This window comes from Chloroflexus sp. MS-G (genome assembly GCF_000735195.1).
GTDB lineage: Bacteria > Chloroflexota > Chloroflexia > Chloroflexales > Chloroflexaceae > Chloroflexus.
Window position 1 is genome coordinate 1 of the sequence record NZ_JPIM01000022.1, and the last position, 48309, is coordinate 48309.

The following is a 48309-nucleotide window of genomic DNA, read 5'->3' on the forward strand; positions in this document are numbered from 1 at the left end:
ACTAACGAAGTTTCTCACCCTTTTCTTTCCGTCCGTTCTCGATACGGCGACACTCTGGAAACGCTATTTCAACTGAGTGCTTTTCAGAAGAATCGTCTCGCAGTTCAGCGGATGAAACCTATCGATGGATGTACGAGCGCAGCAGCGCTGCGCTCCAACCGATCTGCTTGCTGCTGCGACAGGATAGATCGGATAGGCTCTTATACTCTCGCGCGACACAGTTCGTTGTAGAGGGATTCGTAGCGTGGCAGCAAACGGTCGGCGGCAAAACGCTCAGTGGCAACCCGACGGGCGTTGGCACCTAATTGCCGTCGGGTATCCGGATCATTGAGCAAGCGTACAATCCAGGCTACCATCGCCGGTACCGTGGGTGCGAGAATACCGGTCTCGCCATGGCTGACAATATCAGGTGTTCCGCCAGTCGGCATGGCAAGGATTGGTGCGCCGAGCGCGGCTGCTTCGATCAATGCCCGCGCCAGTGGTTCACCCCAATTCGAGGGAAAGAGGAACAGATCGCAGCGACCGGTCAGGCGTAAGAGTTCATCGTGATCAATCCAGGCCAGTACTCGACCGGGTAAGCGGTAGGTGGTTAGGGTATCGGCAATAGCCTGGCGCATGGTGCCATCACCTGCAATCAAGAGGGTAAAGGGTGGAAGCTGATGACGGTGCGCAGCCAGTGCTGCGATTAGATCGATAAGTAAACCGGCGCCTTTGTTCATCTCTAATTTACCAGCGAACAGTAGAAGTGCCCCGCTCCAGTCGGTGCGGGGTGGGGTGGCCGCGATAGCATCAGTGGCGGCGATGTCAACAATGTTCGGCAACACGTGGATGCGGTGCGGTTCAACGATAGTGCGCAGGCGACGGGCAATGTACTGGCTGGGGGCAATCACCGCATCAGCGGCGGCCAGTAACTTAGCCCGTCGGCGAAGATGGGCCAGCATGTACGGAATCGCAGGGATTGCCAGTGTCCCACGTAATGGACCGAGGCGCGCAGGGAGATCAGTAGCTAACGCGGCCCACGAACTCTCAGGGTATGGGAGACGATTTCCATGGAGACCGGTGGCAAAGTAATCCCACGGCCAGTGATCACGCACCGTTACGACAACCGGTACGTTGAGCGTTTCGCGGGCAAGGATTGCAGCGGCAGCAGCTTGAGTATGCTGCGCATGAATAATGTCTACGCCCCCGTTGTCGTGAGCAGCCGTGATCATTGCTTGCGCCAGTCGTGGCCAGAAGCGCTCGTGACGAACGTAGTTCTGGATAAATGGCAGCTTCGGCGCATAGTACGGGATGCGTTGTACCGGTATCCCGGCAAGTGACGCAACGAGCGGCGAACGACAGGGCTGGCGACAGGGAACAAGAACCTGTACGGTGTGTCCGCGTGCGTGGAGGCCGGTGGCCAGAGCGTAACTGCTCCACGCTGCACCGCCACGGCCATCGGGTGGGAATACGTCTGAAGGGATCAGGATGCGCATATAGTGTGATAAGCAGCAGATCGGACGGAGAGCACAATCGTTTGCTTTTCAGCGTGCTCTGTTCGTCTTGTCATAACGAACCACCAGGAGCGCGCTTGAAAACAGGTCTATGCCTGGGAAGTGCGTGGTTCAGGATGGTGTTCAACGTCTGGATAGTGTTCATTACTCGTTTTGCCCCGTTGTCCGCGGAGAAGCGATACACAAAAGATGAAGACCCTGCCTGATTCACTCTCACCGCTGCAATGCAATATATTACGGCAACCTGCTACTCAACCTGCTTGCTAAACTTCTCAATCGCGACCATCAGGTCAGAAAAGGTACGTTGTAAACCGATCAGATGCTCTTGCTGGGCACGGACAAAGCGAATAAATGGTGCATTCCGTTCACGAATCTGGTGCAGGGTTTGTTCGCTCTGGCGTTCGATCTGCTGGCGTAACTCAGCACGTAGCCGGGTGCGTACTTCATCGATCTTTTTGCGCAAACTCTCCTTCGCCTGCCGTCGTTTAGCCGGTAGAATTGCCAAACCCAGGCCGGCCACTGTCAAAGCAGCCAGAATACCGGTAACGTCGAGTAACACCGTATGAAACAGAGCAACCAGGGTTGCGCCCAAACCGACAGCACCGACACCGGTAATGGCTGTTGCCGCGACTGACGACTGAATTTCGCCGGCCAACTGCTGGGCTTCAGCATTACGGTCGTAACTTGCGATAGCGATTTGCGCAGCCTGCCCGAGATGTTCTAACAAAGCCTGCCGATTGTAGGCAAAACTCCCGCCAACTTGACCCAACATCTGGTCGCGATAGGCCAGCGCGCGCTGTTGAATAAACTCGTCAATACTTTGTTGTAGACGGAGATTTTTTTCAACCAGCCAGTCGATTAACTTCTGAATGCGTTCATCGATCTGGTGATAGGTATCCCCGATAACCTCGCGCTCGAAGTCAGCTCGCAGTCGATTTCCATCCACCAGATCGCGAATCCGGCTCAGTCGGATCGTTTCATCACAGAATCGTTCGCCCCGTTCTTGCAGTGCAATCAACACTCTATCAATTTCGCCGATGTGGTATTCGGCATCTTGCTTCAGTTCATCGTGAAAAAGGGCCAATTGACGTTCGATCTGCTCAATGGCGTACACATCATCACGCAGGGTTGCCAGACGGGATTCGGTAGCAGCGAGGTATGTTTCAGTTACCCGTCGTGCTACCCCTAGCGGCGAGAGTATCTTCAATCGAAAGCGGGTCTCTTCATCGAGGGTGTCAATCACGAAGTGCTCGAAGGCCGCCATACCACTGGCCTGCCATTGCTCGACTGCATGATCGGGTTGTTGCCGCGCCTGCAATGCACGGCGAGCCGAGACCAGAAACAGCTCAGGCGATTGTTCTAGCACTCGATTGACGTGCTCTCGTACAAATTGGGCAACTTGCTCTTGCTCGGCAGGGGTTAGGATGTCAATTTTATTGATCACAACGACAACCTTCTTACCCCAGTCTTTTATCAACTCAAGAAATGTCCGTTCGCTTTCGGTAAAGGGGCGGTCGGCAGAGGTAAGAAAGATCACCAGATCGGCGCGCGGAATAAAATCGCGGGTCAGACGTTCGTGCTGCCGAATGACAGCGTTGGTGCCGGGTGTGTCAACCACAGTCAGTTGACGGAGCATCTCGGCAGGGTAGTGGTGAAGCCGTAGACCGGGTTCGATCAGTTCATCAAACGGTTCATCACCGTATTTCAGCAACGTGATCGCATCGGTGGTTGGCGTCACGCCCTCTGGTAATACCTGTGCGCCAAGCAAGGCATTGAGGAAGGTGGATTTACCGGAATTAAACTCACCGGCGACAACGATCAGAAACAGCTCGCGCAGACTGGCCCGACAGCCGGTGAGAGCGTTGCGGTCAGTTGTTTCGACATCGGGGCCAAACTGATCGAGCGCGGCGTCGATCTGGTGCAACAACGCTTCGAGATCGTTGAGCAACACATCTTGCTGATCGGTGGTTAAACGTCGCCGACGAAACAGGCCAAAGGGTAGTGTTATCACAGCTTTCTCATCAAACGTTCAGTCGCGCAGGTTACATGCCGAGGTTACGGGTGACAACCGCCAGAGCTGCCAATGTCAGCATCAGGCCGGTGATGCCATACAGCAGACCAGGGACAAGATTGGTGCGATCCCAGAACGGATTCCGGCGTACTGGCGTGTTGGTTTCGATCCGACGGCCACGCCAGTACGTGACCCTGGTTGTTGGTCGCGTACCGGGAATTGCTAGCCCAAGCATTTGGGCAGCATGATAGATCAACCAACTGCCTGGCAGCGCGAGGGCCAGGGCAGTGATCGGCCACGGTAGACTCCGTGCATTTGCCAGGACAATGATAATAACAAAGAGCGCAATCCAGCGCCAATCGATGCGCAGCGCAGGCACAGACATCTCCTTTCGTAATACAAACATGATAGCACATGTAGGGAAAGTGGAAGGTGGATCGCGAGGAGGACTACCTGTTAGGTGAGTCCTACCTACACGACCTGATGCAATGCCTGCATAACGAGTGGCGCCAGTTCGCGCAATTCAATCGGCTTGGCGGCGTAGAGTTCAACACCTAGTGCCTGCATTCGGGCGCGTAACCCAGGGGTATCATAGGCCGTCAGGGCCAGGATAGGGAGGTACGGACGGTATGTGCGCACCGCTTTGATGAGTGCCGCTGCTGCACTGTACGGACTGGGATCGACAATCAGCAGATCGACATGACCATTGGCACACGCCAGCCAGGCCTCGTTCGCGTTGGTGGTTGCTTCGACAATAACTTCATCACCAAGCAAAGCTTGCAAGCCACGTTGCGTAACCAGCGCTGCTGTTGGATCGTCGTCGTAAATTTGAATACGATAAGCTGCCATGGTATCAGCTTCCAGGTATGGGTTGAATCGGTAGTATTCGCATGCCGTGTTCTCGTTTTCATCCTATGCTGTTATCATCTATCCGGCGAGACTTGAGGCAACAACGTGTAGTGGTAAACCAATAACAAATCTGCTTGACTCTGAGGTTGCTTCGCGTTACCATGGCGGCGGCAGTAGTGTAAAGCGCCGACGAGGACGAGTAGCCCGATACTAACCACAGGGAGAGCGCGTCGTGACTGAGAGCGTGCTCGGTCGCAGATCGGGTGAAAACCCCCTCTGAGTGGCTCCCGGAACGCAGATTGCCAGTATGGGAGCACGGGATTCGCCCGTTATCGCGAGGAATGAGGCCGGACACCGGATGGTGTTCGGTGAACACAGGGTGGAACCACGAAGCAGCTCTTCGTCCCCGTGCGGACGGAGAGCTGTTTCCGTTAGGCACGAAGGAGTAACGTATGCGCGTGTCCGCCCGTCGGCTCGCTGCCCGGCGGCGAGAAACAACTGGCTGTGCCAGTCAGGTCATCCGCATTGGCCTGGGATTGGTGACCATTGCTCTGCTCTTTATGTTGCTTGTTCGCCCGCAGATCAGTGTGACGCTTGGTCGTCGTTTTGCCGATCTGCTCGCCCCTTCAGGGCCGACGGTTGACGTTGCCGGTGCTCCGCTGCCGGTGTTGGTTGCAGCTCTGCCACCAGGTAGGGTAACGGTTAGCGAAGCCGAGGTTAACGAATATCTAACCGATATTGGGGCTACGTTGCCGGTCGAGGCAGTGCAGGTTCGCTTTCAAAACGAACGCGCCGTGATAAGCGTCCAGGCTTACGGTATGACTGGAGTGATCAGTGGTGGAATTACTGTGCGTGATGGACGCCTTGCCGTCCTCGATCCCCAGGTTGCGGGGCCATTGGCGATGTTTCTCTCGGCGCCTGATCTTACCACTGTTCTGAACGAACGACTTAACGCTGAATTCAGTCGGCAAGATCGCCAGATAATTGAGGCGCGGATCATCGACGGTTACTTGACCATTGTTACAAGATAGGAGGAAACACTCGCTATGCCAGTCGATCCAAACAGCGATCCCTATTACCGCTTGCGTCACTCGCTGGCCCATGTGATGGCGCAGGCTGTGCTAGAAATCTTTCCCGATGCCAAAATTGCGATTGGACCACCGATTGAAAATGGCTTCTACTACGATTTTGATTTGCCACGTCCGCTAACGCCTGAAGACCTGACCGAGATTGAAAAGCGGATGAAGCGTATTATCGCTGGCAATCATCCATTTATCTACCGTGAAGTCAGTGCGGAAGAAGCTCGCCAGATCTTTGCCAATCAACCGTATAAGCTAGAGCTGATCGAAGGTTTAGCTAAAGGGCTTGACGAGTACGGTGAGACGCATCATGGCGATACCGTTATTTCGACGTACCGTCAAGATACCTTTGAAGATCTCTGCCGTGGCCCCCATCTCAACCACACTGGCGAGATCAATCCTGAAGCCTTCAAGTTGATGAGCATTGCTGGTGCTTACTGGCGTGGTGACGAAAAAAACCGTCAGTTGCAACGCATTTACGGTACAGGTTGGAATACCAAAGAAGAACTGGAAGCATACTTGCATCGGCTAGAGGAAGCACGTAAACGTGACCATCGTCGCCTTGGTAAAGAGCTGGGTCTCTTTTTCTTCTCTGATGACATCGGTCCTGGTTTGCCGATCTTTACTCCCAAGGGCGAGATCATTCGGCACGAAATGGAAACGTATGTGCGAGAAGTTCAGACCCGCTACGGTTATCAGCACGTCTGGACAGGTCACGTCGTGAAAGAGCAGCTCTACCGCAAGTCGGGGCATTACGATAATTATCGTGAGAGCATGTTCCCGCCGATGGTTGAGAGCGAAGACCTCATCTTCCGGCTCAAACCGATGAACTGTCCTAGTCACATGACTCTCTACAACCAGCTCGGTGTCATCAGCTACCGCGATCTCCCGATCCGCTTTGCTGAATTCGCAACCCTTTACCGCTACGAAGATAGCGGTGCGTTAAGCGGGTTAACCCGTGTGCGTGCATTGACGCAGGATGATTGCCATATCTTCTGCCGCCCCGATCAAATCCAGGAGGAGTTTAGCCTCGCGCTACAGGTCATTCGTGAGGTGTTGAGTACCTATAAGTTTACCGACTATAAAGTGCGCCTATCACTGCGCGGGAAAGAAGGAAAATACGTTCAGGATGATGAAAAGTGGGAATTAGCGACCGCAGCGCTGCGCAGCGCCCTCGAAGCTAACGGCGTCGATTACTTTGAAGCTGAAGGTGAAGCCGCCTTCTATGGGCCGAAAGCCGATTTTCTTGCGCGTGATGTGTTAGGGCGCGAATGGCAACTAAGCACGATCCAGGTCGATTTTATTCAACCCGCCCGTCTGGGTTGCGAATACATCGGTGAAGACGACAAACCTCACACCCCCGTCGTCTTACACCGTGCCGTCACCGGTACGACCGAACGGTTTATGGGTATTTTAATTGAACATTACGGTGGGGCATTTCCACTCTGGTTGGCACCTGTGCAGGCGGTGATCATCCCCATCACCGACAAACAAATGGATTTTGCCCGTCAGGTACGTCAGCGGCTGTTTGCCGCCGGTCTGCGCGTTGAACTCGACGACAACCGTGACCGGATGCAAGGCAAGATTCGTCGTGCTCAGTTGCAGAAGATTCCGTATATGCTTATAATCGGCGCCAGAGAGGAAGCTGCCGATGCTGTTGCTGTGCGCACCCGTAGTGGTGAAGACCTGGGTGCAATGGCCGTTGACGCATTCCTGGCACGTGCGCTAGATGAGATTCGCACCCGCAAGTGAGGAGTATCTCCATGACCGTTGAGAACGACGCTATTGCCGAGGTGGCACGCCGATTTGCCGAGGCGGTTCACGCCGAACGGACTGCAACGCTCGAAGCGCTGGCGGCTGAACGCGAAGCTGCCCAACGTTTACTGACCGCACTGCGCCGCGAACACGAACGACAGACGGCGTCGGCGGCTGGCGCCTTTATTACTGGGGTGGTGGTCGGAGCGGTGCTAGGCTTTGCAGTAGTTGCCCTGTTCAATCCGCGTTCAGGTCATGAAACCCGTCAATATCTTGCCGCACGTGTTAGTGTGGTACGCCAATCGTTTGCTGAACGGTTACGGGCAGCCATTTCGGCCGGCCAGCGTGCTGCCGCCGAACGTGAGCAAGAGCTGTGGCGCGAATATCGCAAACGTATGAGTGAACAACCTCCCCAAGAGCCACTGGCGTGATCGATCTGCGAACTATCATATCGATAGCGCTGTCTGGTCGGTCTTGAGGCGGAGTGGTGGTTCACCACTAGAATGGGGCGGGGTCGGAACCCGCCTCTTCCACCATTCCATCAGCGTGAAAGTATTTCGGCGAACAATCGCTATTGTAGGGTAGGAATGCGGTATACTGCGTGAAGATGATGTTTATAAACCTGATACCTCAGCCCAGCGGGGAACGTAAGCGCACTGCAAAGACCTACCACATCGGATTGAAACAAGCTTCGGCTCGTCGGTAGCACATCACAACGAGGATTGCATGGACGCTGAGATTATCGCAATTGGTTCAGAACTCCTGCTCGGTGTAACGGTTGATACCAACAGTGCCTATCTTGCTCGCCAACTAGCGGCTGCGGGCGTCAATGTCTACCGCAAAATGGTCGTTGGCGACAATGTTGACCGCATCACTACCGCCGTTCGTGAGGCACTCAGCCGGGCCGATCTGGTGATCTGCACCGGTGGTCTCGGCCCAACCCTTGACGATGTTACTCGTGAAGCGGTAGCCGCTGCGCTGAATCGGCCCTTGGAGTTCCATCCCGAACTGCTCGATCAGATTGCCGCTCGTTTCGCAGCAATGAACCGCCCGATGAGCGAGAGCAACCGCCGACAGGCGTATGTTCCTGCGGGAGCGCGGATCATTCCTAATCCACGTGGTACAGCGCCAGCCTTTCTGATCGAAGATGAGCGGGGAACCGTGGTGGTGCTGCCTGGAGTGCCGGGTGAGATGCGTTATCTGTTTGAAACGGCGGTTTTACCGTATCTTCGTGAGGAACGTGGCATCACGACCGTAATACTGGTGCGTACCCTGCATGCGGTCGGCCTCGGTGAAAGTGTGATCGGCGAGCGGATTGCCGATCTGATGCAACAGACTAACCCCACCGTCGGGATTTCAGCCAAACGTGCCCGCTACGAATTACGCATCGGTGCGCGTGCCGAAAGTCAGGCCGAAGCCGAAGCGATGATTGCCCGCACTGAGGCAATCATTCGCGAACGTCTCGGTCAATACTTGCTAGGAGAAGAAGAACTACCGACGGTGGTCGCTCGTCTTCTGCGAGAGCGCCATCAGACTCTGGCGCTCTACGAAGGAATCCTCCGTGCGCCGGTTTTGCAGGCCTTGTTGTCGCTGCCCGACAGTGATCAGGTGTTGCGTGGCGTAGAGATACATCCGCTCGATAGTCCCGCCGATACTCAGGCGGCATCAGACTTGGCTGCTGCTGGTGCAGCCAATGTCGCCGAACGCTGGCAAAGTAGCATCGGTTTAGGTGTCCAACCGGCAAGTTGGCCAGATACCAACGGCTTTACAAGCGTCTCGTTTGTGCTCATCACCCCTACGGGCGAACGACGGCTAAACCGTCCCTTTGATCTCCGCTCATCTGATGGCTTTGAGTTTATCGGAACAGCAGCGCTTGATCTCCTGCGTCGCTATCTAGCCGGGGAGCCGGAGTAGTGTATACCTCATCATCACCGACAACGTTATCGGCGGCCATTGCCCTGATCTGCCGTGATCCGGCGTGGTGGTGGAAATGTCTGCTCCACGGGGCACTGGCAATGACGATTATCGGTTTGCCGTTAGCAGTTGGTTTCATTATGGAGAGCTATGATAATAGCCGCCGTGGCTTTCCCATCCCGTTACCTCCATGGCGTGATTGGACATTGCGGGCCATAACCGGTATCCTGGCCTTGCTCATCGATCTGGCCTTCTTTGTTCTCCCCCTTATGATCGGTATTCTGGTGTTGGTGTGTAGTGGTCTGACGCTGGTGCTGGCCGCCCAAACGCAACTGCTCGAACCGGTTATGCGCGGTATTCTGAGCCTGATAGGGTTGCTTTGGGGGAGCCTGTTTCTCATCGGTGTGGCCCCTATTGGTCGGCTTATCTTTGCCGAGGAGGGTCGGATTGAACAGGCCCTCAGCCTGGACACGGTGCGACGCGCATTCACACCGCCGTACCGTACTTATTTCTGGCGCGCACGACTGACCAGTCTGGCTGCATATCTACCGGCTGGACTGTTAGCTGTGTTGATGTGGGGGCTGATGGTCTTGAATGCACCACTGCCGCTAATCATTCTGGATGGGTGGTTCTTGTGCAGCGCCGGGGTCTTTGCCCAATTGGTCGGTGCTCAACTCTATGTAGCGGCGGAACGGCAGGCGCAACTGATGACTCGTGCCTGAGTCGAGGCGAAATGGTTGCCCGCAGTATTTGCTGCCTGGTTCTTGATCGGGCTCGGAAAATGACACTTTGTTCAAACGTTCTGTCGTTTTCGGAATGCCCATCAGAGAGCTTGATCGGAGTACCTCATGAATCTTACACGCGCTTTTAGCTTCGTATTCGATGATCCAGACTGGTGGAAGATCACCCTTACAATCGGTCTTTTACAATTTATTCCATTTGTAGGGCAGATTGCTCTCCTGGGTTGTACTATTATGACTGCACGTTCGCTGGCGAGTGGGCAAGAAAGACCATTACCCAGATTGGATCAGATCGGTGATATATTTCGAGAAGGTTTCTCTAGTCTTATCATATCTGTTTTTTATTATTTACCAATAATCATCTTTTCTTGTTTCTTTTTTTGTTTAGTCGGTGTTATCATTGCTTCCAGCAGTAATCGCGAACCGCCGTTTGGGATACTGATCGGCCTGTTGATCTGCTTCAGTATTATGCTATTGCCATTTACCCTTATTACCCAACCGGCATTACTCATCGGCATTGGTCGGTATGTGCAGACAGGCTCATTCAGTGCAGCCTTACAGCCAGGAGAAATCTGGCAGTGGTTTCGCAATTATCCGGTAGAGTGGTTAGTCTTGTGGCTTGTTTCGGTGTTGTGCTATTTCGTTGCCAGCCTGGGAAGCATCTTCTTCATGATCGGTATCATCTTTAGCGTACCATATGCAGCGTTCGTCTTTGGTCATCTGCTTGGGCAAACGGTTCGACAGGTAACCACTACGCCAGCGCCACCGTCGTTGTAACTACAATTAGGAGGACGCAATGGCTTTTCGCGACCTCATTCAGCCACGAGAACTGCTCTATCCATCAAATCTGTTGACGATCAGTCGTTTGCTGCTCTTACCGGCAACAATTTACTACATGCAGCGCAATGACCGTCGTCAACGGGCGTTGGTATTACTGGCGCTTACGATGCTCACCGACGCTCTCGATGGACCGATTGCCCGTCGGCGTGGCGAAGTGTCGAAGCTAGGCCAAATTCTCGACCCAATTGCCGATAAGGTGTTGATCGACTCGGCAGCAGTGATGCTGTCTCGCACACGCGGGTTTCCGTGGTGGGCAACCGGCTTACTCATCTTCCGCGATGTTGGGATTTTACTTGCCGGATTCGTTGTTCTGCGCCGCAAAGCCCATATTACCACCGCAGCCAGTAGTGGTAAGCTAACGACCCTGGCGATGACGCTGGTTGCGTTGCTTTATCTGGCTGGAGGTCCGCGCTGGGGCAAACCGGCTCTTTACGCAGCACTGATCCCATTTGGTTTTTCGTTTGTGGAATATGGCTGGCGTTTCTGGAAGATTATGTGCACGGATAATTGATGGCACGAACTGTAGGGGCAGGACGAAACCGGCCCCTGACAATTCATCGCTTGCGTATGGTAATCTCGTCGTAACGTACAATCGCGCCGGCTTTATCAAAACTGGTAACTGCCAGACCAATCTCGCCACTGGTAAAGGTCGGATCACGGGTCTTTTCGAGCTGACGGTCGTTGACAAAGAGAGTAATCTCGTCGCCGTTCAGTACTACCCGGAGGCGGTTCTTTGCCGCATTGATCACGTTATGCTTGGTCCAATCGATGAGCGTGACCCACTGATCGTCTTTTAACAGTTCGAGTGCGTAGTAGCCATCGTTGGATACACTGAACAAGTAGAAGTTGTTGGAATCCTGATAGTGGAAGATCAGCCCGGCTGCAACGTTTGCACTGTTCGCGGGAACTGAATAGCTCGTTTCGATTACCACATCACGGTATGTTCCTTCTACCAGCGCCCATACCAGCATCTCTGATTGTTTCACTTCGATGACGTAGTTGCCCTGGTCATAGGCGTAACGCGAGCTCCTATCTTCCCTCTCCCCTAGATTGCTCGCCTGCGGGTCTTCAAAATCGTCACGAAACAAGACTTGCCCATCGGTGACCGGTGCAACGGCGCCGCTGCTACCGGTGGTTGGCGATGTCGATATCAGGTCTTCCGAAACGGTATTGAACATTGAGATCGATAGGAGTATGGCCACACATGTAACTATAAATATGAGAAGTAAACAGCCACCTCCACCAACCAGCCCCCACACCAACCAGTTGTTTGAGCGTTGCGCCGTCATACCGGTCGTAGAGGGGATTTGTAGTGGGCTGGGGTGCGTTGATAATCCGCCGTATGCAGGAGGTGGCGGCGGCAGAAACGGATCAGGAGGTGTTCCTACGCTCTGTACAGGAGGAATAACGGGTGGTACTCCTGGTGGTGACTGAGGTGGTGACGACCCGACCGGCGGCTGCGTTGGTGGCAACACGACCGTTGGTGGTACTCCGGCTGGTGGTTGATTGGGCGGCAACACGACCGTTGGAACGCCGGCTGGCGGTTGATCGGGCGGCAATACGACCGTTGGAACGCCGGTTGGTGGTTGGGGTGGAGTTGCGGCTGAGTTTCCGGGAACGCGCGTACCACACTCTGGACAAAAACGATCTTCGGGGGACAACTTACGGCCACATTGAGCGCAGAAGGTAGGCGATTGTGGTTCACTCATATTATCTCCTTAGTGTGACGCACTATGCTTATCGGCAAGATCTGCGCAGTATCTCGCGCAACGCTGCAACAAACATCTCATTCTCGGTGTGGGTACCAAATGAAACCCGCATCCAACCTGGTAATCCCCAGCCACTGAGTGGCGTTACCAACACCCCACGTTGGGCCAGCGCGGCTGCTACTGTCGTATCATCAGGCACTGCTACCACCACAAAGTTCGTCTCACCCGGAATAACGGTAAGCCCCATCGCCCGCAGTTGGGTGGTCAGAAACGTTCGACTGGCGGTAGCATGCGCTAGTGAACGTTCGAGATGTTCGGCGTCGTCGAGTGCTGCCAGACCGGCAATCTGAGCCAGGGTATTGACGTTGAACACCGGTCGTACTCGTTCAAGATAAGCGATCAGGTCGGGGTTGCCGAAGGCGTAACCCAAGCGTAGCCCGGCCAAGCCGTGAATTTTGGCAAAGGTACGTAGTACCAACAGGTTCTCCTGGCCGGCTCGCACCAGCGGTAAGAGATCGGGAAAATCGGGACGAGTGACAAATTCCCGATACGCCTCATCAACTATCACCAGCACATCGCTTGGTACCTGTTCAAGAAACCTCATCAGTTCCGCTGCGCCAACGGTTGTGCCGGTCGGATTATTGGGATTACAGACAAAGACCAGGCGAGTCTGTGGGGTAATCGCGGTGACCATTGCCGGTAGATCGTGCGTCATCTCACGCAGGGGAACCTGGCGGGCAATTGCGCCCTGGGCCTGAATGCGTCGTGCATAGCTGATAAACGATCCCTGAGCCAGTACGGCTTCATCGCCTTCACCGAGCAGTGCGTGGCAGACCAACATAATCAACTCATCCGAACCATTGCCGAGCATCACCTGATCGGGTCGCACATCAAACCGCTCGGCGAGCGCATATTTCAGGGTAGTGCCGCTGGCATCGGGATAGCGATGGATATTGTTCAGCGCAGCCTGAAGTGCAGCCAACGCCCGCGGTGAAGGGCCTAACGGGTTTTCGTTCGCTGCCAACCGCACAGACACCACGTCGGATGTGGTGCGTCGCGGTGGCGGGGCGGGGGGTAATGCCTGCACAAACGATTTCTTACGAACTGGCACGTGAATACTCCTCGTTAACGTAACTCTGGGATGCGATCATTGGCTGAACGTTGCGGTTGTTCAACCGGTAAGAGCACCATAAAGGTACTACCCTGACCTTCACGGCTTTCGATCCAGATCTGACCACCGTGCATCTGGACGATTTCACGGCTCAGGTAGAGGCCCAGCCCTAGCCCTTCGGCCTGTCGGCCTGGTGCACGGTAATAGCGCTGGAAGACGCGCTCCTGTTCTTCGGGTGGAATGCCTGGCCCCTGATCGCTGACACTAATCAGAACGGCAGGTATCTGACTGTTCAACAGAATGGCACGCCGGAGACGCACACCGATCACGCTCTCGGGAGGGCTGTACTTGATGGCATTACTGATCAGATTGGTCAAAACCTGACGAATACGCATCGGATCGCAAGTGATGATCAATTCAGCCGTTTCACCTTCGAGCAGTAACTCTCGATTACCGGCGCTGGGCCGCTGCTGATCGATAACCTGTTGGACTAAGGTCACCAGATTGATCTGCTGGTACTGCAAATCAAACTGACCGGAATCGAGACGAGAAACATCGAGCAAATTATCCACCAGGCGCAGCATATGCGATACCTGTTGGGTGAGAATTGTCAACCCGTGCAGATCGCGGGGATCACCCTCGCGCTGTTGTTCACGTCGTAGCAAGAGATCGGCATAACTGCGCACCGCTGCCAGTGGACTGCGCAATTCATGGGCAGCTACAGCCAGGAATTCATCTTTCGCCCGTTGGACCTTCTGCGTTGCGGTAATATCACGGAATGTAATCACGGCGCCCTCGACTTCTCCCCGTTCATTGACTGCCGGTGCACCGCTGAAGCTAAAAAAGCGTTCGGCGTTATCGGGTAAGCGCCGCATCAACCGATAATCAGAGAACGTCTCGCCGCGAAGGGCACGGGTGAACGGAAGTTCATCGGGCGTTAGCGGATGACCATCGAGATCACGCAGATCATAGAGTTCCGGAATGGTTGCCAGGGGGGTTTCAAAACTCAAATTGGCCTGGGGGAGCAGATCATGGGCCGCCTGATTCGCCAGTGTCAGCCGACCATAGCGATCACAGAGTAACACCCCTTCGGCAATCGACTCGACGACCGTATGAAATTTCCGTCGCTCACGCTGGCTGTCTTCGTACAAGCGAACGTTCGCAATCGCAAAGCCAACCTGATTGCAGATTGGCATCAACATATCTTTATCAATTGCCCTGGTGAATTCTAGATCGCCGAACAATGCCAGTACACCGGTAACTGTACCACCGGCCAGTAGCGGAAGATACGCTGCGGCCATCAGGCCAGCTTCCAGCAGCGGCGTTTCACCACGTTCCGACAAGAGGGGACGAACGGCAGGTTGACCGTAACGCACAATCTCGGCGCAGGGGCTGGCATCAACCGCGACCTGGTCGAAACAGCTCAGCGCTGCCGGGTCCATATGAGACCAGGCACTGATCTGGAGCCGTTCTTGAGCCGGGTCGAACAGCAAAAGCGCACCACTCTGGGCTGGTGTGAGTTCGAGGACGACGGTCAACACGCTCTGCACCAGATCAGGTAGATCGGCAGCGGTGCTGATCGAGGTAACAACAGCATCAAACGCCTTCAACCGCTGATGACTACGGCGAAGTTCATCGTAGAGCTGGGCATTGCGAATCGCTGCCGCGACCATCCCAGCAATCATCTCGAGGTCAACTGTTGCTAGTCGGAAAGAATCGGTAGGAACACCGATCAATTCCAGTACACCAACAAACGATGGTCCGGCTCGTAATGGGATGGCGGTTACTATCAAGCTACGGGGTAGCAGATCGCCGATAGCCTGAAACACCGCTTGCGCCTCGGGTGATGCAATGCCCTGGAGTTCGCGATAGCCGTGCTCGCCATGTTGTTGCACAAGAGCTTCGCGTTGCCAGGCTAATCCGGCTGCACCCTCACCGCTGCGTAACCTGAGCCGCAGCCATTGATCATACGTAGCAGGAGGCATCGTCAAGCCGGCCTGTGCAACCGGTTGCAAACTGCTGCCCTTAACCAACCAGAGAACCGCCGCCGTAACTGCCGGTAACATGTCAATCACACCCGTCACCAGCGCCGGAAAGAGGCGTTCTGGTTCTTGCAACGCCAGCCAGGTAATACCGGTCTGCAACCAACGTTGTACTCGTTCGGTAGGGATTGACCGTTCGTTTACCTGATCAGAAAGATGCAGCTCAGACTGGTGCTCCGTCATACGGTCTTCTCTCTGTGCGACCATGCTACGGCACGGCGAATGCCTTCAGGCAACGGCACCTGCGGCTGAAAACCCAGCAATTCACGGGCCTGGCGAATATCGGCTACGTAGTAGTTCACTTCGCCAACCCGCTTAGCCGGTTGGACGATGATCTCCGGTTGACGACCTAACACCTGACCTATCAACTCGGCAACTCGAATCAGCGTATTCCCCTCGCCATAAGCCAGATTGATGGTACGATTGACCACTTCCCCACTACATAAACGTGTGATACCACGCATAATACCATCGATACAATCATCGATATAGGTAAAATCGAGTACCTTATCGCTACCGTACACCGTTACCGGTTCACCTCGACTGATCCGATGGATAAACAACGGAATCACCCGTTCCATGCGGTTAAGATCGTTATCAAAACGGCCATAAACGTTGGAAAAGCGAAACACAATGTAGCGTAAGCCGTAGCAACGTGCGTAAGCGTAGATCAACGCTTCACCGGCAATTTTTGACGCCGAGTATGGACTTTCGGTAAAGCTAAAATCGGCGCGAGTCTCTTCAGTGATATACCGATGAATATCGCCGTATACCTCACGCGATGAGGCAAAGATGATTGGCAAGTCGTGTAGTCGGCAATATTCGAGCACATTATACGTAATGTTGATATTTTCTAACGCACGATGCGGTTCGGTGACCAGGTCATGGACTTTGGCATTGGCTGCGAGATGCACAACCAGATCACACGGTGGATAAGGTGCACCACCGATGCCTGCCCGAAAATCGCGTTGCGGAACCGCAAGGTCTTGTAACAACGTAGGGATACGATCAGTCCACGTGTTCACCCGTCGGTCAATCCCAAAAACATCATGACCCGCCTCAAGTAACCGCAGGCCGAGATTGGTGCCGATCATGCCAGAAGAACCGGTGATTAGGATGCGCATTGATAGAACCGTATTGCCAATCAGTGAAAAGGTCATGTACACGTCACTTGCGGCGCATGCCCGTTTGATGCCTTCAGCGACGTGTGCTAACAGTATAGCATGCAACCAAAGGGGGGCTAATGCAGGGATGTTGCCTTTTAAGGGGCAAAGCGTATGCTCTCGCCGACAGTGACGATGGAGGAAGAGAAAAGAGAAGGGTGAGCGAGGAGGTGGGGTCCATCCTATCTACAGGGACTGTGGAAGTAGCTCCCCGTTCCGACAGTGGTCTGTGACTATCCTCTTTTCATCTCACCGATGTGCCCGTCGCCGAATCGGGAGAGGCTGGTGCCAACCCCATCTCTAATGGTATACCGTTCCCCCTTCCTCTCCCAAACGGGGAGAGGAAGGGGGCCTGGGGGAAGGTTAGGGTCTCCAAGCCTGCTCCGCAGCACAGGCCCTGAAACCGTTAAAACCTTTTCCATCGCGTCGCGGAGTAGCGGAGACGCATGCATTGCCCGCCAGCGTTCCCCTAAATACTCTACTGCGTATCATAAGCCCAGGTTTTTGATCACGCTCTGAGAACTTGGAAACCTCCATTAGCAAAGCAGGGGCAGCGTCCAAATTTTATCGTGCAGAGGTACTGCCCGTTGTTCCGGCGCTACTCATAACGCAGCGCCGCGATGGGATCAAGCCGTGCGGCGCGGTCGGCCGGGTATAGACCAAAGAAGATACCGACCGCAATCGAGGTTAATGTCGCCAGCAGAATTGCATCAAGGCTCACTTCAGCCCGTGCGTTTGGTGAAAAATTCGCCAGCAGTGCTGTGCCAATAGCCGCCAGTGCGTAGCCGAGTGCAATCCCCAACACTCCACCCATTAAACTGAGCACCGTTGCTTCGACCAAGAACTGAAGCCGAATATCATTGCGGCGCGCCCCGACTGCTTTGCGCAACCCGATCTCGCGAGTTCGTTCGGTCACGCTCACCAGCATAATATTCATAATCCCGATCCCCCCCACCACCAGCGAAATGGCGGCAATGGCGCCCAAAAAGATCGTGATCGCACCGGTAATCGTTGCAAAGGAACTTACCAGGTCTTGCTGGGTCACAATCGTAAAGTTATTGTCTTGATAGGTCAAACCGTTCCGTTGGCGGAGCAGCGCCGTTACCTGATCGATCAGATCATCGATACTCTTTTCATCACGCGCTTGAATATAGACGACCGTTACATCAACGCGCCGCGTCACATTTTGTGCGGGAGGAAAGAGACGGTCTTGTGCCGTCGTAAGCGGAACGAAAATCTGGTCATCTTCATTTGAGGCGAAACTCCCACCCCGTTCGGCCATCACACCGATCACTTGAAAGCCAATCCCGTTGATCCGAATCCGCTGCCCAATGGGATCGGCGCCGTTGGGGAAGAGCCGCTGGGCAACCCGATGACCCAAGACCGCCTCGCGTGAACGTAACTCAAGCGCTCGTTCGTCGAAGAAGCTCCCTACTGCGACTCGTGCATTCCGTACCTGCAAATAGTTGGCACTGACCCCGGCAATCAGGGCATCGTAGCTGGCGCCGCCATAGGTCGTAAGGGCACGCCGACTGAACTCAGCACAAACTGCGGCAACTGCCGGTACGTTCAGCGGATCGGCGATTGCGGCAATGTCTTCATTGGTCAGGCGTGGTGGTACGCGACGATTCGTTTCCGGGTCGTTGGTACCGGCAAATAGAAAGACGAGATTGCTGCCTAATCCCTGTAACTCGCTGGTCACCAGGGTTTGAATCGCACCACCCAATGCTAGCAGGGCAATCACTGCACCAACCCCAATAATGATGCCAAGCATGGTCAGGATGGCGCGCAATTTATTGGCCAGCAGACTATTAAAAGCAATCCGTAGTGCTTCAATCAGGTTTAGCATAGCCTGCTCCATGGATCTCAGCGATTGCGAACACCGGGCGGCGGGCCGCTGAAGAGATTAAAGCGCGCATCTACCCCTGGCACATAGACACAACTGTTTTCATCGATATTTCCTGCAATGATCTCGATGATCTGCTCGTTACTCAAGCCAGTTTGCACCGCTACTGCCTGTAAAGCCGGTTGTAACGGGCGTTGGGCAATATCGAGGTTGCATAACGCCGGATCAACGGTCACATCAACGAAGAACTGCCCACCTTCCGCACGGATGGCTCGTCGGGGCACTACCAGCGTATCGCTCTTTTCGGCCACAATAATATCGGCGCTGGCCGACATACCCGGTCGCACTGCCGCCGGTGGATTGTCGGTAACGATTCGCACCGTGTAAGCGGTTACCCCCGATTGCACAATTGAGAGCGGATTAATACGTGCGATAGTCCCGCGCAGATCGAGGTTAGGCAGAGCATCAAGCACAAGTATTACCGGCTGACCAACGGTAATCTGGGCAACATCGATCTCGTCAACAGTAACATCAACATAATATCTACTGAGATCGGCCAGTACCACCGCTGGTCGCGCTGCGTTGTACAATTCACCGACCTCAAGATTGACTTCGGCCACTACACCGGCAATTGGTGCGACCAGTGTCGCTCGCTCAAGAGCAAGCTGCGCTTGTGCCAGATTCGCCCGTGCACTGGCAACCTGCGCCTCGGCGCTGGCCAGATCGGCTTCGCTGGGTGGCGAGGTAATGCGTTTGAGATTAGCCTGAGCGTTGGCGACTGCGGCATTAGCGGCAGCCAGGCTACCGGCTCGTTGATCGCCGAGCAATTTATTCAGGTTAGCCTCGGCTTGGGCTAACTGTGCCCTTGCTGCGGCAACCTGATCGGTATCGGCACCGGCGAGGATGCGCTCGAGATTGGCTTGTGCGCTACGCAACTGCGCTTCAGCCTGAGCAATCCCGGTGATTTCGGCCTGCACTGCCTGATCGTAGGCAACCTTTGCCTGTCGCATCTGCTCTTCAGCATTCTGCACTGCCCGCAGCGCAGCCGCTTCGTTGTCAAGTGCAGATTGCGGCAGCGACTGGCCGAATCTTGCCAGTTGTTGCTCACGTTCACGATTATCGTTATAAATCCGACTGTACTCTGCCTGACGGTCGCGCAGTGCATTTGCTGCCTGCAACAACTGCGACTCGGCCCGTGTCTTAGCCGCCGAGAGCGAGTCGCGTTGTGCTTGCAACGCTGCCGCCGCCTGGTCAACCTGGGCCTGGGCCTGAGCCACTTCGCTGGCCTTTGGCCCTCCCAACAAGCGTGTCAGATTAGCCCGAGCCTGCTCGACCTGTGCGCGGGCAGCTTCCAGGTCTTTCTCGGTCACACCACCGGTTGTCTGGCGCAATTGAGCTTGCGCCTGCGCCAGTTGCGCCTCAGCCGCAGCTACCTCGGCTTCACTCGGCCCAGCCCGCAACCGATCGAGATTTGCCTGGGCCTGAGCCAGTTGTGCTGCCGCCTGTTCAACCCGCAGTTCGAGATCACGTGTATCGAGACGGGCTAACGCCTGGCCGGCATTGACCTGATCGCCGACCTGCACCAATACCTCACTGATCAGGCCACTACTGGTAAATGCGAGATCGAGCACCTGTTGCGGTTGAATCGAACCACTAGCATTCACCGTCGCTTGAATCGGACTGCGCTGCGGGCGAGTCAGTGCATAGTTAAGTCGCAAATTGGTCGGTTGACCACGATTAAACACAAACGTCCCGGCAACAATACCACCAATAATGAGGAGAATGCCAATGCCCCACCAGAGCCGAGATGTTCGACGACGAGGACGTGATGACTGAGCCATAATACAGCCTCAAATTGCTTTTATCCACAACACAAACGACCCATCAGCAAGTACATTGTAATGCTGATGCTATCCATCGTAATATGACGAAACAGAACATTGAAAGGTTGCCGGTGAAAATTACATGGGACGGTCGAGTGATGAATTGACCTGCCCGTGCAGATGTTGTTCAGAGTCGCGGCTGCTGATCAACTCATTAATACCATCGAGAAGGAGTCGGAGCAGGTGTTCGAGGGCATGCAATTGCTCCAGGCTAAACCGGGACAGAATGCGGTCCATATCGGCACGTCGTGCCTCTTCCACTAGCGCCAGGCGCTGTTCGCCCTGGCGTGTCAGCATTACCTGAACAACCCGTCGGTCTTCGGCATCGCGCACGCGCCCAACCAGGTGTTCATCGATCAGACGATCGACGATACCGGTGAGCGTTCCTGCCGACTGCTGGGTAATCTCGGCCAAATCACTCATTCGACAAAGGCCAGCTTCGCGAATCGCAAACAATGTTACCATCTGTGGCAACGTCAGGTTAATGTCAGGTCTGCTGAGCGTTTGCAACAACTGCTTCTGGCTCTGCCACGTGATCTGACGCACTATATCGTCGATAATATCGGTATGATGCGACCGGGCCGCTTGTTCATCCATGCGTCGCCTCACAAGCAATTATACTGAGAATGCGAATTATTTCAGCCACAAATATTTAAACCTCTGATAACCATCGTACCCGATAGTTGCAAGAATGTCAATGTCTTGCACAGGCAATATCCTGATTTGTTTTGATCGCGTGTGATTTGCGATGAGGAGACCAGAATGTTGCCTCCCGATGTAATCGCAGCGGCGTCGGGGGCGCCGACGGTCACCGTGTCAGAATGGGACGCAGCGCTCGCCATGCGAGACGACGCGATGAACCGCTACCCCTATTCGCGGATGGTGGTAGGGTGGTGTGCGCACTACGCCACCGGTACAATAGCTACGAGATGCGCTGCTCTTACTAGTGGGAGTACGGAGCCAGCGTGCCCCTGCTTCCCCTCACCCACTCCGCCATTTCTGTGGTACCCTTCGTAACGGCAGTACCTTGCGCAAGATGGAGGATAATCAATGACCACGAACGAGATGACACAACTGGCAGCATTGGGGCCGCTCGATGGCCGGTATCGCAAGGATGTCGCAGTGCTGGCCGGTTTTTTCAGCGAGGCAGCTCTTTTTCGTTATCGGGTACGGGTGGAAGTCGAATATCTGATCTTTCTCTCGCGTGCCCGTGGCATTCACTTCGTACCACCGCTTACGCCGCCCCAACAGGCTGCATTACGAGCGCTCTACCGCCAATTCAGCGATGAGGATGCGCTGGCGATTGCGGCCTGGGATCGGCGCGTCAATCACGATGTGAAGGCGGTTGAATACTGGTTGCGCGAACGATTGACCGCCCTCGGCTTAACCGGTCATCTTGAAGCCGTTCACTTTGCGCTCACCTCAGAAGATGTCAATAATCTGGCGTATGCGCTAATGGTGAAAGAGGCGCGTGAGTTGGTTTTACTGCCAGCTCTCGAAGCGTTGCGTGAACGAATACGGCAACTGGCCGACGAAGAGGCGGCGACACCTATGCTGGCTCGTACCCATGGTCAACCGGCTACACCGACGACGTTTGGGAAAGAGATGAATGTCTTCTACATGCGATTACGGCGGGCGATCAACGATGTGATGTCGATTCGCATTACCGGCAAACTCAACGGCGCCAGCGGTGTCTTTGCCGCGCATTACGCTGCGTTGCCTCAGATCGACTGGTTGAAATTCTCGCGGGCGTTTGTTCGCTCTCTCGATCTGGAGCCCATCTTGCTGACCACGCAGATCGAACCGCACGATACGCTGGCCGCGCTCTGTGATGCCCTCAAACGGATAGGAGCCATTCTGACCGATCTGAGCCAGGATTGCTGGCGTTATATCAGTGATGGCTATCTGGTACAGGCCACCCGCGCCGGTGAAGTGGGTTCTTCGACTATGCCGCACAAGGTGAATCCGATTGACTTCGAGAATGCCGAAGGCAATCTAGCCCTGGCCGGTGCGCTGCTCGAGTTGTTCAGTCGCAAGCTGCCGGTTTCACGGCTCCAACGCGATCTTTCCGACAGTACCGTCTTACGAAATCTGGGCCTGGCTTTCGGCTACTGCCTGCTTGCCTATCAGCGGTTACTCCGCGGTCTGCAAAACATCGCCGTTGACCGTGCCCGTCTGCGCCGTGATCTCGAGGCCCACCCGGAAGTGTTGGCCGAAGCAATCCAGACGATTTTGCGCCGTGAGGGTTTTGCTGAACCATACGAATTGTTGAAAGAGTTTTCACGTGGTCGTGCCCTCACCACCGATGATCTGCACCGCTTTATCGCTAGTCTGCCGGTCAGTGATGCGGTGCGCGCCGAGTTGCAGGCCCTTACTCCGGCAACGTATATTGGCCTGGCCGTCAAACTTGCCCAACTTCGCGATGAGGCGACGGTCGGCAACTGGATATAGCGCTGATGCAAGATAATTCCACTGCCACGATCAGCGTTGTCGTGGCAGTGGGGCTGATTTTGGTCATTGTGTACACGATTTCATGTTTGCAATCTATTGACAAAGAGTGTACACTACAAAAAGAATAGATCACTGCAAGGCGGCATTCATGTGTGTCACTGGTAGAAAGTTGCTGAAAGATCCGCACTATGATCGCATGCACATTACCCACGCCGCTTGCCTTCAGATCAACTTTCAATTGTAGAAAGGTAGGCAGGGGATGGCCGCTGTTGAATTAACCGTTTGTCGGCTCTGCGCACGCAGCCGTCCCGACATCTGGAAGACCCTGGCCCGTTTACGGGCTGCGCATCCCCACGAGCTGTGCATTGTGGAACTCGACTGTATGGCCGCCTGTGATGATGTACCGGCGATCATGATAGATTACGACTATGTTCCACGCATTACCCCGCAGCAATTGATCGAACTGGTTGAAGCGCGTCTGAATGGGAAAGAGGAAATCGGAAAGATGAGCGAAAGGTAGGGGCGGATGCCCGACTCCTCACACCGCTACCCCTAACCGATTTATCATGGCACAACGAGATTTTCAGCAGGTGCTCACACTGAGGTATTGGCGCTCTGGGTAACCTTTAAAAACACCTCTTCCAGATTGCTGGTTTGGGCCGTAAAGTGGATAATTTCGACCCCATGTTGTACCAGATGGGTCAGTAATGCACTGACCGCCCGATCATCGCCATCAATATCAATAATCAGACGGGGCGGGCCTTCGTCTTGTATTGCCCGCACGGCAAGGACATGCTGCGCCGCAGTTGCCGCAATCACCGCTTGCTCGAGATCGCTGATCACATGCACTTCAAACGTCCGGTGTGGCTGCAACGAGCGCATAATCGTCTCAACATCCCCCGACGCCAGTAGGGTGCCACGCTCGATGATCCCGATGTGTGTACACATCTCAGCCAGCTCGGTCAGGATGTGGGAGCTGATCATGATCGTCTTGCCCATCCGGCGCAGCTCGCGAAGCAGTTCACGCAACTCAACGCGCGCCCGTGGATCAAGGCCGCTAGCCGGTTCATCTAGGATCAGCAGTTGTGGGTCATGGATCAGCGTGCGGGCCAGACTGAGCCGCTGCTTCATCCCGCGCGAGAGCGACATCACATCGCTATCACGTTTGTGTCCCAGGTCAACCAGGGTCAGGAGATCATCGATCAGCCTTGCCCAACGCGATGGCGGTATCTGATACGCAGCAGCGAAAAATTCGAGGTATTCCGCCGCCGTCATGTTATTGTAAAACCCAAACGCATCAGGCATGAAGCCGACGACACGACGGACTTCGTTGCGCTGGTGCGTAACTGAAAATCCTGCTACCCACGCCTCACCACCCGAAGGCTTGAGTAAGGTGGTCAGAATACGCATTGTTGTTGTTTTACCAGCACCGTTGGGGCCGATAAAACCGTAAATAGCTCCCGTCGGAATGTGCAGGTTCAGATGGTTCAGCGCCAGCATTTCCCCGTAGTAGCGGGTCAACTGTTTAGTTTCGACAATTGCTGTCATATGACTAATTATTCACTGTGTCTGTAAAGTTTATCGCAGTGCGATGATATAAAGCGTTTCACCACGCAACGCGGTTGCGCCACTATTCACCTGCATAACCGGCGATGCCTCGTTACTCCAACCAACCAGATACACCTGATCACCGGGAAATCGCGGGCCAGCTTCTTGTAATAAAATAGACCAAGACATATTTTCTATGACTGCCGTATGGAAAAAGATCGTTCCATCACTAGTGGGCATGAAATCGCGCAAGAAATTATCGTTACCGTCTTGCAGATTGATGGTTACTTCAGCACTAGGCGCGAGTTGTCCAATCCACTGCATCTCATTCTGCCATACCAGCATGACATCGTACAAGTCAGTTGAACCGGTATTGGTCAGGGTACCGCGCCAACCCTGGTTATTCCTTTCCAGACGATGGCTGAGTTGGATCGGATTGGTTGTGATCTGTTCGACAATCAGGGTGCGAAAGGCAGACGAATCGAGGACAAGATCAGGAATAGAAACGCCCGTATCGCTATACTCGGTGTCTAATGTGCTTTCCTCGAAACGACGGGGCGCCGAAACCAATGCCGACTCTGCAAAGGTGAACGTATAACGCTGCCGTTGGGGGGCAAAGACGCCTACCACCGTTGTCGCAAGCGCCGAGGGACTCCCACTCGCCGTCTGCATGATTGACAACTGAACCAATTGCACTTGCCCACCACGGAGGAGATAGCCCATCGTAAAGGTTCCGCCGAGGAAGGCAACGATGAGCAGCGGCGTAGAGACCCAGGCCCATTCCAGTCGCCGCCAGCGGCGCAGGATCAGGAACTGGATCGGCCCGATTACAACAATGTAGGCGCCGATGAGCAGCAGGAGGGTCGCGGTTGAAGGTTGCTGGAACAAGGGGATGTTCAACTGCCTCCAGGGCAAATCGGTGAACTTTTTGCGCAGCTCAGGGCCTATGGCGATACGTGGCTGAACCGACAGAACGTTTGTCCACAGATTGCGCTCAGCCGGTGAGGCACGGAGTGCTCCCAGATCGAATGCGGCAAAGATGATTGTACCGGCGCCAACTTCCCGCCGACTGATCAGACCATCGTTTGTCACCGATCGGGCGTCAGGGCGTAATGTGACCGTGTTGGCGGTCAGATCAGGGACAAAGTTGCTTAAGCCAGTTAGACTACTGACCTGCTCGAGCGCAGCCACTGAAACCCCACGCTGCAAAGCGCCTACCGTAACCGGCAACATATCGGCGAAGGCACGGATCGCTGTTTCACCTGCTGCACCACCACCAACCAGGAGCGTTCCCCCTTGTTGCACCCAACTCAACAGCGCAGCCCGCTGTTCGGCGCGCAAGTCGGTGGTCAGATCACGTACCGCGATCACGTCAAATGCTGCCAACAAGAGCGGATCATCCGCAATCAACGCAGGGTCAAACGGGAGCACTGCAAAGTTGGCAGTTGAAAGACTGCTCAATACTGCCGGATCGCTGCTAAGCAAGCCGAGCGTGTACAGATCATCACGGAGCGGGTTTAGGGGAACTTGTTGCCGCCCTACTTCAACCCCATCGGCTGTCGCCATGAGCAATGCCTGGCGGGTTTCTGAGTGTACCACTGGGAAGACAATCCGCTTACGGGCACCGCCGGGTAAATCAATCCGATAGCGTTGCGTAGACCCTCGATCACTGAGACTACGCCACTCGAGCGTAAGCTGTCGATCAGCGCCATCGTTGGTCAGCGTAATCCAGACCGGAAACCAGTAGCCGGGGCGATAGGTTCCTTCGCCATCAATCCCGGCCTGCACAGCAATGGTTATCGGTGAGGGTTGTTGTGCGGCGATCGGTGTAGGAACCATCACCAGTACGAGCAGGCACAGCAGGATGAAGCGTCTCATGCGGAAGGTTGCTCCTTCGATTCAGCCGGTAGCTGTTCTGCCAGAGCGATCGTGGTTCCGTTTGCCGGCATTAACTCGTTGTGTCGTTGTTGGGCGAGATGGTAGTGGCGCAGCAGTTCCAGCATATCGTTAAGTGAACGCTCTTTATCAACACGCTTAAACATCACGTAATAGTCATTGATCATCGCCACCACATCTCGCGGTTTTGGCACGTGCAAGAAGGTAAACTTCCCACCGCTACCGGCTGTCTCTACCACCACATCACCGTAGCCGAGGAAGTTACTGATAAACGTCGTCTCAAAAGAGACATTGGTGATAGCGCCAAGGCTGGCGGCACGGCGATCCTCTGGCCCAAACGGTTTCTTCTCAATATCGATGATGTTCGTCGGAGTGAGGATGTACATATCGTTCCGAAAATCTTCAATTTCCCAGGCCGACCAGGCCAGAAATGCGATCAGAATCGCAATAATGAACACGGTTAGCCACGGCCCTGGCAATAAGCCCCAGCTTCCCAATAAGATCACGATCATCCAACCCACAAACAGCATGGCAACAGGGGGAGCAATCCCCTGTAGTAGAAACAACCAGTGTTTCCGCCAGATAATAGTCTCTTTCTCCGGTTGCACTTCAGGGTTGGGTGGTAATAACCAACTGAGCCAGGGCCAGCGTGTTGGGTTTGCCGGGAGTGAGCGTTTGGTGCGTGGTGGAGGCTCATTGTAGACTTTTGTCTCTATCAATGTAGCCAAATCTTGCTCGCCACGTTTGCGGCGATTTTCGTTAACCTGGGCCATAATCCGGCGCTGCATCTCCTTGGGGTTCCGCGCACCGTGAAAGACAATGTTGCCACCAATGCGGGCCGATTTCACTTCAATGGTACCGTACTGAAACCAGTGTTGGGGATAGGTCTTGGTCGCGGCAAAAACATCTTGAACTTCCTCAATAAAAATCTGCTGTTGCACGCGCTGTTCGAGCAAACGTGGGATGAAGACTTGATCATTATCGTAAACCACCCGACGATTGGTGAGGATCAGTTCATCGTTTAACCAGTCGTACACGACGAAGAAAATCGAGAAGAGGCTGACGGTTGCCAGGCCGATCAAAAGCAGGTTGATCGAATCGAACGCCTGACCAAAAAAACGACCGGGATCAATATAGAAGATACGTCCTCCGTTGTACCGAAACCAGATCAGAGCCAGGATAGCCAGATTAGCGGCCAACAACACCCGACCTGGATTCGGGTCTTTACCACCACGTACCCACAACGCGACCCAGAAGAGGATCAATACCGCCTCGATCAGCACCAGGATGATGTTGAAGAGATCAAAACCGGTCGGCTCACCAGTGTTAGACACCAGAAAACCACCACCGATGGCGCGGTAGATCGCAATACCGCCGAAGAAGCAGATACTGAGCAGAGGGATGATCAGCCGTGAGAGAAGAATGATCCAGTGCCGACCGGTCACGTAGAGAATCTGCTCATTCTCTGCCAGGTCAAGTGCACTGTCGGCATCTTCGTAGAGTAACCGGTCAAGAAACTTTCCCGCCATAGCGCGGTCTCCCTCGCTGGTTGCCTGCGACCATCGTATGCGTGCGCAGGAGCGGTGGTGCAGAGGGTTCATCCCTCTGAAACTGCTCTGCACCCATCACCATCGGCGACTTTACGGGTTCGCTGATGGTGGCAGGCGGCACAGGTCCGCACGCTTCCCCTGCGCAATCCTCACTCTGTGCGCCTGTTGCTCTGCTCAGTACCGTTCACCAACTGATGCAACACCCACTCTACCTCTTCGGCCGGTGTAAGTCCATCGTTCACCAGTATGATAGCATCGGCAGCCGGTTGCGAAACATGGGCATCAAGCGCATCACGTTCGGCTAGGGCAGCAGCAACCTGTTCCAGCGACGTATCGATATTGCGGCTGCGCAGCTCGGCCAGTCGTCGCCGGGCACGTTCGGTTAATGAGGCCTGCAAGTAGATTTTGAGATCGGCATCAGGCATCACCACTGTGCCAATATCGCGACCGACCATCACCACTTGCCCCCGCCGACCGATGGCTTGTTGCTGACGGATCATCTCGCGTCGTACAGCCGGAAAACGTGCCGTTCGTGAGACGATCCGTTCGACCTCCGGTGTGCGAATGGCCCAGGTGACGTCTTCACCATCGACCAGAACTGTATATTGCCGACCATCGGGAACGGTCGGCGCTGTGACATCAATCGTGAGGCGATGGGCCAGCGCGGTAAGGGCATCTTCATCGTCAGGATTGATACCGGCCCGTAGTGCGGCCAGCGCCAGCGCACGGTACATCACACCGGTATCGAAGTAAAGATAACCCAGCTCAGCCGCCAGTAAAGCGCCTAATGTGCTCTTACCGGCAGCCGATTGACCATCAATTGCGATTGTTCGTGGTAGGCGCATAGCTCTATTGTAGCATGGGGCTGCCGTGTGTGGCTACTCCCACTCAATCGTTGCCGGTGGCTTCGATGAAATGTCGTACACGACCCGATTGACACCTTCGACTTCGTTGACGATGCGGCTACTGACACGAGACAGGAGTTCGTAGGGTAAACGTGCCCAGTCGGCAGTCATGTAATCCTCGGTGGTGATCGCCCGCAACGCGATTGTCACCCCATACGAGCGCCCATCTCCCATAACGCCAACGCTCTGCACCGGCAGGAGTACCGCGAAGGCCTGTTGAGTAGCTCGATAATAGCCACTGGCGCGTAACTCTTCCAGAAAGATCTTATCGGCCTGGCGCAACGTTTCAAGACGTTCCCAGGTCACTGCCCCAACGATCCGCACCGCCAGCCCTGGCCCAGGGAAGGGATGCCGCCAAACCCACTCTTCAGGCAGGCCGAGCTGCAAGCCGGCAGCGCGCACTTCATCCTTAAAGAGGTAGCGGAGCGGTTCCACCAGCTTGAGTTGCATATCTGCCGGTAAACCACCCACGTTGTGATGAGTTTTGATTTTAGCCGCCTTTGGTCGGTCAGGCGCCGTTGATTCGATCACATCGGGATAGAGCGTACCCTGGGCCAGAAATTCAACTCCTTGTAAGGCACGAGCTTCTCGCTCGAAGATGCGAATAAACTTCTCACCGATAATCTTGCGTTTTTGTTCGGGATCAACGACCCCTTCGAGCGCAGATAAAAACTCTTCGCGCGCATCGACGGCAATCAGGGGTACGTGAAAGTGCTCGCGGAAGGTGGTGATCACCTGTTCAGCTTCACCGGCGCGTAACAGACCATTATCCACAAAGACGCAGGTCAACCGATCACCAATGGCCCGATGGATGATCAATGCCGCCACCGCCGAATCGACCCCTCCAGAAAGCGCGCAGATCACACGGCCCTCGTCACCAACCTGTGCCCGGACACGCTCGATAGCCTCGGCCACGAAGTTGACCGGTTGCCATTCCGGGCGGGCACCGCACAGGCGGGCAAAATTGTTCAGGATCGTCCGTCCGTAAACGGTGTGTACCACCTCTGGGTGAAACTGCACGCCGTACCAGCGCCGCTGATCGTCGGCTATTGCGGCGAAAGGGGTGGCTGGATTGGCAGCAATGGCTGTAAAGCCGGTCGGCAACTGCTCGATCCGATCACCGTGGCTCATCCAGACCGGTTGCTCGGTCGGCGTATCGGCGAACAGCGGATGCGGACGGGTAACTGTGATCATCGCCGGGCCATATTCACGTCCGGTCGGGCGCGTGACGATGCCGCCGAGGGTGTGGCTGATTAACTGCATACCGTAGCAAATGCCGAGCACCGGCAGGTCGCTCGCTACCAACCAGGTCGGCAAGGCAGGCGCGCCCGGCTCGTAGACGCTGGCTGGGCCACCGCTCAATACGATTCCCACCGGCGATAGGGATCGCACCTGAGTCTCTGGGGCATCGTAGGGAAGGAGTTCGCTATAATATCCCAATTCGCGCAGCCGTCGCACAATAAGCTGTGCGGTCTGCGAACCAAAGTCGAGCACGGGTATACTGTGTGTTGTCATGGAACGTTCCTGATAAAGGGAAAGGCTCTTGCCCTCCTTGAGAACCAGCAAGCCTCAGCGAGGCTGCTGCGCGTCGTTACTTTCTGCCGATAGCGCTTCGTGAGAACTTTCGATCTGGCGCGTTACTATCGGCATTATAACAAATTTTATCTAAGAGTATGATCAAAAACCTGGATAGTTGATGCGGTTCTGCAATGGCATTCCAAACGATAGGTACCGGATCGTTGCGGATGAGAACCGTTGGCCGGCAGGGGATGCGTCACCCTTCCGCGATGGGAGGGGTGTGCAACGTATTCCGTCCCGGTGCTGCGGCGCACGGCTAGCGCGCCCTCCCCTTCCCCCTGGCCCCCTTCCGCTCCCACACGGGGAGCGGAAGGGGGGACGTGGGGGGCTGGCGCGAAAGCCTGTTGGCCCGCGCACGCAATGGTCGGAGATGCCCGGTACGAGCCTCATGCAACATCCGGGTTTTTAATCAGGCTCTCATACTAGTCAAGCAGAACGGTGGATCAGCGAGGGGGCAGCACTCTCTGCTGTGGTTTACCGATGCACCAGCCTGGGTACGCGGGCCTCTGGCCCGCCGGTGCGGCGAATGGTTGGAACCGATTGGGAAGCGATCAGCGCCGTAATGGTTAGGGAAACGTTGGCGGGTAAGGTATGCGTCTCCGTGATGAGCTGGAAGAGGGTTGCACCGGTGTCAGCGTTGGTGCTGCGGCGCACGGCTAGCGCGCCCTCCCCTTCCCCCTGGCCCCCTTCCGCTCCCACACGGGGAGCGGAAGGGGGGACGTGGGGGGCTGGCGCGAAAGCCTGTTGGCCCGCGCACGCAATGGTCGGAGATGCCCGGTACGAGCCTCATGCAACATCCGGGTTTTTGATCAGGCTCTCATACTAGTCAAGCAGAACGGTGGATCAGCGAGGGGGCAGCACTCTCTGCTGTGGTTTACCGATGCACCAGCCTGGGTACGCGGGCCTCTGGCCCGCTGGTGCGGCGAATGGTTGGAACCGATTGGGAAGCGATCAGCGCCGTAATGGTTAGGGAACCGTTGGCGGGTAAGGTATGCGTCGCCCTTCCGCGATGGGAGGGGTGTGCAACGTCTTCCGTCCCGGTGCTGCGGCGCACGGCTGGCACGCCCTCCCCTTCCCCCTGGCCCCCTTCCGCTCCCACACGGGGAGCGGAAGGGGGGAGGGTTGGTCCCCTCACGCAATGGTCGCACGGGTTAGGTACTTGCCCAATGAGAAATCTGGGTTTTTGAACAGGCTCTGAGAGATTGGCAACAACGGCGTATGCCACAACTGCGATGAGGCACGTATGCAGGATAAGTGAAGATCCCCAGACAAGGGGTTAAAAATAGGTCCGAGGTCGGTCTCCCGTTGGGGTGAAACATGTTTCGCCCCAACGGGAGACGGGGCCGTAGGTGAAAAGGTGCTGCATCAGGCCACTTACCCGTTTGAGACCAGGCGCAGCCGCGGCGGGAATGACATCAGTGCCGGTTTTTGACCGACGGCCTGCTCGGCTTCAGGTTCGGAATCGGCAAAGATCGTTGTGTCAACGACGGAATTGTCACCACCGTAGGGATTGGGAACGTAGCCATCGGCGTTCCAGTCGTTGTGCCATTCGTTATCGTTAACGAGATAGCGGTACTGGTAGATGCGACCGGCGTCGAGGTCGAGTGTGACCATCCAGCCGTGTTCGGTGGCACGTAAGGGGGTGGCACGTGGGTTCCAGCCGTTAAAGTCGCCGACGAGGTGAATGGTATCAGCCCATATCGCGGCGGGGAGCGAAAAGGTTACACGTACTTTACCGGCCGGGCCGATCTGTTTCGTTATCATGCCAAACTCCTTTGTTGGGCTGATTCTTCGACAACGCTGTCTCTTTGTTTATGTGCAATTATAGCATGCGCGAGAATGACATATCGATAACAATGAGTAGTATTTTGACCATTGATATTTGTGTTGCTGCGAAGGTGAATACGGCCCTTTCCAACTCGTGCCGTTTAGCGCCTCTCCGCAAGTGTTGTATTCCACAATTCACGCTCACATGCGCGCCGATAGGCGTTACCGGCCATACGGCAATCATTGGCGTGCGGTGGTACGCTGAACTGTGCGTCGGCGTCTTGTGACTACTTACCGGCCGCGTGCCCACAAAGAGCGGTAGAGGTCAGGCGAAGGTGAGTGAACATTTCTCGCCGCCGCTTTTTCCCACGGCGGGGTTGTGTACACGATTGAAGCCGGGAACCGTTTGCTGCTGCTATCGGCTTGTATGTTTTTGACCACATGGTTTCTGGTGTAAAATAGTGCTGATACCTTGAGAAAAACGCTGGTGTCATCACAGATAACCTGGCGATACCCTGTACTTACATTTAGATGGGCGGCTTTTCAGCCGGTCGAATCATCTACTGTCTGTGAGGTTCAGCCAATGCAACCTGGTTCGATTGTGCGTTGTCGGAAACGTGATTGGGTGTTGTTACCATCAGACCAACCCGATGTTGTGTTGCTCCGACCACTAGCCGGGGCGAGCGATCAGGTGGTGGCGATTCATCGTCGGCTGGCCGACCTGGTGGGCTATACGTTACCTGAGGAGCGTCTGCAACCGGCGACGTTTCCACTACCCACTGTCGATCAGGTTGCTGATGCGGCGGCAATCCGGTTGCTCTGGCAGGCCGCCCGTTTGACCCTCCGTGAAGGCGCAGCACCGTTGCGCTCACTGGGACGGATTTCGATCCGGCCTCGTACCTATCAGTTTGTTCCGCTCCTGATGGCGCTCCGTCTGCATCCGGTACGACTGTTGATCGCCGATGATGTGGGAGTAGGCAAGACTATCGAAGCGCTGTTGATTGCCCGTGAGCTGATCGACCGTCAGGAGATTCGGCAGTTGTGTGTGCTCTGTCCGCCGTATCTCTGCGAACAGTGGCAGCACGAGCTGACGACGAAGTTTCACCTCGATGCAGTGATCATCCGTTCGGGAACCATCACGCAGTTGGAACGACAGGTGCCATCGGGCAAGAGTATCTATGCTCATTACCCGATTCAAGTGGTAAGTATCGATTTTGTAAAAACGGATCGAAACCGTCATCAGTTTCTGCTGCATTGCCCTGAACTGGTGATTGTTGATGAAGCGCACAGCGCAGCGGCAGCCGATGAACGTTTTCAGAGTCAGCAGCAGCGGCATCGTCTGCTCCAGGAGCTGGCTGCTGATGCGCAACGTCATCTTCTTCTGCTCACTGCTACCCCTCACAGTGGGATTGATGCGGCATTTCGTTCGTTGCTGGGTCTGCTGCGACCGGAGTTTGCGACCTGGCAGATTGCCGAGCTAGCGGAAAACCAACGGGCAACGCTGGCCCGCTATGTTGTCCAGCGGACGCGCAAAGATATTGAGCTGCACTGGGAAGAGGTGCGCTGTTTCCCCAGCCGAGAAGCGGTTGACGTGACGTATGATCTTTCGCCCGAGTACCGTCACTTATTTGAACGCATCTACGCCTTCTGTTCCGAGATCGTGCATACCGGCGACCATTTGCACGAACGTCAGCGGCGGGTGCGGTATTGGGGGGCGTTGGCGCTGCTGCGCTGTGTGATGTCGAGTCCGGCTGCTGCCCGTGCCGCGTTAGCAGCCCGTATTGATACGTTAGCGCTTGCCGACGAAGAGAGCGATTTTCAGCCGTTTATTTTTGAAGCTGATGACAGTCGTACCAATGATGAGGTGCCGTTACCGCCGGTTGAGGCGAGTGCGCAAATGTTGAACGATCACGAGCGGCGACGATTGCACGAGCTGATTCGTCTCACCAAAGCACTGGCCGGGCCGACTGCCGATACCAAACTGCAACGCTGCCGCGATGTGGTGCAGCAGTTGCTCAGCGAGGGTTTTTGCCCCATTCTGTGGTGTCGCTATATCGCTACTGCCGACTATCTGGCCGAGCATCTGCGGCAGACGCTGCCAGAAACGGTACAGGTGGTGTGTGTGACCGGGCGTATGGCAGATAATGAACGGCGGATGCTGATCGAATCGCTTACGACCGACCGGCCACGGGTGTTGGTTGCCACCGATTGCCTGAGCGAGGGGATCAATTTGCAAGACCGTTTTAACGCGGTAGTACACTACGATTTGCCCTGGAATCCGAACCGGCTCGAACAGCGTGAGGGGCGGGTTGACCGCTACGGCCAGTTGTCCTCAATTGTGCAGGTGATCCGCATCTACGGGCGGGATAATCCGGTAGACGGCGTGGTGATCGATGTGCTGCTGAACAAAGCCCGTGAGATTCATCGTGCGCTGGGAACGTATGTGCCGGTTCCTGAAGATAGTGCCAGTGTCACCGAAGCGGTACTCAATGCGCTCTTTTTGCGGCGTGGTCGCGAAGGACAACAACTGGAACTCGATCTCGGCGTACCGGCGGTTGAGGTGCTGCACCGGCGCTGGCAACGAGATGCCGAGTGCGAGCGGGTTAACCGTACTCGGTTTGCGCAGCGAGCACTGAAGCCAGACGAGGTGCGCCGGGAGCTGGAGGCAACCGATGCCGTGCTCGGCGATCCGACGGCGGTGCGCGAGTTTGTGTTAACGGCGGCACAACGGTTGGGGTTGCCCATCCAGCCTGATCGCCGCCGAGCTGATGTCTTTTTGGTTGATGTGTCGGAGGCGACGTTGAACCGCTTGCCGGCGCCGATCCGGGCAGGGCTGACACCATACCTATCCACTCCGCACCGTTCTTCGCTATGGCGAATGAGCTTTGTTTCACCGGTACCTCCTGAAGCTGAATACCTCGGTCGCAACCATCGCTTTGTCACAACTCTGGCCCGCTTCTTGTTTGAAGATGCGCTCGCCAATCCCCAATCGGCCATCGCTGCCCGTTGTGGTGTGATCCGTACCCGCGCAGTGTCACGACTAACAACGCTCTGGCTACTGCGGGTACGCTACCTGCTCGAACAACCGGATCGGCATCCGCTGTTGGCCGAAGAGGTGGTGGTTGTCGGTCAACAGGCAACGGGTGAGTGGCTCGATCTCGACCAGGCGCTGGCCTTGCTCGCTGCGCAACCTGATGCGAATGTGTCGTTGGCAGAAAAGCGCGAACTGATCGACGCTGCGCTCGCCCAGTGGCTGACCCTGCACCAACCAATCGCCGCGTTCTTGAACGAACGGGCTGATGTGCTCGAACAGAGCCATAAGCGCATCCGACAGGCAGTGGCGCTGCGCGTGCGTGAATTGGCGTTGAAGCCTCAGCTTCCGCCTGATCTGCTCGGCATTCTTGTCTTGCAACCGATAGTTACACCACAATGAGTACCTTTCCAACACTGCGCATTGCAGGTGGTCTCTTTGGGCCTGACCTGCCTGAACAACTGTTGCGGGGCGAACTGCCGTACCAGCAACCGGAGGATTTTGGTATCAGCAGTCGTCGCCATCTGAACGATGAGATTGCGGCTGTGTTTCACGATGCCTGCACGCTCTGGGGTGTCTTTCAAAACCGGCTGGCCCGCCTCGACGAACGGGATTCGGCGACCTCGCTCACCCGCGACGCCTGGATGATCCCGCTCTTGAGTATGCTTGGCTACGAGTTGCGCTACAACGCCCGCGCCTACGACATCGACGGGATGAGTTTCGCAATCTCGCACCGTCTCGGCGAGGACGATGATGCGGTACCGGTGCATATTGTCGGTTTCCGGCAGGAGCTTGACCAGCTTGCACCGGGTGGACGCCCGCGCCTTGCGCCGCACACCCTGCTGCAAGAGTATCTCAACCGCACCGAGCATCTTTGGGGTCTTGTCACCAATGGCCGTATCATCCGCCTGTTGCGCAACAGTACCGCTATTCGCCGCCAGGTCTATCTTGAGTTCGATCTGGCAACGATGATTGAAGAGCAACACTTTCAAGACTTCGCCGTTTTCTACCGGCTGCTTCACCGATCACGCTTGCCGCGTACCGCCAGCGCTGCTCGCTCGTGCCCGCTGGAAATCTACTATCAACACGCGCTAGAACAGGGCAGCCGGGTGCGCGAGAAGTTGCGCGAAGGGGTAGAAGTCTGTTTGCAACGGCTTGCTAATGGCTTTCTCGCTCATCGTGACAGTCACGCGCTACGCGCATGGGTATCTGCGAACGGTGCAGCCGATCTTTACCGTCAGCTCTTGCGGTTGGTCTACCGTCTGCTCTTTCTGCTCGTTTCGGAAGAGCGTGGTCTGATCAGCGCCGATCCGCTCTACCGCGAACACTACAGCATCACCCGCCTGCGCACGCTCGTCGAACGGCAAGACGCCTTCACCGACCACGACGATCTTTGGTGCTCGTTGCGCGTGCTCTGGATGGTGCTGCGCGATGATACCTCGCTCGACGACGGCCAACCGCTGGCGAAGCTGCTCGGTCTGCCGGTCTTGAACGGTGAACTCTTTGCTGAACAGGAGCTTGATCAGGCCAGCATAACCAACCGCGATCTGCTCGGCGCGTTCTGGTACCTCACCTTCTACGACTCGCCGCCGCGTCGGATCAACTACGCGGCGCTCGATACCGAAGAACTCGGCTCGGTCTACGAAAGCCTGCTCGAACTGCACCCAACCGTCACCGGCGATGACCAGCAGATGCGTTTTTCGCTCGAACTGCGTGGGACCGAACGGCGCGCTACTGGGTCGCATTACACGCCGCCTGAGCTGGTCGGGCGGCTTGTGCAACAGACGCTCGAACCGGTCTTACACGAGCGGCTGGCCGGATGTCCGACCCCTGGCGAGCGCGAGCGCAAGACGGCCATTCTCACCATGAAGATTCTCGATCCGGCCTGTGGGTCGGGCCATTTTCTGCTGGCAGCGGCTCGGCGGCTAGGGAAAGAGTTGGCGCGACTGCGCACCGGCGCCGATGAACCGCCGCCCGAAGCCATCCAGGATGGCGTGCGTGATGTGATAACCCACTGCATCTACGGCGTCGATAAGAACCCGCTGGCGGTTGAGCTGTGTCGCGTGGCCCTCTGGCTTGAAGGCCACACCCGCGATAAACCGCTCACCTTTCTCGAATCGCATATCCGCTGCGGCGACTCGCTGATCGGGCTAGCCGACCTCAGCCTCTTAAAAGACGGTATCCCCGATGCAGCGTACCGACCGTTAGGCAAGACCAACCGTGCGCTGCTAAGCGCAGCCCGCAAACGAAACGGCAGAGAACGAAAAGAGACCCTCTTTCAATACGGATTCGTTTCCCAACTGTTGGCCGAGATTGCACAAGCAATCCGACGGATTATCGCGATGCCCGAAACCTCGATTGCCGAGGTGCGCGCCAAACGAGCGGCCTTCGCGCAGCTTCAGCAGAGCACTGCCTTCCGGCAACTCAAAGACGCTTGCGATACTTACACCGCCGCTTTCTTTGGGCAGGAAACAGACCATCCGCTGCTGTTCACCACTGCCGATCTGTACGAGGTGCTGCGCAGGGATAAGCTGCCCGATCCGCAGATACTTAGCCGGGTGACGGAGCTGAGCCACCGGTACACTTTCTTCCACTGGGCACTCGAATTCGCTGACATCCTGGAACTGCGTGACACCGGTGCAGCCCAGGGCGGCTTTGATGTCATCATCGGCAACCCACCGTTCATGGGTGGGTTACGCATCAGCAGCTCCTTCGGCGCAGCCTATCGCCTGTGGCTAGAAACCGTCTATCACCCTTTCGGTGGTACTGCCGACCTTTGCGCCGCCTTCTTCCGGCGCGCTTTTACCTTGCTCAAACCCGGCGGTCGGCTGGGCCTAATTGCCACCAACACGCTGGGGCAAGGCGATACCCGCGAAAGCGGTCTGAAGTTCATCCTGGCTCAGGGTGGCCAGATACCGTTCGCGCAACGCTTTGTCAAATGGCCCGGCCAGGCGAACGTCGAAGTCAATCTTGTGGTCATTGAAGCCCCGCGTCTGGGAAGTGACCATCCCCGTCGTGCTGCCGCGATCCTCGACGACCAGCAGGTACCCTTCATCTCTTCGCGCCTCGACGATCAGCCCGAACACGAACCGGTGCGCCTGCCGCTGAATGAAGGCAAGGCGTTTCAAGGGGATATTGTGCGCGGCATTGGCTTCGTGCTCGAATCGGCCGAGGCCCAGGCCCTGATCGAGCGCGACCCGCGCAACGCCGATTGCCTCTTCCCCTATTTGAATGGCGAAGACCTGAATAGCCACCCCGAACAGCAGCCCAGCCGTTGGGTGATCTGCTTCCACGACTGGGAGCTAGCGCGGGCCCAGCAGTACCCTGACCTGTTGCGGATTGTGGCAGAGCGGGTGAAGCCGGAGCGTGAACGGCTGAACGGCCCCGGCGACCGGCGTAATCGCGAATATTGGTGGCAATTCGGCGCCTACCGTACCGGCATGCGCCAGGCCATCGCCCCGCTACGGCGGGTGTTGGTGAGGAGTCGGGTCAGTGAGTTGCATGCAATGGTGTTTGTTCCTCAGGGGTACATCTATAATGAGCAGCTCATCGTCTTTGCCTATGAAGACGACTACCACTTCGCCCTGCTGCAATCTGCTGTGCATGAGGTGTGGGTACGAAAACAAGCCTCCAGTTTACGTACCGACCTCCGCTACACACCAACCGACTGCTTTGCCACCTTCCCCTTCCCACCGGCGGAATACGAACACCTGGCAGCAGGAGCATGGCAGCTTTCCGACATGCCGCCGGTCTTCTGGCAGGCGGCGCAGATCGGCGCCACCTACCACGAACACCGCCGCCAGATCATGCAGGCCCGACAACTAGGCCTGACCAAAACCTACAACCTCTTCCACAACCCGACCTGCACCGACGCCGATATTGTTGAACTACGGCGACTGCACGTTGCGCTCGACCGCATCATCATGGCGTGTTACGGATGGGATGATCTTGACCCACAACACGATTTTTACCCCAACGAGCGCGGCCAGATCCGCTACACGGTTGCACCATCAGTCCAGCGCGAGCTGGTGTGGCGGTTGATGGAGCTGAACAGATAACTGCCATAGGTGTCTAAGCCAAATAATTCATGCCGTCCAAGGTTGAAACACAGCTCACCACGATGATTGCTCACTATCGAACTACAGTGGAGTAAAGTGGCGCATTGCTTCCACAAGCGTACAGCGACAGTCTTTAGCCGACGACCTTTTCTGGTATACTTTGGAACTAATCTCAGTGGCGAAAGTATAGGAGTCTTGCATGGCGCACCAGTTTGGCGGCGAATGGACAAAAGAAAAGTTGAAGCGTTTGCAAAAATACCTTGCGGCGTACACAATTATTTTCAATAACAATGAAAGAGCTCGTAAGCTACATTTCATGTATGTTGATGCATTCGCTGGTACCGGTTCTTTTCAAAAAACACAGTCACAGGTTACCGATCAGGCAGATATTTTCAGTGATAATGTTCCTGAAGTCGAAGAATTCCTCAAAGGCAGCGCCAGAATTGCTTTAGAGATTAATCCTCCTTTCAGAGAATATATTTTTATCGAACGTAATCCTGAATATGCACAACAACTTCAGCAACTTAAAGACGAATTTGCTGGCCACAAGATTCAAATTGTCAACGAAGATGCAAATTCGTACCTGTTACGATGGTGCGAATCGACCAACTGGAAGACAGCGCGGGCTGTTGTTTTTCTCGATCCATACGGCATGGAAGTTGAATGGAACGTCATTGAAGCGCTGGCTCGTACAGAGGCGGTTGATTTATGGTACCTTTTTCCGCTCGGTATAGGTGTGAATCGTCTTCTCACTAGATCAGGACCACCTCCTGAACCCTGGGCCGAACGGCTGACTAGAACCTTCGGAACTGAAGATTGGCGTGATGCGTTCTACCGATCTCATCAGATGTTGACTCTCTTTGGTGATGATGAGACACAACTGAAGAAAGATGCCGACTTCCACGACATCTTGATGTTTTTCGTTCAACGTCTGAGGACCGTTTTTGTAGAGGTTGCGTCAAATCCGCTTATTCTCAGAAATTCTCGGAATAACCCGCTATACGCATTATGTTTTGCAGCGTCTAACCCAAGAGGAGCACCGACCGCACTCAAGATTGCTGAACATATTCTGGGAAAAAAGAAAACTTGATTCTTTGTAAAGGCGACCATTTTCGTATACAATAGAACAAATATCCTAATTCTTATTCGCTATTGGGAGTACCATCATGGCAACCACACGTATCGAGTGGACCGAAGCCACCTGGAACCCGCTCACCGGCTGCACCAAAATTAGTCCGGGCTGTAAACACTGTTACGCCGAACGGATGGCGCTTCGCTTGCGGGCGATGGGGGTGGATAAATATCGGAACGGATTCCGCCTGACTCTCCATCCCGATACTCTCGCCGAGCCGTTGCGCTGGACAACCCCCCGCACGATCTTCGTCAACTCGATGAGTGATCTGTTCCATCACGAGGTGCCGCTCGATTTCATTCAGCAGGTCTTCGACGTGATGCAGCGTGCGCACTGGCACCGTTTCCAGGTGTTAACCAAACGCGCCGAGCGGTTACACGAACTCGATCCGCTGCTCCCATGGCCGGCGAACGTCTGGATGGGGGTCAGTGTCGAGAACGCAACGTACACCTACCGCATTGATCTGCTGCGTCAGACGGGCGCCGCGATCAAATTTCTCTCGCTGGAACCGCTCTTGGGGCCGCTGCCTAACCTCGACCTGAGTGGCATCGATTGGGTGATCGTGGGTGGCGAGTCGGGGCCGGGGGCGCGTCCGATGGCGGTCGAATGGGTGCGCGACATTCGCGACCAGTGTCTCAGCGCAGGCGTTGCCTTCTTCTTCAAGCAATGGGGCGGAACGGTGAAAAAACGAACTGGGCGACTGCTCGATGGCCGGACGTGGGATGAGATGCCGCCTGAGCCACTACCAATTGAGACGGATTCTCACCCTGTCCTGGGTCATCCGCGCCGATGAGCATCTTCAGCACGACTTGTACGGGCGCAGCGCCGCTGCGCCCTGCTGCCTACCCGCCATTTTGCCTTTGCAAAAAGCGCGCCACCAGCCCCGGCAAGTTAGCCAATGGCCCAGTGCGTACTCGCGTTGGCGGTAACGAATCGAGAAACTGTTGTCCGTATTTCTTGGTCAGCAACCGCCGGTCAAGCACCACCACAATGCCTCGATCCTCACGGGAACGGATCAGACGGCCAAACCCTTGCTTGAAGCGCAGGATACTCTGCGGAACGCTGTATTCGTTAAACGGATCATCGAACAGCTCACTGCGGGCTGCCACAATCGGATCGGTCGGTACGGCAAACGGTAGTTTGGTGATCACCAACACCGAGAGCGCTTCGCCGACAATATCCACCCCTTCCCAAAAGCTGTTGGTACCGAGCAACACCGAGCGCGGAAACTCCTTCAACCGATCAACTAGCGCCCGGCGCGAACCGTCGATACCCTGGGCCATCACGCCAATGCCCCGATCTTCAAGCGGCTCTTGAATAGCGGCGTAGGTTTGTCGTAAGGCATTGGAGGCGGTAAAGAGCGCCAGCATCCGACCTTCCGACGCGATAGCCAGATCGATAATTGCCCGTTCGATCATCTGTTGATAGCCACGCTGGTTTGGTTCGGGAATGTCGTTGGGAATGTAGACTAAGGCCTGCTGTGCGTAATCAAACGGCGAATCGAGCATCAGCTCCTGGCAATCTGATAGACCGATTCGACTCTTCACAAAATCGAAACGACCGGCAATACTCAGGGTTGCTGAAGCGAGCACATTGGTCTGCTTCTGGGCAAAAAGCTGACTCTGCAAAATGTCGGCCACACTCAACGGCGCCGCCGTCAGCGTGAGCGTATCACGCTGTCGATCATACGTCAGCCAGCAGATACTTTCTTCATCGCCAAAAATGACATGACCACTGCGTACCCGAACGTCAGTAGCAAACCGGCGTAAGACTTCCGTTCGCAACAGCAGATCATCGAGCGTACCGTTGGCCTCATTCAAAGCGTGGAGTTGCTCTTCGATCACTGCCAGCTCTTTGCCAATCAGCGCCAGCATATCATTCAGATTTTGCCAGGCCAGTTCAATCTCTTGCCATTCCGGGCGCTTTCTGACATCGTTTGTCAAGCGGATCCGCAGATCATACTGCTGATTGGGATCGGCATCAATCTGCACAAAACGGGTAAGCAGATGAAAACACTCGTAGACCGCAGTCCGCATCCGAATCAGGGTGGGGCGGATCCGTTCAATAGCGGCGGTAATGCGCTCTCCGGCTGCGCCGCCGCCACCGATTTCGGTGAGTACTGCCGGTATTTCGCTGAGCAGACCACTGACAATCTGTGCCCCGCCGGTCTGAAACAGATCATCGAGAAACTTGAGCATGCCAGCCTGATCAAGATTAAAACTGAGCTGGTCGGTTGCGACATCTTCCAGATTGTGGGCTTCGTCAATCACCAGATGATCGTAAGGAGGCAATACCTGCGAGGCCGCCGCCAAATCGGCGATCAACAGCGCATGATTGACGACCACCAGATGCGCAGCTTCGGCAGCACGGCGGGCACGGAAGAAGTAACACTCCCGAAAATGCGGACAACGGGCGCCGGTACAGGTCTCTACCGAGACATTGACCTTGTTCCACACTGCCTGCTCGCGGTCGATCAGTGGGATCTCGGTACGATCACCGCTCTTGGTAGTTGGTAGCCAGAGTTGAATCTTCAGCAACGCCCGCACCTCTTCGCTGCTCAGAGTATCGAGCCGACGCAGCTCGTGATACCGCTTCAGGCAGAGGTAATTACTGCGCCCTTTCAAGAGCACAGCGCGAAATGGCGGTAATCCTGCCGTTGCGAAGATTCGTTGCAGATCGGGAATGTCTTTATTGTAAAGTTGATCTTGCAAGTTGATGGTATTGGTCGAGATCACCACCCGCTCACCACGTTGCGCAGCATACATTGCTGCCGGAACCAGATACGCCATACTCTTACCGGTGCCGGTACCAGCTTCTACAATCAACGGCTCGCTCTGATTAAACGCTGTTGCCACCGCCTGCGCCATCTCGATCTGCGGCTGACGAGGCTCATAGCCAGGGAAGGTCTGCCCAAACACCCCATCAGGACTAAAGAAGGCACCAATCGCCTCGAGATCGAGCGGACGGGTGTAGCCGGTGGGCCTGAGTGGCGGTACCTCGGTATCGGTCGCATCGGCTGCATCGTGCGGTGCTGTAATCGGTTCAAGAAAAGCATTCCGCGCCTTCTGTCGCAACGCCTCTTCAAACAGATCGCGGAGTGGCAGCCCAATCTTACCGGTTAGACGCACGATCTCGCTGAGCGTTGCCAGATCAAGGTGTAACATCCGCTCGCAGAGTGCAACGAAAAGCTGAGCCGTTACCTCGGCATCGTTGAGCGCACGATGGGCATCGGGGTGGGGAATGCCGAGATGGGCTGCCAGCGTCGAGAGTTTGTAACCGGTGACCTGTGGCAAGAGCAACGTCGCCAGTTCAAACGTATCGTACACCGGCTGGTTGAAATGCATCCCTTGTGCCCGCAGCATCGTTAGATCAAAGCCAATCGAGTGCCCCACTATTGGGCGATTGCCGATAAAGCGGGCCAGCTCGGCGCCGATCTCGTTGAAACGCGGCGCCTGTGCCAGAGCTTTGGGATCAATACCGGTCAGCCGGGTAATCTTGAGCGGAACCGATTGGCGGGGGCGAACCAATTGGCTGAATCGGTCGAGAATCTCACGGCCACGAAAGGTTACCGCTGCAACCTCGATAATTTCATCGAGACCACTTTGTAAACCGGTGGTCTCGACATCAATAGCAACATAGATGCGGTTGTTCATACAGTTTTGCAGACCAAATGGTGGCGGGTGATCGGTATCGTTGCCCGTAACACAGACAATTGTACCACGCGAAAGAGGAACGTATGATAGCGAGGATCGGAAGGTCGGGGCGGGTTATCAACCCGCCCCTCTACCGTTGATGATCAGCGGCTCAGAAACGGCAACACTTGTTCAATAAATGCTTCTGGCTGTTCGTCTTGCACCAGCAGACTGGCCCGGTCGATCACCGCTACCTTCGTTGCAACGCGGATCCGAACAAAACCAGCAGCTTGCGAGAGTGGAGTCGTTCTGGCATCGCTGCCCCATACCAGCAGTGTTGGTTGGGTCAGGCTGGCAAAGGCTGTCGAAATATCACAATTGAGCAGACCGCTGAGGAAGCAGATTGGGGCATAGTAGGCGCCAGGATGACGGCAGGTTCGATAGAACATCTCCAACCGCTCGTCGGTGATACTGGCCGGATCGGCATACGCCTGTGAGGACAGAAAAAGACGGATACTGGGTCGGGTGGTGAGCAGACGGTAGATCAAACGACCGAACGAACTGCGCAAGATTTGATATATCGTGTAAGCGGTAATGCCAGGTGGGCGGGCAAGTTGGCTAATGCCGGTTGGGCAAATCAGCACCAGGCGGTCAACCAGGTGTGGTTGACGAGTGGCCGCGATGACCGCATAAGCTGCACTCAGTGAGCTGGCAATGAGTGCGGTTGGTTGTCCGATCTGGGCGAGCAATGTCTCAATCAGATCGATGTACATTGCGGCACGATAACGCCAGGCTGGTCGCGCCGAATTGCCGTATCCAGCCAGATCAACTGCGTGCACGGCGACGTGATCACGCAGGCGTTGAAACGGTTCACGCATCTCGAAGACCGAGGCTGCAGCATTGATACTGTGAACCAGCAGAACCGGGCGACCGGAGCCAGCATGGTAGGTGGCAATCGCCTGATCGCGCCACGTGGTGTACACAGGGGGCACCGGTAAGAGGGGCAACGGCGTTCCAGCGGTTTCTGGTACCATAAACCATATCCTGTTGACGATGCAGTTTAGCCGGATGACCGAACGAAGAGCAGGGCAGGTCAATCGTCATTATGCAACAGGATCAAATGAAATGCAATAATCTGTTTTATATGTAAAAATTCTTTACGGCGATCAATCGCGTTATAATGAAAGAAACTTGCGCCACCCGCCATCTTACCCGACCGCGGTGATGGTGCAACGAGCGGTACGTTTTTCAACCTGAAGTATCATGCGTGCGGAGAAGCGTACTTTCTGGTTCCAACGGTGATCTTTCTACCACAGAGACCACGGAGATCGCAGAGACGAAAGATAATGTTATCGTTCATTGAACAGAGGGTTGTGAACATTTTTCTTCCATGCGCCCAATGGCCAAAAATGATCCTTTCCTTATACGCTCTGTGTACGCTGTGTGCTCCGTGGTGAGTTTTTCAGTGCACTCATATCTGAAATGAGAAAAGGGTTGTTCAATGGCTGCACCTGAACGCTTTACGCCAGCACCACTCGATGACTACGCTGCCAAGGTTACGTATGGTTTGGCGTATCTAGGGGGATTACTGGTTCTCCCCCAATTTTTTGCCTACCTTGCCAATCTGCGCTGGAATGGTTTGCAGGTACCATTAGGACTGGCCGCGGCGCTAGCATGTTACCTCCTGCTGAGCTACGCCTTTCAACCACGGGCATACCGCATCGATGCCGATGCGCTGGTGATTGAACGGCGCTGGGTACCGGCGCTGACCATTCCCTTCGATCAGATAAGTGGTGTCTCGCTGGCCAGTGGGCTGGCCGATATGCCTCGTTTCGGACTCCGCTTTGCCTTTAACCCCGGCGTCTTTGGCTATCAGGGGCCATTTCGGCTCGATCCGTATGGCAAAGTTGTCTTCTTTGCTACGAACCGTCAGCGATTGGTCGCGATTGCCCGTTATGATGCCTCTGTCTTGCTGATCAGCCCCGATCGGCCACGCGACTTTATCAACGCCCTCAATGAACGACGCCTGGCTTCAGCGACCAGAAAGATGGAGCAATCGGTTGGGGTGGACCATGAGGTTTAGCGCACTGGATCGAATCCATCTCCGCTGCCGCTACGAGCAGTTTATTCCGGGTGAACTCCATGAGGATGGTCGGCGCTACTTACCAGGCATTATCGTTACCCCTTTGAACGCCGGCCCTGACACACATCCCGGTACCCGCCTCTGGCTGGTCGATCGTCATCATCGGGTTGACCCAGCGCTCGTCGGTCAAACCACCACGGTTCGCCTGCTGTGCGCTCTCAGCACTATCCGATTACAAACACCGCCGTTTCGCATCGGCTTTGTGCCATCGTCCGATGAATCACTACACCAGCCGCTGAGCAATCCGATCATTTATGGTCGAATCAGTGACGTTTTGGAGTGGGAGGTGCAACGGGCACAGCTCCCGTTTGAAACGCTGTACACCGAATTAGTGATCAGAGTGGGTGAAGCGGCGACGATTGGTCTGCGCACAACCCTCAGCGCCCCCCACCTGGCCGATCTCATCGGCTGCGAGCGATTAACGAGCGGTGACTGGATCGAGATCAATCGTTCGCGGATTGATATTCTCGCGTGTATCAGGCAAGTAGAATAACTACAGATGGGTGAGGGATGAGAGATTAACGGGTGCTGTTTCTAGTAAATCATATCAGCTACAGATCGCGTATCTCCGATGGTATGGAAATGAATAATCTTAAAGTGGTCATGAAGTCATCTCTATTTTATCAAGTATACTTATTCCTATATATAATGCTTGGGATTTACACTGAACTAAAGTTAATCGAAATAAAGCCGATTCCTGACATGCTACTTGAAGATTTCGGGTACTACGAGCGGGCACTTCATGACGCACTGAATGGACAAAATCCTTATGCCACACGATCAATCGGGATAGGGTATCTGTATCCACCTCCGGCTCTATTAATTATCGAGATTTTCCACTACATCGATCCTTATTTGAAAGCGTTACTACATTCGACTGTTAATATTGTTCTCCTGATCTTAATTGTATACGGCACGGCTCGATATTATGGCTATAGCGCTGAAAAAGTCTGGTATTGGTATGTTATATGTCTGGGTTTTGCACCATTTCTTGAGTTAATTCACATTGGTCAAATAAACATAATCACACTGTTTGGAATATTTATGTTGTTCTTTTGGATGAGTACATTTCCTTTTCTCAGCGCTATCGGACTAGGTTTGGCAGTCATTACCAAAGTGTCCCCTGTTCTGTTCTTTTTATATCTTTTTGTTCATCGCAGATATTCTATTTTTGTTCTTGCAACTATTTTCATTGTTTGTATAACTTATTTAAGCGCTCTAAGATATGGTTTTTTTACCTGTTCTGGAATACCCTAGTGTTTTTCAATGGCTTACAATTCAATTTCCAATGGGAGCTAACTCACAGTCGCTCGTTTCAAAACTTGCTGCTATTGGCAACACAATACGATCTAATGATATTATAACCGGGTTGCACTTAACAGTGTTGCAGAAGCTAATTTTGTCTTTTTCTTCATTTCTTTCCTCGAATCATCTTGCCATTCAAAGAATATTGACGATTTATATCTTGATGGTGATTGTTGTAAGTGGTTTATTGACTCGGTACGGCGAACAGCCAAGAGAACCAATGTTTATGATCACTACCCTTGGAATGATGCTTTCACCAAATGTCATGTGGTATCATCACTATGTTTTCATGCTCTTTCCAATCCTGATATGGATGGGGTGGAGTCGCCTGAATTGGAGGGTAGTGACCTGGTGTTTGGTAGGACTGCTCATCGTTCAGATAGACCGTCGATGGTGGACGTATGGATTATTAATCCATGTGTTTGGGCATCTGTCATTATTATCGATATTGCTCTGGCAATTACGAGCGTTTTATTCCCGGCAGAAGTAGTCTTCAACCGCATCGAGCACAAACACAGTTAGGGTCTGATTAAAAACCTAGCTTTCTCGTTGGGCACGTCCCGTACTCGTGCGACCATTGCGCGAGTACGATACGTTCCCAATAAGAAATCCGGGTTTTTGATCAGGCTCTGAGCGATCATGCTTGATGTGCGCATATTGGGCAGATGCTCTGATACCTTGCGCATAAGCGCCTGCAAACGTCATGGCAGACAACCTCACACTTACCATTGGTAATCGTCGGCCAGGAAAGATGCCGCATGCTCAGACGCAGACTTCTGATGTGAAAGATGTACGGTCTCGACAGCTTTTCAGCGTGCTCGGCTTCGGAACACTTCGAGGACTGGATGAAGCAGCGCACACACAGACCTTCGTCAGTG

The 48309-nt window shown here is 55.0% G+C and carries 36 protein-coding genes; 16 read left to right on the forward strand and 20 right to left on the reverse strand.

Annotation, left to right across the window (positions count from 1 at the left end; genetic code table 11):
- Window positions 1–200: 200 nt before the first annotated feature.
- From JE47_RS0105865 to JE47_RS0105880, 4 genes are all read right to left on the reverse strand, one after another.
- Window positions 201–1475, reverse strand: a complete 1275-nt coding sequence (locus tag JE47_RS0105865) for a glycosyltransferase family 4 protein (RefSeq protein ID WP_031458860.1) — start codon at window positions 1473–1475, stop codon at window positions 201–203.
- Between the two features lie 265 nt (window positions 1476–1740).
- Window positions 1741–3504 carry a dynamin family protein gene (locus tag JE47_RS0105870; RefSeq protein WP_031458861.1) on the reverse strand — a complete coding sequence of 588 codons (1764 nt, stop codon included), beginning with the start codon at window positions 3502–3504 and terminating at the stop codon, window positions 1741–1743.
- A gap of 31 nt (window positions 3505–3535) precedes the next feature.
- Window positions 3536–3883, reverse strand: a complete 348-nt coding sequence (locus JE47_RS0105875) for a hypothetical protein (RefSeq protein WP_031458862.1) — start codon at window positions 3881–3883, stop codon at window positions 3536–3538.
- A gap of 92 nt (window positions 3884–3975) precedes the next feature.
- Window positions 3976–4353, reverse strand: coding sequence for a response regulator (locus JE47_RS0105880; protein ID WP_028458520.1), 378 nt, complete (start codon window positions 4351–4353; stop codon window positions 3976–3978).
- Between the two features lie 452 nt (window positions 4354–4805).
- On the opposite strand from JE47_RS0105880, the gene JE47_RS0105885 reads away from it, so the two are divergent.
- The 7 genes from JE47_RS0105885 to JE47_RS0105915 all read left to right on the forward strand — a co-directional run bounded on the left by JE47_RS0105885 (window position 4806) and on the right by JE47_RS0105915 (window position 11192).
- Window positions 4806–5384: a hypothetical protein gene (locus JE47_RS0105885; RefSeq protein WP_031458863.1), complete on the forward strand. Its 579-nt coding sequence runs from the start codon at window positions 4806–4808 to the stop codon at window positions 5382–5384.
- Between the two features lie 15 nt (window positions 5385–5399).
- The gene (gene thrS / locus JE47_RS0105890) at window positions 5400–7184 is read left to right on the forward strand and encodes a threonine--tRNA ligase (RefSeq protein ID WP_031458864.1); all 1785 of its coding nucleotides are present in this window, start codon (window positions 5400–5402) and stop codon (window positions 7182–7184) included.
- Between the two features lie 11 nt (window positions 7185–7195).
- Entirely contained in the window at window positions 7196–7618 is a 423-nt protein-coding gene (locus JE47_RS0105895) for a YtxH domain-containing protein (RefSeq protein ID WP_031458865.1), read from the forward strand.
- A gap of 295 nt (window positions 7619–7913) precedes the next feature.
- The gene (locus JE47_RS0105900) at window positions 7914–9101 is read left to right on the forward strand and encodes a competence/damage-inducible protein A (protein WP_031458866.1); all 1188 of its coding nucleotides are present in this window, start codon (window positions 7914–7916) and stop codon (window positions 9099–9101) included.
- The gene (locus JE47_RS0105905; protein WP_031458867.1) at window positions 9101–9823 is read left to right on the forward strand and encodes a DUF4013 domain-containing protein; all 723 of its coding nucleotides are present in this window, start codon (window positions 9101–9103) and stop codon (window positions 9821–9823) included. Before JE47_RS0105900 ends, JE47_RS0105905 begins: the two co-directional genes overlap by 1 nt.
- 126 nt (window positions 9824–9949) lie before the next feature.
- A complete protein-coding gene (locus JE47_RS0105910; protein ID WP_031458868.1) occupies window positions 9950–10618 on the forward strand; it encodes a DUF4013 domain-containing protein in 669 nt (222 codons plus the stop codon).
- 19 nt (window positions 10619–10637) lie between these two features.
- Window positions 10638–11192, forward strand: a complete 555-nt coding sequence (locus tag JE47_RS0105915; RefSeq protein WP_031458869.1) for a CDP-alcohol phosphatidyltransferase family protein — start codon at window positions 10638–10640, stop codon at window positions 11190–11192.
- 43 nt (window positions 11193–11235) lie between these two features.
- Here JE47_RS0105915 and JE47_RS0105920 read toward each other — a convergent pair whose 3' ends face one another.
- From JE47_RS0105920 to JE47_RS20380, 7 genes are all read right to left on the reverse strand, one after another.
- On the reverse strand, window positions 11236–12390 hold the full coding sequence (locus tag JE47_RS0105920; protein ID WP_035419077.1) for a zinc-ribbon domain-containing protein: 1155 nt from the start codon (window positions 12388–12390) through the stop codon (window positions 11236–11238).
- Window positions 12391–12418: 28 nt separating this feature from the next.
- Complete coding sequence (gene hisC, locus JE47_RS0105925; RefSeq protein ID WP_031458871.1) at window positions 12419–13501, reverse strand: histidinol-phosphate transaminase; 1083 nt, start codon at window positions 13499–13501, stop codon at window positions 12419–12421.
- A gap of 14 nt (window positions 13502–13515) precedes the next feature.
- Window positions 13516–15726 carry an ATP-binding protein gene (locus JE47_RS0105930; RefSeq protein ID WP_031458872.1) on the reverse strand — a complete coding sequence of 737 codons (2211 nt, stop codon included), beginning with the start codon at window positions 15724–15726 and terminating at the stop codon, window positions 13516–13518.
- The gene (locus tag JE47_RS0105935) at window positions 15723–16667 is read right to left on the reverse strand and encodes an NAD-dependent epimerase/dehydratase family protein (RefSeq protein WP_031458873.1); all 945 of its coding nucleotides are present in this window, start codon (window positions 16665–16667) and stop codon (window positions 15723–15725) included. Before JE47_RS0105935 ends, JE47_RS0105930 begins: the two co-directional genes overlap by 4 nt.
- Window positions 16668–17304: 637 nt before the next feature.
- Window positions 17305–18555, reverse strand: coding sequence for an ABC transporter permease (locus JE47_RS0105940; RefSeq protein WP_031458874.1), 1251 nt, complete (start codon window positions 18553–18555; stop codon window positions 17305–17307).
- A gap of 17 nt (window positions 18556–18572) precedes the next feature.
- The gene (locus JE47_RS0105945) at window positions 18573–20393 is read right to left on the reverse strand and encodes an efflux RND transporter periplasmic adaptor subunit (RefSeq protein ID WP_031458875.1); all 1821 of its coding nucleotides are present in this window, start codon (window positions 20391–20393) and stop codon (window positions 18573–18575) included.
- A 120-nt stretch (window positions 20394–20513) separates the two neighbouring features.
- Window positions 20514–21032, reverse strand: a complete 519-nt coding sequence (locus tag JE47_RS20380; RefSeq protein ID WP_035419079.1) for a MarR family winged helix-turn-helix transcriptional regulator — start codon at window positions 21030–21032, stop codon at window positions 20514–20516.
- Between the two features lie 453 nt (window positions 21033–21485).
- Between JE47_RS20380 and purB the strand changes: the two genes are divergently transcribed.
- Together purB and JE47_RS0105960 are read left to right on the forward strand one after the other, a co-directional pair.
- A complete protein-coding gene (purB, locus tag JE47_RS0105955) occupies window positions 21486–22886 on the forward strand; it encodes an adenylosuccinate lyase (RefSeq protein WP_031458877.1) in 1401 nt (466 codons plus the stop codon).
- Between the two features lie 259 nt (window positions 22887–23145).
- The gene (locus JE47_RS0105960; RefSeq protein ID WP_051871077.1) at window positions 23146–23406 is read left to right on the forward strand and encodes an NAD(P)H-dependent oxidoreductase subunit E; all 261 of its coding nucleotides are present in this window, start codon (window positions 23146–23148) and stop codon (window positions 23404–23406) included.
- A gap of 74 nt (window positions 23407–23480) precedes the next feature.
- Here the strand turns inward: JE47_RS0105960 and JE47_RS0105965 are convergent, their stop codons facing one another.
- The 7 genes from JE47_RS0105965 to JE47_RS0105990 form a co-directional block, all read right to left on the reverse strand.
- Window positions 23481–24434, reverse strand: a complete 954-nt coding sequence (locus tag JE47_RS0105965; RefSeq protein WP_031458879.1) for an ABC transporter ATP-binding protein — start codon at window positions 24432–24434, stop codon at window positions 23481–23483.
- A 30-nt stretch (window positions 24435–24464) separates the two neighbouring features.
- Entirely contained in the window at window positions 24465–26312 is a 1848-nt protein-coding gene (locus tag JE47_RS0105970) for a hypothetical protein (RefSeq protein ID WP_031458880.1), read from the reverse strand.
- A complete protein-coding gene (locus tag JE47_RS0105975) occupies window positions 26309–27859 on the reverse strand; it encodes a PH domain-containing protein (RefSeq protein ID WP_031458881.1) in 1551 nt (516 codons plus the stop codon). Before JE47_RS0105975 ends, JE47_RS0105970 begins: the two co-directional genes overlap by 4 nt.
- Before the next feature lie 170 nt (window positions 27860–28029).
- The gene (gene cmk / locus JE47_RS0105980; protein ID WP_031458882.1) at window positions 28030–28725 is read right to left on the reverse strand and encodes a (d)CMP kinase; all 696 of its coding nucleotides are present in this window, start codon (window positions 28723–28725) and stop codon (window positions 28030–28032) included.
- A gap of 33 nt (window positions 28726–28758) precedes the next feature.
- A complete protein-coding gene (gene guaA / locus JE47_RS0105985; RefSeq protein ID WP_031458883.1) occupies window positions 28759–30300 on the reverse strand; it encodes a glutamine-hydrolyzing GMP synthase in 1542 nt (513 codons plus the stop codon).
- Window positions 30301–30837: 537 nt separating this feature from the next.
- Window positions 30838–31017: a hypothetical protein gene (locus JE47_RS21545; protein WP_152556008.1), complete on the reverse strand. Its 180-nt coding sequence runs from the start codon at window positions 31015–31017 to the stop codon at window positions 30838–30840.
- 720 nt (window positions 31018–31737) lie between these two features.
- Window positions 31738–32127: an isoamylase early set domain-containing protein gene (locus JE47_RS0105990; RefSeq protein WP_031458884.1), complete on the reverse strand. Its 390-nt coding sequence runs from the start codon at window positions 32125–32127 to the stop codon at window positions 31738–31740.
- Window positions 32128–32713: 586 nt separating this feature from the next.
- Here JE47_RS0105990 and JE47_RS0105995 point away from each other — a divergent pair.
- From JE47_RS0105995 to JE47_RS0106010, 4 genes are all read left to right on the forward strand, one after another.
- Window positions 32714–35563 (forward strand): helicase-related protein, encoded by a 2850-nt coding sequence (locus JE47_RS0105995; RefSeq protein WP_031458885.1) that lies wholly within the window; start codon window positions 32714–32716, stop codon window positions 35561–35563.
- Window positions 35560–39219 carry an Eco57I restriction-modification methylase domain-containing protein gene (locus JE47_RS20955; RefSeq protein ID WP_051871078.1) on the forward strand — a complete coding sequence of 1220 codons (3660 nt, stop codon included), beginning with the start codon at window positions 35560–35562 and terminating at the stop codon, window positions 39217–39219. Before JE47_RS0105995 ends, JE47_RS20955 begins: the two co-directional genes overlap by 4 nt.
- A gap of 199 nt (window positions 39220–39418) precedes the next feature.
- Window positions 39419–40309: a three-Cys-motif partner protein TcmP gene (locus JE47_RS0106005; protein ID WP_031458887.1), complete on the forward strand. Its 891-nt coding sequence runs from the start codon at window positions 39419–39421 to the stop codon at window positions 40307–40309.
- A 76-nt stretch (window positions 40310–40385) separates the two neighbouring features.
- Complete coding sequence (locus tag JE47_RS0106010; RefSeq protein ID WP_035419081.1) at window positions 40386–41144, forward strand: DUF5131 family protein; 759 nt, start codon at window positions 40386–40388, stop codon at window positions 41142–41144.
- Window positions 41145–41193: 49 nt separating this feature from the next.
- On the opposite strand, the gene JE47_RS0106015 is transcribed toward JE47_RS0106010, so the two are convergent.
- Complete coding sequence (locus JE47_RS0106015; protein WP_031458889.1) at window positions 41194–44004, reverse strand: helicase C-terminal domain-containing protein; 2811 nt, start codon at window positions 44002–44004, stop codon at window positions 41194–41196.
- Between the two features lie 143 nt (window positions 44005–44147).
- Entirely contained in the window at window positions 44148–45017 is an 870-nt protein-coding gene (locus JE47_RS0106020; protein WP_031458890.1) for an alpha/beta fold hydrolase, read from the reverse strand.
- 467 nt (window positions 45018–45484) lie between these two features.
- Between JE47_RS0106020 and JE47_RS0106025 the strand changes: the two genes are divergently transcribed.
- The 3 genes from JE47_RS0106025 (at window position 45485) to JE47_RS22500 (ending at window position 47383) form a co-directional block, all read left to right on the forward strand.
- On the forward strand, window positions 45485–46066 hold the full coding sequence (locus JE47_RS0106025; RefSeq protein WP_031458891.1) for a PH domain-containing protein: 582 nt from the start codon (window positions 45485–45487) through the stop codon (window positions 46064–46066).
- Entirely contained in the window at window positions 46056–46619 is a 564-nt protein-coding gene (locus JE47_RS0106030; RefSeq protein WP_031458892.1) for a hypothetical protein, read from the forward strand. The genes JE47_RS0106025 and JE47_RS0106030 overlap by 11 nt, the downstream gene beginning before the upstream one ends.
- A 209-nt stretch (window positions 46620–46828) precedes the next feature.
- A complete protein-coding gene (locus tag JE47_RS22500; RefSeq protein ID WP_442856917.1) occupies window positions 46829–47383 on the forward strand; it encodes a glycosyltransferase family 87 protein in 555 nt (184 codons plus the stop codon).
- Window positions 47384–48309 lie beyond the last annotated feature (926 nt).

Excerpts from the sequence above, each read along its gene's own strand:
- JE47_RS0105920 (WP_035419077.1), bottom strand. The coding sequence starts at position 12,390 with ATGAGTGAACCACAATCGCCTACCTTCTGCGCTCAATGTGGCCGTAAG.
- JE47_RS0105975 (WP_031458881.1), bottom strand. The coding sequence starts at position 27,859 with ATGGCGGGAAAGTTTCTTGACCGGTTACTCTACGAAGATGCCGACAGT.
- purB (WP_031458877.1), top strand. The coding sequence starts at position 21,486 with ATGACCACGAACGAGATGACACAACTGGCAGCATTGGGGCCGCTCGAT.
- JE47_RS0105965 (WP_031458879.1), bottom strand. The coding sequence starts at position 24,434 with ATGACAGCAATTGTCGAAACTAAACAGTTGACCCGCTACTACGGGGAA.
- cmk (WP_031458882.1), bottom strand. The coding sequence starts at position 28,725 with ATGCGCCTACCACGAACAATCGCAATTGATGGTCAATCGGCTGCCGGT.
- JE47_RS0105940 (WP_031458874.1), bottom strand. The coding sequence starts at position 18,555 with ATGCTAAACCTGATTGAAGCACTACGGATTGCTTTTAATAGTCTGCTG.
- JE47_RS0105910 (WP_031458868.1), top strand. The coding sequence starts at position 9,950 with ATGAATCTTACACGCGCTTTTAGCTTCGTATTCGATGATCCAGACTGG.
- JE47_RS0105970 (WP_031458880.1), bottom strand. The coding sequence starts at position 26,312 with ATGAGACGCTTCATCCTGCTGTGCCTGCTCGTACTGGTGATGGTTCCT.
- JE47_RS0106025 (WP_031458891.1), top strand. The coding sequence starts at position 45,485 with ATGGCTGCACCTGAACGCTTTACGCCAGCACCACTCGATGACTACGCT.
- JE47_RS0105930 (WP_031458872.1), bottom strand. The coding sequence starts at position 15,726 with ATGACGGAGCACCAGTCTGAGCTGCATCTTTCTGATCAGGTAAACGAA.
- JE47_RS20380 (WP_035419079.1), bottom strand. The coding sequence starts at position 21,032 with ATGGATGAACAAGCGGCCCGGTCGCATCATACCGATATTATCGACGAT.
- JE47_RS0105895 (WP_031458865.1), top strand. The coding sequence starts at position 7,196 with ATGACCGTTGAGAACGACGCTATTGCCGAGGTGGCACGCCGATTTGCC.
- JE47_RS0105960 (WP_051871077.1), top strand. The coding sequence starts at position 23,146 with ATGGCCGCTGTTGAATTAACCGTTTGTCGGCTCTGCGCACGCAGCCGT.
- JE47_RS0105880 (WP_028458520.1), bottom strand. The coding sequence starts at position 4,353 with ATGGCAGCTTATCGTATTCAAATTTACGACGACGATCCAACAGCAGCG.
- JE47_RS0105915 (WP_031458869.1), top strand. The coding sequence starts at position 10,638 with ATGGCTTTTCGCGACCTCATTCAGCCACGAGAACTGCTCTATCCATCA.
- JE47_RS20955 (WP_051871078.1), top strand. The coding sequence starts at position 35,560 with ATGAGTACCTTTCCAACACTGCGCATTGCAGGTGGTCTCTTTGGGCCT.
- JE47_RS0105865 (WP_031458860.1), bottom strand. The coding sequence starts at position 1,475 with ATGCGCATCCTGATCCCTTCAGACGTATTCCCACCCGATGGCCGTGGC.
- JE47_RS0105885 (WP_031458863.1), top strand. The coding sequence starts at position 4,806 with ATGCGCGTGTCCGCCCGTCGGCTCGCTGCCCGGCGGCGAGAAACAACT.
- JE47_RS0105995 (WP_031458885.1), top strand. The coding sequence starts at position 32,714 with ATGCAACCTGGTTCGATTGTGCGTTGTCGGAAACGTGATTGGGTGTTG.
- JE47_RS0106010 (WP_035419081.1), top strand. The coding sequence starts at position 40,386 with ATGGCAACCACACGTATCGAGTGGACCGAAGCCACCTGGAACCCGCTC.
- JE47_RS0105990 (WP_031458884.1), bottom strand. The coding sequence starts at position 32,127 with ATGATAACGAAACAGATCGGCCCGGCCGGTAAAGTACGTGTAACCTTT.
- JE47_RS0105935 (WP_031458873.1), bottom strand. The coding sequence starts at position 16,667 with ATGCGCATCCTAATCACCGGTTCTTCTGGCATGATCGGCACCAATCTC.
- JE47_RS0106015 (WP_031458889.1), bottom strand. The coding sequence starts at position 44,004 with ATGAACAACCGCATCTATGTTGCTATTGATGTCGAGACCACCGGTTTA.
- JE47_RS0106020 (WP_031458890.1), bottom strand. The coding sequence starts at position 45,017 with ATGGTACCAGAAACCGCTGGAACGCCGTTGCCCCTCTTACCGGTGCCC.
- guaA (WP_031458883.1), bottom strand. The coding sequence starts at position 30,300 with ATGACAACACACAGTATACCCGTGCTCGACTTTGGTTCGCAGACCGCA.
- thrS (WP_031458864.1), top strand. The coding sequence starts at position 5,400 with ATGCCAGTCGATCCAAACAGCGATCCCTATTACCGCTTGCGTCACTCG.
- JE47_RS0106030 (WP_031458892.1), top strand. The coding sequence starts at position 46,056 with ATGAGGTTTAGCGCACTGGATCGAATCCATCTCCGCTGCCGCTACGAG.
- JE47_RS0106005 (WP_031458887.1), top strand. The coding sequence starts at position 39,419 with ATGGCGCACCAGTTTGGCGGCGAATGGACAAAAGAAAAGTTGAAGCGT.
- JE47_RS0105900 (WP_031458866.1), top strand. The coding sequence starts at position 7,914 with ATGGACGCTGAGATTATCGCAATTGGTTCAGAACTCCTGCTCGGTGTA.
- JE47_RS22500 (WP_442856917.1), top strand. The coding sequence starts at position 46,829 with ATGCTACTTGAAGATTTCGGGTACTACGAGCGGGCACTTCATGACGCA.
- JE47_RS0105945 (WP_031458875.1), bottom strand. The coding sequence starts at position 20,393 with ATGGCTCAGTCATCACGTCCTCGTCGTCGAACATCTCGGCTCTGGTGG.